38 protein-coding genes, 4 pseudogenes and 1 riboswitch are annotated in these 57,671 nt (G+C 58.9%); of the genes and pseudogenes, 25 read left to right on the forward strand and 17 right to left on the reverse strand.

What is annotated here, in order from left to right; translation table 11 throughout:
- Positions 1–239 precede the first annotated feature (239 nt).
- Complete coding sequence (locus B3397_RS18650; RefSeq protein WP_296252954.1) at positions 240–1,601, forward strand: carbohydrate porin; 1,362 nt, start codon at positions 240–242, stop codon at positions 1,599–1,601.
- 93 nt (positions 1,602–1,694) lie between these two features.
- Positions 1,695–4,100 (forward strand): glucose/quinate/shikimate family membrane-bound PQQ-dependent dehydrogenase, encoded by a 2,406-nt coding sequence (locus B3397_RS18655; RefSeq protein WP_296252956.1) that lies wholly within the window; start codon positions 1,695–1,697, stop codon positions 4,098–4,100.
- A gap of 167 nt (positions 4,101–4,267) precedes the next feature.
- Here B3397_RS18655 and B3397_RS18660 read toward each other — a convergent pair whose 3' ends face one another.
- The 4 genes from B3397_RS18660 to B3397_RS18675 are packed head-to-tail and all read right to left on the reverse strand — an operon-like array spanning position 4,268 to position 8,584.
- Positions 4,268–4,693 carry a group I truncated hemoglobin gene (locus B3397_RS18660; protein WP_296252957.1) on the reverse strand — a complete coding sequence of 142 codons (426 nt, stop codon included), beginning with the start codon at positions 4,691–4,693 and terminating at the stop codon, positions 4,268–4,270.
- A gap of 1 nt (position 4,694) precedes the next feature.
- Positions 4,695–5,558, reverse strand: a complete 864-nt coding sequence (locus tag B3397_RS18665) for a DUF3034 family protein (RefSeq protein WP_296252959.1) — start codon at positions 5,556–5,558, stop codon at positions 4,695–4,697.
- A 4-nt stretch (positions 5,559–5,562) separates the two neighbouring features.
- Positions 5,563–7,923: a putative bifunctional diguanylate cyclase/phosphodiesterase gene (locus B3397_RS18670; protein WP_296252961.1), complete on the reverse strand. Its 2,361-nt coding sequence runs from the start codon at positions 7,921–7,923 to the stop codon at positions 5,563–5,565.
- The gene (locus B3397_RS18675; RefSeq protein WP_296252963.1) at positions 7,907–8,584 is read right to left on the reverse strand and encodes a methylamine utilization protein; all 678 of its coding nucleotides are present in this window, start codon (positions 8,582–8,584) and stop codon (positions 7,907–7,909) included. The genes B3397_RS18670 and B3397_RS18675 overlap by 17 nt, the downstream gene beginning before the upstream one ends.
- Before the next feature lie 370 nt (positions 8,585–8,954).
- Between B3397_RS18675 and lon the strand changes: the two genes are divergently transcribed.
- Complete coding sequence (gene lon, locus B3397_RS18680) at positions 8,955–11,375, forward strand: endopeptidase La (protein ID WP_296252967.1); 2,421 nt, start codon at positions 8,955–8,957, stop codon at positions 11,373–11,375.
- 230 nt (positions 11,376–11,605) lie between these two features.
- On the opposite strand, the gene B3397_RS18685 is transcribed toward lon, so the two are convergent.
- The gene (locus B3397_RS18685; RefSeq protein WP_296252968.1) at positions 11,606–12,187 is read right to left on the reverse strand and encodes a DJ-1/PfpI family protein; all 582 of its coding nucleotides are present in this window, start codon (positions 12,185–12,187) and stop codon (positions 11,606–11,608) included.
- A 239-nt stretch (positions 12,188–12,426) separates the two neighbouring features.
- On the opposite strand from B3397_RS18685, the gene B3397_RS18690 reads away from it, so the two are divergent.
- From B3397_RS18690 to B3397_RS18705, 4 genes are all read left to right on the forward strand, one after another.
- Positions 12,427–15,912 carry a Tc toxin subunit A gene (locus B3397_RS18690; protein ID WP_296252971.1) on the forward strand — a complete coding sequence of 1,162 codons (3,486 nt, stop codon included), beginning with the start codon at positions 12,427–12,429 and terminating at the stop codon, positions 15,910–15,912.
- A 130-nt stretch (positions 15,913–16,042) separates the two neighbouring features.
- Positions 16,043–20,800 carry a neuraminidase-like domain-containing protein gene (locus tag B3397_RS18695; RefSeq protein WP_296252974.1) on the forward strand — a complete coding sequence of 1,586 codons (4,758 nt, stop codon included), beginning with the start codon at positions 16,043–16,045 and terminating at the stop codon, positions 20,798–20,800.
- Positions 20,801–20,981: 181 nt separating this feature from the next.
- Positions 20,982–24,521 carry a Tc toxin subunit A gene (locus B3397_RS18700; RefSeq protein WP_296252976.1) on the forward strand — a complete coding sequence of 1,180 codons (3,540 nt, stop codon included), beginning with the start codon at positions 20,982–20,984 and terminating at the stop codon, positions 24,519–24,521.
- 169 nt (positions 24,522–24,690) lie between these two features.
- Positions 24,691–29,118 (forward strand): SpvB/TcaC N-terminal domain-containing protein, encoded by a 4,428-nt coding sequence (locus B3397_RS18705; protein ID WP_296252978.1) that lies wholly within the window; start codon positions 24,691–24,693, stop codon positions 29,116–29,118.
- 55 nt (positions 29,119–29,173) lie between these two features.
- Here B3397_RS18705 and fhuF read toward each other — a convergent pair whose 3' ends face one another.
- Positions 29,174–29,839 carry a siderophore-iron reductase FhuF gene (gene fhuF / locus B3397_RS18710; protein WP_296252979.1) on the reverse strand — a complete coding sequence of 222 codons (666 nt, stop codon included), beginning with the start codon at positions 29,837–29,839 and terminating at the stop codon, positions 29,174–29,176.
- A 481-nt stretch (positions 29,840–30,320) separates the two neighbouring features.
- On the opposite strand from fhuF, the gene B3397_RS18715 reads away from it, so the two are divergent.
- The 5 genes from B3397_RS18715 to B3397_RS18735 all read left to right on the forward strand — a co-directional run bounded on the left by B3397_RS18715 (position 30,321) and on the right by B3397_RS18735 (position 38,597).
- On the forward strand, positions 30,321–33,206 hold the full coding sequence (locus B3397_RS18715; RefSeq protein WP_296252981.1) for a ribonucleoside-diphosphate reductase subunit alpha: 2,886 nt from the start codon (positions 30,321–30,323) through the stop codon (positions 33,204–33,206).
- A gap of 191 nt (positions 33,207–33,397) precedes the next feature.
- Positions 33,398–34,594 carry a tyrosine-type recombinase/integrase gene (locus B3397_RS18720; RefSeq protein WP_049860753.1) on the forward strand — a complete coding sequence of 399 codons (1,197 nt, stop codon included), beginning with the start codon at positions 33,398–33,400 and terminating at the stop codon, positions 34,592–34,594.
- Positions 34,591–36,048: a hypothetical protein gene (locus B3397_RS18725; RefSeq protein WP_296252985.1), complete on the forward strand. Its 1,458-nt coding sequence runs from the start codon at positions 34,591–34,593 to the stop codon at positions 36,046–36,048. Before B3397_RS18720 ends, B3397_RS18725 begins: the two co-directional genes overlap by 4 nt.
- Complete coding sequence (locus tag B3397_RS18730; protein ID WP_082223645.1) at positions 36,048–38,180, forward strand: hypothetical protein; 2,133 nt, start codon at positions 36,048–36,050, stop codon at positions 38,178–38,180. The genes B3397_RS18725 and B3397_RS18730 overlap by 1 nt, the downstream gene beginning before the upstream one ends.
- Positions 38,181–38,597, forward strand: coding sequence for a hypothetical protein (locus tag B3397_RS18735; protein WP_049860751.1), 417 nt, complete (start codon positions 38,181–38,183; stop codon positions 38,595–38,597).
- Between the two features lie 179 nt (positions 38,598–38,776).
- Here B3397_RS18735 and B3397_RS18740 read toward each other — a convergent pair whose 3' ends face one another.
- The 4 genes from B3397_RS18740 to B3397_RS18755 form a co-directional block, all read right to left on the reverse strand.
- The gene (locus tag B3397_RS18740) at positions 38,777–39,391 is read right to left on the reverse strand and encodes an HAD family hydrolase (RefSeq protein WP_296252995.1); all 615 of its coding nucleotides are present in this window, start codon (positions 39,389–39,391) and stop codon (positions 38,777–38,779) included.
- A 164-nt stretch (positions 39,392–39,555) separates the two neighbouring features.
- The gene (locus tag B3397_RS18745) at positions 39,556–39,864 is read right to left on the reverse strand and encodes a hypothetical protein (protein WP_296252997.1); all 309 of its coding nucleotides are present in this window, start codon (positions 39,862–39,864) and stop codon (positions 39,556–39,558) included.
- Complete coding sequence (locus B3397_RS18750) at positions 39,845–40,153, reverse strand: hypothetical protein (protein WP_049860748.1); 309 nt, start codon at positions 40,151–40,153, stop codon at positions 39,845–39,847. The genes B3397_RS18745 and B3397_RS18750 overlap by 20 nt, the downstream gene beginning before the upstream one ends.
- Positions 40,153–40,881 carry a metallophosphoesterase gene (locus B3397_RS18755; RefSeq protein ID WP_049860766.1) on the reverse strand — a complete coding sequence of 243 codons (729 nt, stop codon included), beginning with the start codon at positions 40,879–40,881 and terminating at the stop codon, positions 40,153–40,155. The genes B3397_RS18750 and B3397_RS18755 overlap by 1 nt, the downstream gene beginning before the upstream one ends.
- A gap of 298 nt (positions 40,882–41,179) precedes the next feature.
- Here B3397_RS18755 and B3397_RS18760 point away from each other — a divergent pair, with 298 nt between their 5' ends.
- On the forward strand, positions 41,180–41,656 hold the full coding sequence (locus tag B3397_RS18760; RefSeq protein ID WP_049860747.1) for a helix-turn-helix domain-containing protein: 477 nt from the start codon (positions 41,180–41,182) through the stop codon (positions 41,654–41,656).
- A 12-nt stretch (positions 41,657–41,668) separates the two neighbouring features.
- On the opposite strand, the gene B3397_RS18765 is transcribed toward B3397_RS18760, so the two are convergent.
- From B3397_RS18765 to B3397_RS18785, 5 genes are read right to left on the reverse strand one after another with little or no spacing between them, the layout of a single operon-like run.
- On the reverse strand, positions 41,669–42,223 hold the full coding sequence (locus B3397_RS18765; RefSeq protein ID WP_049860746.1) for an arsinothricin resistance N-acetyltransferase ArsN1 family B: 555 nt from the start codon (positions 42,221–42,223) through the stop codon (positions 41,669–41,671).
- Between the two features lie 19 nt (positions 42,224–42,242).
- The gene (gene arsH, locus B3397_RS18770; protein ID WP_049860745.1) at positions 42,243–42,977 is read right to left on the reverse strand and encodes an arsenical resistance protein ArsH; all 735 of its coding nucleotides are present in this window, start codon (positions 42,975–42,977) and stop codon (positions 42,243–42,245) included.
- Positions 42,977–43,447 (reverse strand): arsenate reductase ArsC, encoded by a 471-nt coding sequence (locus B3397_RS18775; RefSeq protein ID WP_049860744.1) that lies wholly within the window; start codon positions 43,445–43,447, stop codon positions 42,977–42,979. Before B3397_RS18775 ends, arsH begins: the two co-directional genes overlap by 1 nt.
- Before the next feature lie 9 nt (positions 43,448–43,456).
- Positions 43,457–44,746, reverse strand: coding sequence for an arsenic transporter (locus B3397_RS18780; protein ID WP_296253008.1), 1,290 nt, complete (start codon positions 44,744–44,746; stop codon positions 43,457–43,459).
- A 22-nt stretch (positions 44,747–44,768) separates the two neighbouring features.
- Complete coding sequence (locus tag B3397_RS18785) at positions 44,769–45,119, reverse strand: metalloregulator ArsR/SmtB family transcription factor (protein ID WP_049860765.1); 351 nt, start codon at positions 45,117–45,119, stop codon at positions 44,769–44,771.
- A 461-nt stretch (positions 45,120–45,580) separates the two neighbouring features.
- On the opposite strand from B3397_RS18785, the gene B3397_RS18790 reads away from it, so the two are divergent.
- Together B3397_RS18790 and B3397_RS18795 are read left to right on the forward strand one after the other, a co-directional pair.
- On the forward strand, positions 45,581–46,735 hold the full coding sequence (locus B3397_RS18790) for an SIR2 family protein (RefSeq protein WP_296253010.1): 1,155 nt from the start codon (positions 45,581–45,583) through the stop codon (positions 46,733–46,735).
- A 2-nt stretch (positions 46,736–46,737) separates the two neighbouring features.
- Entirely contained in the window at positions 46,738–48,444 is a 1,707-nt protein-coding gene (locus tag B3397_RS18795; protein WP_049860742.1) for an ATP-binding protein, read from the forward strand.
- Between the two features lie 376 nt (positions 48,445–48,820).
- Here B3397_RS18795 and B3397_RS18800 read toward each other — a convergent pair.
- Positions 48,821–49,983 (reverse strand): IS3 family transposase gene (locus B3397_RS18800; RefSeq protein ID WP_152965737.1). Its coding sequence is split into 2 segments (ribosomal slippage): positions 48,821–49,731 and positions 49,731–49,983, totalling 1,164 coding nucleotides; the frame shifts between segments, so codons are not numbered across the junction.
- Between the two features lie 186 nt (positions 49,984–50,169).
- Between B3397_RS18800 and B3397_RS18805 the strand changes: the two are divergent.
- The 8 genes and pseudogenes from B3397_RS18805 to B3397_RS18840 all read left to right on the forward strand — a co-directional run bounded on the left by B3397_RS18805 (position 50,170) and on the right by B3397_RS18840 (position 54,227).
- A pseudogene (locus tag B3397_RS18805) lies at positions 50,170–50,517 on the forward strand (AzlC family ABC transporter permease).
- 288 nt (positions 50,518–50,805) lie between these two features.
- Entirely contained in the window at positions 50,806–51,087 is a 282-nt protein-coding gene (locus B3397_RS18810) for an AzlD family protein (RefSeq protein ID WP_349679031.1), read from the forward strand.
- A 202-nt stretch (positions 51,088–51,289) separates the two neighbouring features.
- Positions 51,290–51,445, forward strand: a pseudogene (locus B3397_RS18815) (fluoride efflux transporter CrcB); the annotation flags it as partial.
- A gap of 10 nt (positions 51,446–51,455) precedes the next feature.
- A pseudogene (locus B3397_RS18820) lies at positions 51,456–51,524 on the forward strand (DUF190 domain-containing protein); the annotation flags it as partial.
- Positions 51,525–51,670: 146 nt separating this feature from the next.
- Positions 51,671–51,743, forward strand: a riboswitch (Fluoride riboswitch).
- 79 nt (positions 51,744–51,822) lie between these two features.
- Positions 51,823–53,169, forward strand: coding sequence for a voltage-gated chloride channel family protein (locus tag B3397_RS18825; protein WP_049860741.1), 1,347 nt, complete (start codon positions 51,823–51,825; stop codon positions 53,167–53,169).
- Complete coding sequence (locus B3397_RS18830; protein WP_296253016.1) at positions 53,166–53,390, forward strand: hypothetical protein; 225 nt, start codon at positions 53,166–53,168, stop codon at positions 53,388–53,390. Before B3397_RS18825 ends, B3397_RS18830 begins: the two co-directional genes overlap by 4 nt.
- A gap of 83 nt (positions 53,391–53,473) precedes the next feature.
- Positions 53,474–53,625 (forward strand): annotated as a pseudogene (locus tag B3397_RS18835) (inorganic pyrophosphatase); the annotation flags it as partial.
- Positions 53,625–54,227 carry a uracil-DNA glycosylase gene (locus B3397_RS18840; RefSeq protein ID WP_049860740.1) on the forward strand — a complete coding sequence of 201 codons (603 nt, stop codon included), beginning with the start codon at positions 53,625–53,627 and terminating at the stop codon, positions 54,225–54,227. The pseudogene B3397_RS18835 and the gene B3397_RS18840, both read left to right, overlap by 1 nt.
- A gap of 8 nt (positions 54,228–54,235) precedes the next feature.
- On the opposite strand, the gene B3397_RS18845 is transcribed toward B3397_RS18840, so the two are convergent.
- Entirely contained in the window at positions 54,236–55,405 is a 1,170-nt protein-coding gene (locus B3397_RS18845; protein ID WP_049860739.1) for a TDT family transporter, read from the reverse strand.
- A gap of 117 nt (positions 55,406–55,522) precedes the next feature.
- On the opposite strand from B3397_RS18845, the gene B3397_RS18850 reads away from it, so the two are divergent.
- Both B3397_RS18850 and B3397_RS18855 read left to right on the forward strand, forming a co-directional pair.
- Entirely contained in the window at positions 55,523–56,419 is an 897-nt protein-coding gene (locus B3397_RS18850; protein WP_049860738.1) for a LysR family transcriptional regulator, read from the forward strand.
- A gap of 158 nt (positions 56,420–56,577) precedes the next feature.
- The gene (locus tag B3397_RS18855; RefSeq protein ID WP_296253022.1) at positions 56,578–57,570 is read left to right on the forward strand and encodes a YncE family protein; all 993 of its coding nucleotides are present in this window, start codon (positions 56,578–56,580) and stop codon (positions 57,568–57,570) included.
- Positions 57,571–57,671: the final 101 nt, after the last annotated feature.

Genomic DNA, 57,671 nt, shown 5'->3' on the forward strand with positions numbered 1-57,671 from the left:
TTAGCCCCCTCTCCCTCAGGGGGAGGGCTGGGGTGAGGGGACTATTCACCTCAAATCCCAACCTGCGTCACCCCGCCGCACTATTACAATCTCGGCAAGAATCCATTCCCATATCTTGTCTTTAAAACCACACCCCCAGCCTATATCCTCCCGCCGCAGTCTGAAAAAACGTTTAAGTTTAGAAATATAACGAAGCCCTCCTTTCTCGAAGCTTCGACTCAGCAGAAGAATCTTTCCTTATGCCAACATCTGCCCCACGCCAACCCATGGCGCTTTTGTCGTTGCGCTCGTTCCTTGCCCTTGGCGCCTTGAGCCTCTGCCACACCGCATTTGCGGCGCCTGCGTTCGATAGCGAGTCGCCGTTCATGTTCGGTGACTGGAACGGCACCCGCGGCGACCTCTCCGCTCAAGGCTACGACTTCAAGCTGGACTACACCGGCGAGGTCGGCGCCAACCTGCATGGCGGCTACAACCACGACCACGCTACGCGCTACAGCGACCAGTTCGCCGTGGGCACGCACCTGGATCTGCAGAAGATCCTGGGCTGGCATGATGCCGAGTTCCAATTGACGCTGACCAACCGCAACGGCGACAACATCAGCAACGATCGCATCAATGATCCGCGAGTCGGCGGTTTCACCTCGGCTCAGGAAGTCTGGGGCCGAGGCAATATCACCCGCATCACGCAGATGTGGTATCAGCAGAAATTCCTCGATCAGCGCCTGGACATCAAAGTCGGGCGTTTCGGCGAAGGCGAAGACTTCAACAGCTTCCCCTGCGACTTCCAGAACCTGGCGTTCTGCGGCTCCCAGGTGGGTAACTGGGTGGGCAGCGTCTGGTACAACTGGCCAGTGAGCCAGTGGGCGCTGCGCGCCAAGTACCATCTGACTCCCGAGTTGTACGCGCAGGTGGGCATCTTCGAGCAGAACCCTTCGAACCTTGAAAACGACAACGGCTTCAAGCTCAGCGGCAGTGGCACCGAGGGCGCCATGCTGCCGGTGGAGCTGGTGTGGACCCCCCGACTGAACGGCTTGCCAGGCGAATACCGCGCCGGCTACTACTACAGCACCGCCGATGCCGACGATGTCTACAAGGACCGCAACGATCAGGCCGCTGCCGTCACCGGCCAGGACTATCGCAGCGCCTCCAGCAAGCATGGCTTCTGGCTCGGCGCCCAGCAGCAGTTGACCAGCAAGGCCAGCGACCAGTCCCGTGGCCTGAGCGTGTTCGCCAACGCCACGCTGCACGACAAGAAGACCAACGCCATCGATAACTATGTGCAGGCCGGCGTCGTCTATAAAGGGCCGTTCGATGCCCGCGCGCGCGATGACATCGGTTTCGCAGTGGCTCGCGTGCACGTGAACCCGGCTTACCGCAAAAACTCCGAACTGCACAATCGAGTGGCCGTCGTGTCCGATTACAACGACAGCGCATACCTGCCCGTGCAGGACACCGAGTACAGCGCAGAGCTCTATTACGGGGTTCACCTGGCCAATTGGCTGACCGTGCGGCCGAACCTGCAGTACATCCGCCACCCCGGCGGTGTCACTCATATCGATGACGCCCTGATTGGCGGACTGAAGATTCAGGCATCGTTCTGAAACTAAACGGCCCTTGCAACACCCTTACACAAACGAGCACTGGACATTCGTGGACTATGCTCGATCACTTGAACGCAACGGAGAAACATCCCTATGAGCACTGACGGTGCTTCGCGCTCCTCGCGGCTGCTGCCCAGCCTGCTAGGCGTGCTGATGCTGTTGATGGGCCTGTACCTGGTCTATGGCGGTATTCGCCTGGCCAGCCTGCACGGTTCGCTGTACTACCTCATCGCTGGTATCGGCGTGACCGTGACTGGCATCCTTCTGCTGATGGGCCGCCGCGCCGCCATCGGTCTGTATGCGCTGGTGCTGTTCGCCAGTACCCTCTGGTCGCTGTACGAAGTCGGCCTGGACTGGTGGCAACTGGTGCCGCGCCTGGCCCTGTGGTTCGCTCTGGGTATCGTTCTGCTGCTGCCCTGGTTCCGCAAGCCTTTGCTGACTCAGCCTGCCCCCATGGCAACCGGTGCCTTGAGCATCGCCGTTGTATTGGCTGGCCTGTGCGCCCTGGCCAGCCAGTTCACCAACCCTGGTGAGATCAAGGGCCAGCTGGACCGCGAAACCGCCGACATGCCCAACACCGCCCCGGCCATGGCCGACGGTGACTGGAACTCCTACGGCCGCAGCGCCCATGGCGATCGCTACTCGCCCCTGGCGCAGATCACCCCGGACAACGTCAGCAAGCTGACCCCAGCCTGGACCTACCGCACCGGCGACATCCCAGGTCCGAACGATCCGGGCGAGACCACCGCGGAGAACACCCCGCTCAAGGTCAACGGCATGCTCTACGTGTGCACCCCGCACAGTCAGGTCATTGCTCTGGACCCGGACACCGGCAAGGAAATCTGGCGTTTCGATCCGAAGATCAGCACGCAGAACGCGCCGAACTTCAAAGGCTGGGCGCACATGACCTGCCGTGGCGTGTCGTATCACGATGACGCGACCTATGCGGCGGCAAGCCCCGCCACCGACGCTGCTGCGCCGGCGGCTGCGCCCACCGCGTGCCCGAAACGCATCTTCGTGCCCACTGCCGATACCCGTCTGATCGCCCTGAACGCCGACACCGGCAAGATGTGCGAGGACTTCGGCGACAAGGGCCAGATCGACCTGCGCGCCAACATCGGCTCGTTCGCTGCAGGCGGCTACTACTCCACTTCGCCACCGGCGGTCACCAAAAACCTGGTGGTGATCGGCGGCCACGTAACCGATAACGTCTCCACCGACGAGCCGTCGGGCGTGATTCGTGCCTTCGACGTGCACGACGGTCACCTGGTGTGGAACTGGGACAGCGGCAACCCCGACGACACCACACCGATCGGCCCGGGCCAGACCTACACCCGCAACTCGCCGAACATGTGGTCCATGTTCAGCGTCGACGAAAAGAACGGCATGCTGTACCTGCCCATGGGCAACCAGATGCCTGACCAATGGGGCGGCAACCGCACCCCTGAGTCGGAAAAATACAGCGCTGGCCTGACTGCGCTCGATATCGACACGGGCCACGTGAAGTGGACCTACCAGTTCACCCACCACGACCTGTGGGACATGGACGTCGGCGGCCAGCCGACCCTGATGGACCTCAAGACCGCTGACGGTGTGAAACCGGCCGTGCTGGCCTCGACCAAGCAGGGCAGCATCTACGTGCTGAACCGCCTGACCGGCGAGCCCATCGTGCCTGTCAATGAAGTGCCGGTGCCGCAAGGCGCAGTGGAAGGCGACCACACTTCGCCCACCCAGCCCAAATCGGACCTGAACTTCATGCCGCCGCCCCTTAAAGAGCGCGACATGTGGGGCGTCACCCCGTTCGACCAGATGCTGTGCCGGATCGACTTCAAGTCGCTGCGCTACGAAGGCGCCTTCACGCCGCCGTCGCTGCAGGGTTCGATCGTCTACCCGGGCAACTTCGGCGTGTTCGACTGGGGTGGTATCTCGGTAGATCCGGTTCGTCAGGTAGCCTTTGTCAACCCAAGCTACATGGCGTTCCGCTCCAAGCTGGTACCGGCGACCGAAGTCGCCAGTGGCCCGGGCCGCAAGAGCGAAACCGAAGGCGTGCAGCCGAACAAGGGCGCCCCTTATGGTGTGATTCTCGAAGCGCTGCTGTCGCCTATGGGCCTGCCGTGCCAGGCACCTGCCTGGGGTTATGTGGCGGCCGTTGACCTGACCACCCACAAGACCATCTGGATGCACAAGAACGGCACCGTGCGCGACAGCTCGCCGGTACCGATTCCGCTGAGCATGGGTGTGCCGAGCCTGGGTGGCGCGTTCACCACGGCCAGTGGCGTGTCGTTCCTGAGCGGCACTCTGGACCAGTACCTGCGGGCCTACGATATTCGTAACGGCAAGCAGTTGTGGGAAGGCCGCCTGCCCGCGGGTGCTCAGACCACGCCAATGACCTACACCGGCAAGGATGGCCGCCAGTATGTGCTGGTGGTGGCCGGTGGGCATGGCTCGCTGGGGACCAAGCAAGGCGATTATGTGATGGCGTTTGCTTTGCCTGAGTAATTGCGTTGTGGTGAAGAACGGCTCCCTTGGGGGCCGTTTTTTTTGCGGGATGGTTTGGGATTTGGGGGGGATGGTCCCCTCACCCCAGCCCTCTCCCTGGGGGAGAGGGGGCTAAAAGCAGATTGGGGTGGATCGACTTATGGTGGTGGCTGTCACCACCGACTTCGCTACTTCTCGATCACCTCGCCCCGCTGTGCCGCCAGCCGGGCCAGCAACCGGTTCTGTGCCGGCACCGGTACGCCCTGTGCTTCCATGGCCTTGATCAGATCTTCCACCAGCGCGTTGAACTCGCTGCGGCTGATCTGCTGCCCCTTGTGCGCCTCGGCCATGTCATCGCCTTTGTACTCGCACGGCCCACCTGCCTCGACGCAGAACTTGTCGATCAACTGCGCGCGCAGCAATTCGATGTTCACATTGCGAAAGTGCGCCACGATGCGCTCGTCTCGCGCCACGTTCAGCAGCATGCCTTCGACGATCCGGCTGATCCCGGGTTTCTCGCCCAGTTCGCGGTACAGGCTGTCATCCTTGGGCGGCTGCAAGGTACCGGCACAGGCGCCGAGCAACAGGCAGGCAGCGATCCACATCATGCGCATGTCAGAAACTCCCCTGCACGGACAGATAGGTGCCGTTCTGGTTATCCTGCGTGGCGATCTCGCCCAGGCGGGCGTACGCCAGCACGATGGCCAGGTGTTTGTTGGGGAAGTAGCCGAGGAACAGGTCAGCCCAATCACTCTCGCCGGCGAACGACAGGTTGTCCGGCTTCTCCCGGTATTCCACCCCAAGCGCCCAACGCGGATTGAACAGCACGGCCACCGAGCCCTCCTTGAGCAAGCTGCGGCTGTCGCGGCGATCGCCGCCAAAGCCCAGCAGGCCCAATTCGTTGGCGCGGCTGTAACGCACGCCACCGTTGACCAGCACGTTGTAGCCAAAGGCGGCGCCCATGAACAGGCGGCTGGCAGTGAGATAGCCTTCCACGTCCTCGTCACGCTGGGCGCCCACCAGGCTGGGGATCAGAAAATCCTTCTGACGCTTGTATGCAAGGCCCAGGGCGACTTGGGGCAACTGGTCATAGATGAGGTCGCCGAACAGCCGCACCTTCACCCCGAAGACGTCCTGGCTCAGGCTGTCCTCGGGCAGGCCGAGCTTGTGCACCAGGCTGCCCAGGTCGAAACGCTGGCGGGCATAGGACACCTCGATGCGATTGCCGTAGCTGGCCGCCATACCGGCCACATCCAGGCGATAGTCTGGCAGGTCGACGCGGGTGGCAAAGGCGGTCGCGCCCCACTCGCCCTGCTCGCCATAGCCGGACAGCAATGCCCACGGCGTGATGCCGCCACCGGCTGCGCCTTCGATGCTGGTGGCCCCACCCGTGGCCAGGAGTCGACCTTCTTCAGCCTCTGCAGGTTGGCCAATACCCAGCGCCAAAGCACACAGGAAAAACGAAGCACTACGTTTCATGACATCAATGAACCAGGGAAGTGGAAGTAGGAAGGGGTTGCAGCATCCATGCCTCGAACGCCGCGGCGCTGAGGGGGCGACTGATCAGGTAGCCCTGGGCGGTGTCGCAGTTCCAGCGTTCGAGCAGCCGCAGGCTGTGCTCGAACTCCACGCCTTCAGCCACGACGGTCAGGCCCAGGTTGTGGCTCATTTCGATGGTGGAGCGCACGATCACGGCGTCTTCGCTGGTTTCATCCAGGTTGCGCACGAAGGACTGATCGATCTTGAGTTCCTGCACCGGCAGGCGTTTAAGGTGCGCCAGCGAGGAATAGCCGGTGCCGAAGTCGTCTACCGACAGGCTGATGCCACAGGCGCGCAGGCTGTTGAGCACCTTCAAGGCCGCCTCCGGTTCGCGCATCACGGCGCTCTCGGTGATCTCGAAAATCAGCTGCTCGGCCGGCACGCCATGCAGGGCGAGCAAACGCGACACACGCTCAGGCAAGTCCGAACCCAGCAGGTCGTCGGCAGAAATGTTCAAGGAAAGCTGCACCACCAGGCCACGCTGGTTCCATTCGGCCAACTGGCGCACGCCCTCCTCGATGACCCAGCGGGTCAGGCTTTGGATGCTGCCGGTACGCTCGGCCAGTTCGATGAACTCACCGGGCGACACATTGCCCAGCTGCGGATGCTGCCAGCGCAGCAACGCTTCGGCTTTGCGCGACACCCTTTTGCCCAGGTCCAGCTTGGGCTGGTAATGCAGGGACAGCTCACTGTTGCCGGCCGCCCGGCGCAAGTCACGGATCAGACGCACCTGGCGTTGATGGGCCAGGTCACGACCATGCTGGTATACCTGCAAACGGCCGGGCATGTCGGCAGCGTCCTTCATCGCCAGGGCGGCGCGCGAGAGCAGCTCCTCTGCGGTGAGCCCGTCGATGGGGAACGCGGCGATACCGATGCGGCAGTCCACGGCCACGTCATGGCCGCCGAAACGATGGGGCTGCATCAAGACCTGTTGCAGCTTGTCCGCCACCGCCACGGCGCTGTCGTTGTCCACACCATCGAGCAGCAGCAGGAACTCGTCGGTGATCAGGTTGGCCACGGTGTCGCCGGGACGTACCAGTTCCAGCAGCGTATGGGCGACCTGCTGCAACAGCTTGTCGACGAAGGCCGGACCGCCGCTTTCGCTCAACTCGCGCAAATTGTCGATACCGACACACAGCAGCGCAATCGGTCGATCGGCCGCTATCGCGCTACCCAGGCGCTCCATGGCCAAGGCGCGGTTGGGCAGGCCGGTCAAGGCATCGTGCAAGGCGTTGTGGGCCAATTGCTGCTCACGCTCGGCGATTCCGGCCTGCATGCGGCTGATGGCGTCGGCCAGTACCCCTAGTTCGTCGGAGCGGTTGAGCGGCACTTCCGTCTGATAGTCGCCATGGCCAATGCGCCGGGCCGCGCGGGCAAGGCTCTGCACCGGCAGCGAAACGCTGCGTGCCAGCAGCAAGGCGCCGATCAGGGATGCCAGCAACGCCGCCAGGGCGATGCCGAAGATGTTGCGATCCAGGGCAACGAAGGCATGCAGGGCTTCGTCCAGAGGGCTTTGCAGCAACGCCATGACCTGGCCGCCCTTGGGTCCGGCCGTACTGGCCAGCAGCAAGGGTTGGCTCAGGTAGGTACGGCCCAGGTGTTCGGAGCTGGCAACCCGTTGCGAAAACGACTCGTTGGCCTGCATCCACTGGGTGATGCTGGGCAGCAGATCAGCGCCCTGGGTACTCACCAGCTCGCCCACCTGTCCGCCCTGCACGGTAAGGAACGACACCTGCAGGTTGGTCAGCGCGTGCAGTTCCTGAGCGAAGGCGACGTCCATGCTGAAGCCCATCACCACCCGCGCGATGGGCAGTGGCGCCAGTACGGCAGACTCCACCATCAGGTGCGGCCGTCCGCTCAGCGGCACGAACAGCACCGACTGGTTGGTGCGACGCGCCTCGCGCAGCTCGGTGTCGTAGGGAAACAGCGAGCCTTCGGCCACCTGCTCGACGGTGCTGGCCAGCACCCGACCATCCATGCCCAGCACGAACATGTCGTTGGCGCCGATGCGCGCGCCCTGGTTCTGCAGGGCTGAACGGATGGTGGGCGAGTCGCCACTGGCGATGGCGTCGCGGAAACCGAAGTCCGCTGCCAGCAGCTGCACACCGTCACGCAGGCGCCGACCGCGGGTGTCCAGCAGGCGTTCGAACACGCGGGTACCCACCTGCAACTGATCCCGGGCCTGGGCGCGCACCGCTTCGTTGGTGGCCACTTTCACAGCCACGGTCAAGGCGCCCACCACCACCAGCAGGAGCAAGATCAATACGCAGGCAATGCGTGCCTGAAAACTACTGCGCAGTTTCACCGGCGGCCTTTTTGAACGCGTCACCGAATGCGCTGGGCGCAGGTTCGCTGGGCACGTCGCCATTTTCTGGCTGGACCGTCAGGCTGTAGGTGTGCTTGGTGCCAGGCTCCGCCACGTCGATCTCCCCTCCTGGTTGCACTTGCGCATCCGCGCTCTGCGGATGCCACAGGCTCACTTGATAGTGGCCTGCGGGCAATTGATCGAAACGTACACGACCCTGTGCGTCGCTGACGGCGAACCACGGGTCGTCGGTTACATAGATGTAGCCAAGCATCCAATCGTGAATGTTGCAACCCAGGACCACCACGCCGGGCTTGTCGAACAGCTCAGGCTTGGTGGGCGTACCTTCGTACAAACGCAGCTCGAAGCGCTTGGCAGGCGAGAAGGAATAGACCTGATGGCGGATGTTGTCGCTGTTGGGAAACGACACCTGGGTGCCGCTGCGCACCGCCAGTACGTGGGGCACGTATTTCTGCGCCCGTTGGTCCATGGTGGCGCTCGCCGTGCGCGAACCGGTGGCAGCCGGGCCGCCGGAAAGGCTGAGCACCGCGTCGGCAAGCGGCTTGCCGGCGGCATCGGTCAGTTGCGCTTCAAAGGAAGCGGCGTGCGCCAGGGCGCTGAAAACCAGAGAGCCAATGAGTACAGCGCCGAGCCTTAACATGGAAGTTACCAAGACGAGTGAACATTATCGCCTGCCCTGGCATGTCGAAAGCCGGGGCAGATTATCGGTATTGCGATGCGAGGTGAAGTGAAAAAGCGGCTTTTTGCCATCATTGGGTTTGGGGGTGGGTTAGGGGGGGAGGCGGACCCGGCTTACGCCGGTGCTACAGGGCGAGGTGCGCCGCCATCGAACACGCCGCTTCGCGTACGCCCCACACAACCTGTAGCAGCGGCGTAAGCCGCGTCCCGCCCCCACCCGTCATCCCCGCTAATATCGTTATCGGCCTCTGCCGGCAAACCTTCAGTGCCGCCATTGAAACCAGTCGCTCATCGCCCCATCTAAGCAGCATAGTCATTGACGCAGGTGCCCCATGAGCGACCAGCAGGAATCCAACGAGCAGCCATCCGAACACCTGGACAGCGAGCACATCGAACACTCGACTCACTCCAGCACCGAACTCGCCCTGCCAGGCCAGAACCTGCCCGACAAGGTCTACATCATCCCGATCCACAATCGCCCGTTCTTCCCCGCGCAGGTGTTGCCGGTCATCGTCAACGAAGAGCCCTGGGCCGAAACCCTGGACCTGGTGGCCAAAACCGACCACCACTCCCTGGCGCTGTTCTTCATGGACACCCCGCCCGACGACCATCGCCACTTCGATACCTCCAGCCTGCCGCTGTACGGCACGCTGGTGAAAATCCATCACGCCAGCCGCGAGAACGGCAAATTGCAGTTCGTTGCCCAAGGCCTCTCGCGAGTGCGTATCCGCACCTGGCTCAAGCACCATCGCCCGCCCTATCTGGTGGAAGTGGAATACCCGCAGCAGCCCATCGAGCCCACCGACGAGGTCAAGGCCTACGGCATGGCGCTGATCAACGCCATCAAGGAGCTGTTGCCGCTCAACCCGCTGTACAGCGAAGAGCTGAAGAACTACCTCAACCGCTTCAGCCCCAATGACCCCTCGCCTCTTACCGACTTCGCCGCCGCCCTGACCTCCGCCACCGGCAACGAGCTGCAAACCGTGCTCGACTGCGTGCCCATGCTCAAACGCATGGAAAAAGTCCTGCCGATGCTGCGCAAGGAAGTCGAGGTGGCCCGGCTGCAGAAAGAAATTTCCGCCGAGGTCAACAAGAAGATCGGCGAGCATCAGCGCGAGTTCTTCCTCAAGGAACAGCTCAAGGTGATTCAGCAGGAGCTGGGGCTGACCAAAGACGACCGCAGCGCCGATCTGGAGCAGTTCGAGCAGCGTCTGGAAGGCAAGACCCTGCCCCCCGCCGCGCAGAAGCGCATCGACGAAGAAATGCAGAAACTGTCGATCCTGGAAACGGGGTCGCCCGAGTACGCCGTGACCCGCAATTACCTGGAATGGGCCACCGCCCTGCCGTGGGGGGTGTTCGGCAAGGACAAGCTCGACCTCAAGCACGCCCGCAAAGTGCTGGATCAGCATCACGCCGGGCTGGACGACATCAAGAGCCGCATCGTCGAGTTTCTCGCGGTGGGCGCCTATAAAGGCGAAATCAGCGGCTCTATCGTGCTGCTGGTGGGCCCGCCAGGCGTGGGCAAAACCAGTGTCGGTAAATCCATCGCCGAATCCCTGGGCCGACCGTTCTATCGCTTCAGCCTGGGCGGCATGCGCGACGAGGCGGAAATCAAGGGCCATCGCCGCACCTACATCGGCGCCCAGCCGGGCAAGCTGGTGCAGGCGTTGAAAGACGTCGAGGTGATGAACCCGGTGATCATGCTCGACGAGATCGACAAGATGGGCCAGAGCTACCAGGGCGATCCGGCCTCGGCGCTGCTGGAAACCCTGGACCCGGAACAGAACGTCGATTTCCTCGACCATTACCTGGACCTGCGTCTGGACCTGTCCAAGGTGTTGTTCATCTGTACGGCCAACACCCTGGATTCCATCCCCGGCCCGCTGCTGGACCGCATGGAAGTGATTCGTCTGTCGGGTTACATCACCGAAGAGAAGCTGGCGATCGCCAAGCGTCACCTGTGGCCCAAGCAATTGGAAAAGGCTGGCGTGGACAAGAGCCGCCTGAGCATCAGCGACAGCGCCCTGCGCGTAGTGATCGAAGGCTATGCCCGGGAAGCCGGCGTGCGCCAGCTGGAGAAACAGCTGGGCAAGCTGGTGCGCAAGGCCGTGGTGCAATTGATCGAGAAGCCCGATGCGGTGATCAAGCTGGGGCCCAAGGATCTGGAGTCTTCGCTGGGCATGCCGGTGTTCCGCAGCGAACAGGTGCTGGCGGGCAAAGGCGTCATCACTGGCCTGGCCTGGACCAGCATGGGCGGGGCGACCTTGCCCATCGAGGCGACCCGCATCCATACCTTGAACCGCGGCTTCAAGCTGACGGGGCAACTGGGTGATGTGATGAAGGAGTCGGCGGAAATCGCCTACAGCTACGTCAGCTCCAACCTCAAGCAGTTCGGCGCTGACGCCAAGTTCTTCGACGAGGCCTTCGTGCACTTGCACGTTCCTGAAGGCGCCACGCCCAAGGATGGCCCGAGCGCGGGGGTTACCATGGCCAGCGCCCTGCTGTCCCTGGCGCGCGACCAGGCGCCGAAGAAAGGCGTGGCCATGACCGGTGAGCTGACCCTGACCGGGCATGTGCTGCCCATTGGCGGCGTTCGCGAGAAGGTGATTGCCGCGCGGCGCCAGAAGATCATGGAGTTGATCCTGCCGGAGCCCAACCGCGGGCATTTCGAAGAGCTGCCGGACTACCTTAAGCAAGGTATCACCGTACACTTCGCCAAACGCTTCGCGGACGTTGCCAGAATATTGTTTTGACCGTGGTGTAAGTGGCGAATGGAGGGGTGGGGTGCATCTGATGCATTGTGGCGTCTGGTTCGCGGCTATGACGCCGCTCCTACGGGGGGGGGCGTGAACCTGGGATTTCGTGGGGTGGCGTTCGCGGCTGTGACGCCGCTCCTACGGAGGGGGGGTGCGGTCCTTGTAGGAGCGGCGTCATAGCCGCGAACCAGACGCTGCGGTACACCAGACACACCGCAGGCCGCTGTTCATAGGGTGATGCGCGTGCCCAGCAGGCCCAGGAAGCCTGCCAGCCAGCTCGGGTGGGCGGGCCAGGCGGGGGCGGTCACCAGGTTGCCCTGCACATGGGCCTGGTTGACTTCGATATCGATGAAATGGCCGCCTGCCAGCCGGACCTCTGGCGCACATGCCGGGTAAGCACTGCATTCGCGCCCCTCCAACACCCCCGCCGCCGCCAGCACCTGCGCACCATGGCACACCGCTGCAATCGGCTTGCCAGCCTCGTCGAAGCCCCGCACCAACTCCAACACCTTCTCGTTCAGGCGCAGATACTCCGGCGCCCGCCCTCCAGGTATCACCAGGGCATCGTAATCGTGTGCCTCGACCCCGGCGAAATCATGGTTCAGGGCAAAATTGTGGCCGGGTTTCTCGCTGTAGGTCTGGTCACCCTCGAAATCGTGGATCGCGGTCCGTACGTGGTCGCCGGCTTTCTTCTGCGGGCACACCGCATGCACCGTGTGACCCACCATCAACAGAGCCTGGAAAGGCACTATCACTTCGTAATCTTCGACGTAGTCGCCGACCAGCATCAGGATCTTCTTGGCAGTCATGAACAGGTGCTCCTCGGTAAGGGGTCGCGCTACAAGATTCAGCAAGCCTAGCTGCTGTTTGTAACCAACGCCCCTTGGCAGACGCCAGGCCCCGTCCTGCAAGGGCTGCGCGACCGATAGAGTCGCCGCCATACACCCAAATGAATGCCCTGCCTACCTATCAGTTCTACGGATTACTCCCCCTGCCCAGCGCCCTTTAAAACATCACACCTCAATTGCTCAACACGTGATGTGCAACCATGACTACCCTTGAAAATTCTACCAATCCGCTGTTCGACAACCTGGTACCGGCCACCCCGGCCACCCGTTCCTCTACACGGCTGAGCTTCGCCGACGCCATGCCACGCATGGGCATGCGCTCGGTGTTCGACATCATCCGCCAGCCCAAGCAGGCGTTCACCCGCCAACTGCGCACCCTGAGCGACGCCGACGGCGAGATGGCCTATGAAAACGCCATGTGCTACGCCACTCAGATCGCCCGCAGCTTTCGCGACGATGTGGTTTCCTCCGGTCGCAGCATCGCTCAGACCAGCCAGCGCAGCGGCGTAAGGGCCCTGGTCGATATCGGCCCCAGCTACCCTAACCTGTTCCGTGAAAACTGGGACGAGTTCTGCAAGGTCGGCGCCATCGAAGCCATGGACGGCCCGGTGGCCTACCTCGGCTCGCTGCGCCGTTTCGCCGAGCGCGAGATCGAGGACAACGCCGACGGCCAGACCAATATCACCCTGGCCATCCGCCGCCCGGACCTGGACGCGCTGGTGATCGACGAACGCAGCACCTACCAGCCGGTGCCGATGCTGGATCTGGTCAACGATGTGTTGACCCAGGGCATCGACAAGTACCAGAAGGAAAAAAATGACGTCCGGCCGATCCACACCCTGCTGGCCGAGAAGAAGCACCCGTTCGTGTTTCCTTATCACTTTGCGCATCAGCAGGTCAGCCTGGCACTCGGTGGCGACAAGCCCGGTCTGGGGCAACTCAACTATCGCCTCAGCGTAACGCCTGGGGGCAAAGACTGCGCGTACGGTGAAATCCTGCAGCCGGCAGCCAACGCGCTGCTTTCGATGACCGGTGTGAACCCAAGTCTGCAAAAACTGCTGCTGGCGCCCACGCTGTTCAGTCATTTCTATGTGGGCGTAGCAACGTTGCTGGGGAATAAGTGGTTCCACGCTACCGATACCGAGTCCATGCGACCGCAACCCCACTACAGCACCGGATTTCTGCTTGCGCCCCAGGACGGGTTGGAGTCTGCCCTGCCGCCTGCCACAAACCTGGCCTGGGCGGACGCCACGGGTACGACTGTCGCACGCCTTGTTTCCGATAGTCATTCCGGCCTGCCGACCAAGACCCTATCCCTGAGCCTCTCCTCGCTACCGGGTCCGTCCGGAAGCGCGCGCCCTATGCACAACACGGTTTACAACGCGGGTTCGATCTACAAAACCCTGAGGATTGGTTACCAGGGTAGCGAATCAGACTTGGAAGAAGCCGCCGGTCGCTGCTGGGAACTGTCGGTCGATGCACGAACCTGGGGGGATATCGAGGACTTCCGGCCAAGCCACAGGCACGCCGCGCAATGGCGCATGACCTTCACCGCCGATCACGACTACACGCTGCGACCCGAAGAGTGCGCATTTTTTGCGGCGCACTATGGCATAGAGTTCACGCACGCCTCACTCAACCCACTGACTGCCCTCGAGACGTTCCTGCAAGCCACCGATCTGAACAGCGAACAGATCGAAGCGTTGCTGGCAGTCAAGACGTGCGCGCCTATCAAGTCGGCCCATTTTATCCCGAGCAGCCGCGGAGCCCTCGGTGGTCAAGGCGTCAAACCCTACCCTCAGCCCAACCACTACGGTGCAGGCTACGTCAACGGCGTGGGCGGCAGCGACCCGGGTACACGTGATTACGACTTCAGGGCCAATGCCATGGACCTGGTCCAGGACGCGGGGACCCGGAAATGGCACCTGACCAATACCAGCCTGGAGCGCTTCGACCGCCTGCAGCGCATGATCCGCCTGCACAAGAGCACCGGCCTCTCTTATGCCGACCTCGACACGCTGTTGGTCAGCGCCATGCGCAGCGAAGGCGACGCTAATGCGGGAATGGAGCTCAACACCAACTCCATGCGGGTGCTGGGCACGTTCCGTTACTTCAGCCAGCACTATCAGATCAATGCGCAAGAGTTTGCCGCGTTCGTGTATCACCTGACCCCGTGCGCCACGGTGGGCCAGGTGCCACTGCTGGATAAGGTCTTCAACACCTCGGTGCTCTTCGATCAACCTCTGGTCATCGACAACGTTGCATTCAGCCTGAGCAGTGGCGACCCGACCGAGCAGAGAACCGTGGCGCAGATCTGCGCGAGCCTCAGGGTCCAGCCCGGCGAGGAACTGGAGCGCATGGCCGCAGATACCCTGACAGCGGTGACTCCACTCAAGCGCTCTCTGGCCGTCTTGTCCTCGTTCTATCGTCAGGCCCGCATCGCGCAGATGTTCGGCCTGTCGGTGACAGACTGCTGGGAGCTGACCGATCTGCTGGGCGGCAGCGCCTATCGCAGCCTGATCGCCAGTGGCCGTCTGAAAGCGTTGGACGCCGCCGGCAAAGACGTTCTGGACGTCCTCATGGAGCTGGATTGGGCCGTCAACTGGCTCAAGGCCAACAAACTGAACGTGTCGCAGTTGCGCGCCCTGCTGATCAATTCACCCGAGGCAGTAACGCAACAGCTGCTTGATCGTCTGCAACAGCTATCAACGGACGCCCACGCGCAGCGAGTCACACCCGCATCGATCAAGGCCCTGGCGCTGCCAGTCACCGACCAGGCAGGCAGACTCATCGACTGGGTCGCCAAGCTACAGCCCTCCGCAGTGCTGGACGCCAATGGCTTGGTACCGGAGTGCACGCTGACGCTGGTCGACACCACCCAGGAGCAACTCCAGCAGGCCGTGACCACGCTGATCGGCGATCTGGATCTGCACGACGAAGTGCGAGCCCATGCCACCGACATGCTCGCCGACTTCCTGGTCAACGCCGCCACCGCCCAGGCGCGTCTGAGCGAAGCCTGCCTGCAGGAACTGACCGGTCTGCTGCCGGAGTTGGCCCTGTTGGCAGCAAGGAGCACGGCGCTGACACCCCACGGCTTGTTGCTCGCCGCCCTACAAGCCTGGCCGAACGGGCAGCCGGTCGAAGCCAACATCACGGCCTTGGGTCAACAGATCGGCAAGGTGCTGCTGATGGCCCAGACCTTGAAGTGGTCCCACACCGGCGCCCGCGCTTTGCGCACGTTCGTGGTCAAGCCGAGCTGGCTGGGCAGTGTCGGCTTGTGGCCGCAAAGCCTGCACAGTCTGCATCTGCTCAAGTCCTACGACACTCTGTTCAACACCCTGGGCCAACCGGAAGAGCGACTGTTGGACTATCTGGAACAGGCCAACACCAGCGTCTCCAAACGGCCCGGCAAACGGCAGCTGGCGCTGCAGAGCCAGGCCTGCAATGCCGACCTCGCCAGCCTGCTGGGCTGGAGCGAAACCGAGGTGGCGGTGCTCACCGCGCTGTTGCCCCAAGGCATCGCCAAGACCGTAGCGCATGTGGACTGGCTGCGTCGTGCCCAGGCACTGGCACTGGAAACCGGCTTGAGCACGGCAACCCTGGTGCAAGCCTGCGCGCTGACCGCGGATAGCCCGGAAGCCGATTGGCAGGCGGTAGGCCAAGCGGCAATCGCCGCGGCCATTTGATGCACTGAAGTGTATCAGGGCGGGCCCCTTCGCAGGCAGGCGTACGCCACCTGCAGGAGCGGGCTTGCCCGCGAAAGGGACCGCCCAGACACGCAAAACCCATTAACACCCAACAACGGAAACCCAAACCATGACCATTGCAGCCTCTCTCAACGAAAGCTTTCGCGACGCCCTCGTCGCCTACTACCTGGGCGAAGTCGTGCCCAACGATGCCACCCTGAACAGCCTGGGTCTGACCGGAAAACTTAAAACCGAAAACGACCTCTACGAATTCCTGCTGCTCGACACCCAAGTCACCCAGGCCGTGGAAACCAGCCCTGTGGCCAGCGCCATCGCCAGCCTGCAGCAGTACATCAACGGCGCCCTGCTGGGCATGGAACCTGGCTACAACGACTGTCGCTTCAACGACAAGGTCGTTGCCGAATGGCGTGACCAGCGCGCCCAGTACCCGCTGTGGGCCGCCAACCAGCAACTGGCCTGGTACCCCTCGCTGTACATCGACCCGTCGCTGCGCATGAAGAAATCCAGCTACTTCCAGCAGCTGGAAAACGACATCAACCAGAACCGCATCACCCTGGACACTACTCAAGAGGCGGTGCAGGCGTACCTGGCCAGTTTCGAGGAAGTGGCCAACCTGACCATCATCAACGGCTACATCGATTCCACCGACTTCACCACCGGCACCTACTTCTTCATCGGCAAGTCCCGGGCCGAAAACGCGTACTACTGGCGATCCGTGGACATGAACGCGCGCAGCTATGTGTCGCGTACCTCCGGACCGAAGAAAGATAACCCACAACCCGGTGCCTGGTCGGACTGGAAGAGGGCCAACCTGCCCATTTCCGATTCAGCCATCGAGCACACCATCCGGCCTGTGTATTTCAACAATCGGCTGTTCGTGACCTGGGTGGAGCGCGTGGACAATGTTGAACTGGTGAATGACGCCAGCACCGATGACCCCGCCATGCCCCAGACCAGTGCCAAGCTGCGTTTGAACCTGACGTACAAGAAATACGACGACAGCTGGAGTGCCCCGCAGTGCTACATCGAGGTAGATGCTGACCCTGCCGCGATGACCGATGATGGCCTGCCGGATATCAACAGTTTTGCCGTGGTGGATTTGTCGACCTCGCCAGAAGCGCTGCTGATGGCCATGCATGGTGGCTACACCAAAGCAGATGCCCCGGACGGCGCGGCCGATAAGTACCGCATGCTCAAGTGCCTGAAGCTGGACAAGAACTTCAATGCCCTGCCGCTATACCCTGCACGAGGCGTGGCAGACAATGGGCAGGATACCGGTCCAAACCGGCCGATGGTGCTGCGCGCTGCCCGCCTGTTCGGCTATTCCAACGCCGGGTGTTTCCAGTTCCCGATCACCAAGGCCGCTATTTCGATTCGATCCGCCAGAAACCTTGATCCAAATCCCGACAGCACCGGCGTCAACGGCTGGAACCATGCTGGATGGCAGGGGCGGATCGCGGCGAGTGAAAGCGGCGAAGGCGTGGCGTTTGATCCGCAGACCAACCGTCTGACCGTCAGAACCGAAGTGAGCCAGGCCTTCACGGCACCTACCGGTACCCTGACCACCTTGACCCTGACCGCTACAGGTGTCGACAACTATGTTATTTCGATCACCCTTCCTACCGATGAGGGTTCCAGCGAGTTCGCTCGTATCACCGGCCCTTCCACTTTCAAGGCCACCAGTGGCAAGTTCAAGAGCAATGGTGACTTTCGTGTGGGCACGATGCTACGCGGCTCTCCGCATAGATGGCTTTTCAACAACTCAGGAGGTAGTTTTGATTCCACTGTGACACTGAATGTCTCCGGTGGTAGTGCCAACCTGGTAGGCAAGTACGTCAACATGTGGCTCATACGTGACTTCATGGCGAAGTTGGAGAGCGGCGAGACCTCAAGCCTGACGTTCTATCTGTACCCTGGATCGCCCGAGCACATCACCACTCGTAATGTCTGTACGTACGCAACGCCTGTCACGCGCTATCAGCAATTCCTGGCGCGCCCTTCGTCGATGATGAATGCAACGCCCCCAAACATCAGCCAGAAAATCGATCTGAAGCTCGCCGCTACACCATTGCTGGAACTGGATCCACTACAGCACACGCAGTCAGTGAGCATCCCGATCGACCCAGAGACGCTCCGTCCGGCGTGGTCGGCGACCTGGCCCGACAACGACCCCAGCTTCACCGTTATCCATGGCGTGCTGGTAACCCAGGCAGCCGGTACCGCCGTGAGCATCAAAGGCCATTGCGCCAGGGCCATAAAGATCGAACTGCAGAGCGCTTCCAGCGACGATGGTCTGCGGTCGCCGAAAATCTCCACGTTCACCAGTTCAACGCTCGGCACCGCTGAGTTCATCGACTTCACCGGCTCGAGCATTGCCGAAAACGATACGGGCGATGCCGACCGCCAGCCGATTCGAATGAACACCCTGTTTGCACGCAACCTGGTCGAACACGCCAACGTAGCGCTCGAGAAGCTGCTCTCCTGGGAGACGCAGCTGCTGCCGGAGCCCGGCCTGGGAGAAGGCAAAGCCGACGAGGTGATGGACTTCCTGGGCGCCAATGGCCTGTATTTCTGGGAGCTGTTCTTCCACCTGCCGTTTCTGGTCAGCCACCGCTTCAATGCCGAGCAGCAATTCAGCGAGGCGGACAAATGGTTGAGCTTCATCTTCGACCCGACTCGCCGTGGCGATGGCGATCGCCCTGATTACTGGAGCGTGGTGCCTCTGAAGGAAGCCAGTACCGGTCGTCAAATGGCCACGCAAGCCCCCACCGACCCGGACGGCATCGCCAGCGACAATCCAGTGCATTACCGTAAGGCGGTCTACAACCACTACATCAAGAACCTGCTGGATCGCGGCGATGCAGCCTACCGGCAACTGACCCCCGACGCGCTGAACGAAGCCAAGCTGTGGTACGTACGCGCCCTGGACCTGCTGGGTCCACGTCCGGACAAACGCCTGGTCAGCAGCTGGGAGCCGACCACCCTGAAAACCCTGTCCGACTCGATCAACTGGAAGCTGAGGGCGTTCGAAGATCGCCTCAACGAGCAGGAAAAACTCGTCAAGGAAAGCGCGCAAGCCAACGATGGCCAGTCGCTGATCATCTTCGAGCAACCACCGCTGATACTGATGCACGCCGGTGATGATTCCAGCGTTCCTGAGCTCGACAGCAGCCACTTCCGTACAGCCATGAACCGCGAACTGGTACAGAACTGGAACACCGCCGAGGCGCGGCTGCGCAATTTGCGCAACAACCGCACCCTGGATGGCAAGCCGTTGCAGTTGCCGTTGTTTGCCCCGCCACTGGACCCGCGCGCATTGATGTCGGCCTATGGCAGCGGTGCTGCCGGCGGCGGCCTCGGTCGCCTGTTGGGCCAGGAAATTCCGCACTACCGCTTCAGCGTCATGCACAGCCGTGCCAGCAATGCCGCGGAAAGCCTGATCCAGTTCGGCAGTACGCTACTGTCGTTGCTGGAGCGTAAAGAAAACGCTCAGTTGCAGGAAATGCAACAGCAGCAAGCGTGGGACATGGCTCAACAGGCCATTACGTTGCAGCAGTTGGTGCAGCGCGTCGAAGATGAAAGTCGCAAGGCGTTGCTGGCCAGTCGTGCCATCGCCGAGAGCCGTGTGGCGTACTACGGCAAGTTGGCCGACGAAGTGGTCAGCGCAGGTGAAGAGTCAGCCGGTTCGCTGCACCTTCAAGGTCGTATTGCCGAGGGCGTGGCGGCGGTAGCGCAGGCTACCGGCCAAGCCGTGATCGTGCCTCCCAACGCCGCAGGTGGCGGTGGCGGTGCTATCGCTGGCATGTCCAATGGCGTGATCGCTGTCGCCTCTACCGGCGGCTGGCGCCTTGAGGGTGTACCCGGCATTGCTGCGGCCGTCGCACAGGGTGCGGCGACAGCGTTTCACGGTGCCGCCGAGGCCTTGGACCGCACCGAGCAGTACCGCCGTCGCCATCAGGAATGGATGCACGCCGAAGAGCAGGCCCAGCGCGAGATCGAGCAGATCGATGCGCAGCTTGCCGTCCACGACGCCCAGGCCTTGGTCACCGCCGAGCAACTGCGCCAGGCAGAAATGCTGGTGGAGCAGGCAGCCATCACCTACCAGTTCCTCAGCAAGCGCTTCACCAACGCGCAACTGTACCAGTGGCTCAATGGCCAGTTCGCGACTTTCTACTACCAAGCCTACGACACCACCCTGTCGCTGTGCCTGGCAGCCGAGGCCTGCTGGCAGTACGAGATTGCCGACCGCAAGACCCGCTTCATCCAGCCAGGGGCGTGGAAGGACAGCTACCGCGGCCTGACTGCCGGTGAGTCGCTGAAACTCAACCTGATGAAAATGGAAGCGGCCTATCTGCAGCGCAATGCGCGGCAACTGGAGATCACCAAGACGGTATCGGTGCGACGTCTGTTGGAAGAGGGGGGCAAGTCCTGGGCAGACGCGGTCCGCGATCTTGGCCAGAACAGTGGCCTGGAGATCAAGCTGGAGCAGAGCTTGTTCGACCGCGACTACCTTGGCCAGTACCAGCGCCGCATCAAGCGCGTCAGCGTGACGCTGCCTGCCGTCCTGGGCGCGTACGAGGACGTGGCGGCAGTGCTGACCCAGACCTACAGCAAGGTGGAGATGGGCGAGACAGCGGGTGATGACGTCTGGGACAACATGCGTGCCAGCCAGCAGATCGCGCTGTCCAGCGGCATGGATGACGATGGCATGTTCACCCTGAACTTCGATGACGAGCGCTACCTGCCGTTCGAGGGCACGGGTGCGGTGTCGAACTGGAACCTGCGGTTCTCCCGCCATACCCCTGAGCTGTTGGCGTCGCTGAACGATGTGATCGTGCGGGTCAGCTACACCGCGAAATCGGCCTAAACCCCGCCAGACCCATCGCGGGCACAGCCCGCTCCCACATGGGCGTCTCCGTCCGCCAGAGATCCCTGTGGGAGCGGGTTCTACCCGCGATGAGGCCATCGGCAACCCCTTAAAACTTCACTCACCCTCTGCCCATCCAGCAGAGGGTGAATGTCTGCACCCTTTTTTCGAGATAAACAGCATGACCATCCACGAACAACCCATGATCGATACCCCTACCGACCTGCAAGTCCCCAATGAATCCGAGACTATCCTGGACCTAGAACCACCAGCCGAACCCAACCCACTGTTTCGCAACCTCACCCCCGAGCTGCCAGCAACCCGCGACCTGGGCCGCCTGAGCTTCGCCGACGCCATGCCACGCATGGGCATGCGCTCGGTGTTCGACATCATCCGCCAGCCCAAGCAGGCCTTCACCCGCCAACTGCGCACCCTGAGCGACGCCGACGGCGAGATGGCCTATGAAAACGCCATGTGCTACGCCACTCAGATCGCCCGCAGCTTTCGCGACGATGTGGTTTCCTCCGGTCGCAGCATCGCTCAGACCAGCCAGCGCAGCGGCGTACGGGCCCTGGTCGATATCGGCCCCAGCTACCCCAACCTGTTCCGTGAAAACTGGGACGAGTTCTGCAAGGTCGGCGCCATCGAAGCCATGGACGGGCCGGTGGCCTACCTCGGCTCGCTGCGCCGTTTCGCCGAACGCGAGATCGAGGACAACGCCGACGGCCAGACCAATATCACCCTGGCCATCCGCCGCCCGGACCTGGACGCGCTGGTGATCGACGAACGCAGCACCTACCAGCCGGTGCCGATGCTGGATCTGGTCAACGATGTGTTGACCCAGGGCATCGACAAGTACCAGAAGGAAAAAAATGACGTCCGGCCGATCCACACCCTGCTGGCCGAGAAGAAGCACCCGTTCGTGTTTCCTTATCACTTTGCGCATCAGCAGGCGACGCTGGCGCTGGCTGCCGAAAAGCCTGGGTTGGGTGTCATCAACCACCGGCTGGCCACTGCGGTACCCTTCACCAAACCCAACGCCAACACCTACACGAGCACCGCCGCCCAGCACCTGCTTACAGGCCTGAGCCCCGCGCAGCAGAAACTGCTCACCGCACCGAGCCTGTTCCCCACCTTCACCGTCGGTGCCCTGGAGCTGGACCGCTCGCGCGACCCGGCAGCGGTATGGATTTCCCCTACCTTCAGCACCCTCTATCCCCATGCACAGCACCGCATCCACCTGGTGGTGCCTAACCAGCCCGGTGTTACCTGCACCCCGGCGGCCACAAGCTCCACCAGCACCAATTCAGGTCCTACGTTGATCGAGCTGAAGCTCAGCGGTACCGCTGGCGACAAGACCATCAAGCTGGATGCCTACCTGAGCGTGGAAACCGCTACCCGATACCCGGTCAACTATGTTCACGCCTCACAGTCCGGCGGCAGCCGTCTTCATCTGTATTTCGACCCGGCCAAGAATACCGGCGTGGAGCTGTCAGGCGACTACGCGGCGACATTCAGCATCGACATCCGCACCAACCAAATGCAACAGCTGATCATCAGCCAATGGCGCATCCATATCGATCTGGCTGAAGTCCCGCAATTCTCTACGACTCAGCAAGACTACCTGCTCGCCCACCTGGGCATGCGCGAAGCCACGCCTGAAAACCTGCAAATGGCAGACGCCAAACGCTTCTGCGATCAGACCGGCATCGACAGCGAGCAGCTGGAAGCCCTGATTGGTCGCAAAAGCGGACGTATCGCCGTATCGCCAAACTGGCGGTCCGATCACAGCACAGCAGCCGATGCCAATCCTGTTCGACGCCTGCCCTACCCGTCACATTTTGGCGCCAGCTATGTCAACGGCAACGGCGCCAAGGATTGGCTCACCGGGGAGGACCAAGGCTACGACAACGCCATGGATCTGGTTCAATTGCCAGGTAGCCAGAACTGGATCATCAGCAACCTTTCCCCCGATCGCCTGGACCGCATGCAACGCATGGTTCGTCTGCAAAAATGGCTGGATGTACCCTTCGATCAGCTCGACACACTGGTAATGGCCGCCATTCGTGGTGAGTTCAGTCGCAACCCCCGACGTGAGTTGAACGCCAACACGCTGCGGGCGCTGGGTGTGTTCCGCCACCTCCAGCAGCAACATGGTATTGGGGCAGAGGAATTTGCCGCATTCATGGACGGGCTCAATCCCTTTTGCACGTCGCAAAACGTTTCGCTGTTCGATCGAGTGTTCAATAGCCCTGTGCGTTTTGATGAAGCACTGGTGCTCGACGGTCGGCCTTTCAGTCTGCCCGCTCAAGATACAGGCACGCAGAAACTGGTCGAGCAGTTGCGCGCCGGATTGCAAGTATCAGAGCGCGAACTGACATTGATGGCTAACAACCTCGCCACGCTGACGCCAACGGCGCGCTCCTCATTGGTGATGGGCGGTCTGTTCCGGCAAGCCAGGATCGCCGCAATGTTTGGCCTGAGTGTGACGGACTGCAGTGCACTGCTGAAGCTGCTAGGCCCTGTCATGCACGAGATGCGCCTGGGCAGAGGTGAGCTTGCGCCACGCAGCGTCGCGCCTGCCGCGCAGGAAGCCGACATCCTCGACATCCTGATGGAACTGGACTGGGCAGTTCGCTGGTTGAAAGACAACAAACTCAGCGTGCAGGAATTGCACGCACTGCTCTCTGCTTTTGTCGAGCCGCTTACCGCGAATATGTTTACCCGTCTGCAAAAGCTATCGACGGACGCCCACGCGCAGCGGGTCACACCCGCATCGATCAAGGCCCTGGCGCTGCCAGTCACCGACCAGGCAGGCAGACTCATCGACTGGGTCGCCAAGCTACAGCCTTCCGCAGTGCTGGACGCCAATGGCTTGGTACCGGAGTGCACGCTGACGCTGGTCGACACCACCCAGGAGCAACTCCAGCAGGCCGTGACCACGCTGATCGGCGATCTGGATCTGCACGACGAAGTGCGAGCCCAGGCCATCGACATGCTCGCCGACTTCCTGGTCAACGCCGCCACCGCCCAGGCGCGTCTGAGCGAAGCCTGCCTGCAGGAACTGACCGGCCTGCTGCCGGAGTTGGCCCTGTTGGCAGCAAGGAGCACGGCGCTGACACCCCACGGCTTGTTGCTCGCCGCCCTACAAGCCTGGCCGAACGGGCAGCCGGTCGAAGCCAAGATCACGGCCTTGGGTCAACAGATCGGCAAGGTGCTGCTGATGGCCCAGACCTTGAAGTGGTCCCACACCGGCGCTCGCGCTTTGCGCACGTTCGTGGTCAAGCCGAGCTGGCTGGGCAGTGCCGGCTTGTGGCCGCAAAGCCTGCACAGTCTGCATCTGCTCAAGGCCTACGACACCCTGTTCAACACCCTGGGCCAACCGGAAGAGCGACTGTTGGACTATCTGGAACAGGCCAACACCAGCGTCTCCAAACGGCCCGGCAAGCGGCAGCTGGCGGTGCAGAGCCAGGCCTGCAATGCCGACCTCGCCAGCCTGCTGGGCTGGAGTGAAACCGAGGTGGCGGTGCTCACCGCGCTGTTGCCCCAAGGCATCGCCAAGACCGTAGCGCATGTGGACTGGCTGCGTCGTGCCCAGGCAGTGGCACTGGAAACCGGCTTGAGCACGGCAACCCTGGTGCAAGCCTGCGCGCTGACTGCGGATAGCCCGGAAGCCGATTGGCAGGCGGTAGGCCAAGCGGCAATGGCGGCGGCCGTTTGATGCACTGAAGTGTGTCGGGGCGGGCCCGCGAAGAGGAGCGCCCCGACACCCCATCTCCAGCAAAACCACAAATCCCCCCTCCCGCCTACCTATCACTTCTATGGATAGCCGACCTGGCGGGCGGCGGGGACACTTCGATCCTATCCATCCGTTCAGCGATCACTCTTCCATGACCACACATCACGACAATCCACTGGCCATCAACACCCCAGCCTTGCCCAAAGGCGGTGGTGCCATCCAGAGCATCGGCAAGGGCTGGGGCGCAATGGGCGCCACCGGCGCTGCCTCCTTTGATATCCCGCTGCCCCTTTCGGCTGGACGCGGCATGGCCCCGCAACTGGGCCTGAGCTACAGCAGCGCCGCCGGCAACGGCGTGTGCGGCATGGGCTGGGGGCTGAGCCGGGCCAGCATCGCCCGGCGCACGCAAAAAGGTGTGCCGGCCTACACCGCCGACGATGAAATGACCGGCCCCGGCGGCGACGTGCTATTGCCCGAGCGCACAGCCCAGGGCGACGTCCTCAGCACCCCGGTCAGCACCTTCCGTGGGCTGGCGCTGGGCGCCACTTACCAGGTGACCCGCCATTTCCCACGCGTGGAAGGCGCGTTCGCCCGCATCGAGCGCTGGCAGCTGGATGCCAACGACGCCGGCTTCTGGCTGGTGCACGGCGGCGATGGCGGCCTGCACCTGTACGGCAAGCGCGACAGCGCCCGCGTGTTCCCCGCCGCCGCACCGCACAAGGTTGCCGAATGGCTGCTGGAGGAATCGGTATCGCCCACCGGTGAACACATCCTTTACGAGTACCAGGCCGAAGACGACCGTGGCCTGCCTGCAGATGACGTGCGCGACCACAGCGCCCAGCGCTATCTGGTCCGCGTGCGCTACGGCAACCTGCAGGCCCACGCGCCACTGTACCTGTGGGACGAAACCAGCCTGCCTGCGCATTGGCATTTCGACCTGGTGCTGGACTACGGCGAGCGCGCCACCGATCAGGCCACTGTGCCCGCCTACGCTGCCACCCAGGCCTGGCCCGTGCGCCCGGACCCCACTGCCAGCTTCTCCAACGGCTTTGAAGTGCGGACCCTGCGCCGCTGCCACCAGGTGCTGATGTTCCATTGCTTCCCGGAGCTGGGCGCGGCACCCGTGCTGGTCAGTCGCTTGTGGCTGGAATACCGTCAATGCCACGGCTACAGCCTGCTGTCCGCAGCCATCAGCCAGGCAGTGGACGGCACCGACATGCTCGAGCTGCCACCGTTGGAGTTCCGCTATCAGCATTTCACCTTCGACGACCGTCAGGAACGCGCCTTCGAGCCGATGCCGGGTCTGGATGACGGCGCGCGCTATCAGCTGGTGGACCTGTATGGCGAAGGCCTGGCCGGGGTGTTGTACCGCGAGGACGACCACTGGCGTTATCGCGAGCCGATGCGCGCGGACCACCCCACCGACGCCGACGCGGTCGCCTACGCGCCGTTTCACCTGCTGCCGGCGCAACCTGTGGCCGACGCAGGCAAGCCGGCCCGCCAGTTCCTCAGCGACCTGACCGGCGACGGCCGTCTGGACTGGATCGTGGCCCAGCCCGGCTACAGCGGTTTCTTCAGCCTGGACAGCGAGCGCAACTGGTCCGGCTTCAACACCTTCGATGCCTTTCCGCTGGAGTTTTTCAACGCCCAGGGCCAACTGGCCGACCTGATCGGCGATGGCCTGCAGGACCTGGCGATGATCGGCAGCCGCAGTGTGCGGCTGTACGCCAGTCGCCGGGCCCAGGGTTTTGCCTCGGCCACCGAGATCGAGCACAGCGACGACGCCTTGCCCATCATCGGCAACAGTCAGGGCGAACTGGTGGCGTTCAGCGACGTGCTGGGCAGCGGCCAGCAACACTTGATCCGCATTCGCCACGATGAGGTGCGTTGCTGGCCGAACCTGGGTCGCGGCGCGTTCGGCAAGGGCTTCAAGCTCGCCAGCCTGCCATTTGCCTACGGCGAGTTCGACGCCTCCCGCGTGCGCCTGGCCGATCTCGACGGGTCTGGCGCCGCCGATTTGATCTATCTGTGCAGCGAACACGCGCTGGTGTTCCTCAACCGTGGCGGTAACGGCTTCGCCGAGCCGGTGCAGCAGCCCTGGCCAGAAGGGTTGCGCTACGACGCCACCTGGCAGGTCAACGCCGCCGACCTGCAAGGCCTGGGCTGCTCCAGTCTGGTGATCAGCGTGCCGCACATGGCTGGCCGGCACTGGCGACTGGATTTCAACCGGGGGCGCAAACCCTACCTGCTGGCCGGTTCGAACAACAACCTGGGCGCCGACACCCAGGCGTTCTATCGCAGCTCGGCCCAGGAATGGCTCGACGAGAAAGCCGAATGGCTGGCTGCCGGGCAAACCCCGCGCTGCGAACTGCCGTTTGCCATGCACCTGGTGGTGCGCCAGGTGCAGCATGACGAGATCACCGGCAATACCCTGACCCAAGGGCTGAAATACCGTCGCGGTTACTACGACGGTCATGAACGTGAAATGCGCGGTTTCGGCCTGCTGCTGGCCAGCGATTGCGAAGCACCGGCCACTGGCGCTCAGCCCTACTCGCCGCCGCTGCTGACCAAGACCTGGTACCACACCGGGCGAGCCGTGGATGAGGTCTTGCATGGAATCGACACCAGCGACAGCGAGGCCCGTGAGTTGGGCGCGGTATTGCTGCTGGCCCATGACCCGGTGACCGGCGAGGACACGCCCCTGACTGACATCGATGCCGAACTGCGCCGGGAGATGGCCCGCGCCCTCAGCGGCCAGGTGTTGCGCACCGAGGTGTTCGGCCTGGATGGTGCGACGTGCGAAGCCGTGCCTTATTCGGTACAGGTGCAACGCCAGGGCCTGCGTTTGCTGCAGCCGCGTACGGCGCATCAGCGCTACGCATCGTTGCTGCCGCTGACCCTGGAAACCCTGGGCTATCACTACGAGCGCATCGCCAACGACCCGCAGTGCAGCCACAGCGTGCAATTGCGGGCCGACGCCTACGGCGCCGTGACCCATGCAGTGAGCATTGCCTATGCGCGTCGCCAACACGAGATCGATCCACCGCCCTACAGCGACGAGCACGAGCAGACCTGGTGGCGCGACGCCTTCGACTCGGCACAACACCAGTATCACTTCAGTGAAAGCCGCGCCGAGGCCATCCATCTCACCCGCGACCCGCAGCACTGGCGCCTGCACCTGCCGTATCGTGCCCGCGCCAATGCCTGGTCGTTGCCCAAGGCGCAGGTCACTCCGGCGCGCCTCAGTTACGAAAGCCTGCTGGCCGCCGATGGCCTGCTGGGCGAGCAGGCGCCGCGCACCCTGACGGCCCTGAGCGTACAGCGCTACCAGGGATGCGCAGACGGCAGCGCGGACTTCCTGGCGCTGGCCGATTTCGCCGAGGCGGCAGAATTGGATGACACCGCGTTGGCAGCCTATGCCGATGTCATGACCCCCGAAGCGCTGGACGCCAAGCTGACGGAGCTGGGCTACCGCCGCATGCCGGCTTTCCTGCCCGCCGATACCGAGCAGGTGCTGTGGTCGGTGCGTCAGGGCTACGCTACCTACGGCAGCGCCGCCGAGTTCTACAAGGTCAAGGCCTATCGGCAAACCCCTGCGCTGGGCGAAACCCGGGTTGAGTACGACCCCTACCATTGCCTGCCGAAGCGAGTGATCGCCGCCGACGGCTGCACCACTCAGGCGCTTTACGATTACCGCACCCTGCAGCCGGTGGAGGTCATCGACGCCAATGACAATCGCCAGCAGGCCAGCTACGACGTCTTTGGCCGCGTATCGCTGAGCAGTTTCCACGGCACCGAAATGGGTCTGCCGGTAGGTTTCGCGCAACTGCAAGGGCAGACCTTGGCAGGCACCATCGCCGAGGCGATTGCCGACAACGCCGCCGGGCTCGGCGACTGGGCCATGGCTTACGTGTATGAAGGCGACGCCTGGATGGGTGAGGCTGCGCCGGGCGACGGGGTCGACGCGTACGCCCTGGTCGAGCAGATCGAAGCGGGCAAGGTCACCCTGGCAGGCCATCTGCGCGCGTCCGCGCGCCAGCAATGGCTGCAAGGTGTGATGACCCTGGGCGATGCCGAGGTGCTCGGGCCGCTGGCCAGCCGCACTCGCCAGCCCGTACGAGTCGCCGCGTTCCAGGCCGACCGTTACCCAGGCGATCCCGAACGGCAGGTGCGCATGAACATCGAGAGCTTCGATGGCTTTGGTCGCAGTCTGCAGAGCAAGCAGCGGGTAGAACCGGGGCTGGCGCATCAGGTGGATGAGGACGGCATGTTGCTGCCCGAGGACGCCTACGCCGACCCGCGCTGGCGCGTCAGCGAGCGGGTCGAATACGACACCAAGGGCCAAGTGGTGCGGGCGTATCGGCCGTACTTCGCCAACAGTGATCGCTATATCGACACCGCCAGCCATCGTGACGCCGAACACAGCTATCACGACCTGCAACGCTACGATGCCATGGGCCGACCTACGGAAACCTGGACAGCCGCGGGCTGGCTGCGTCGCCAGCGCTACAACCCGTGGTACAGCGTCAGTGAAGACGAGAACGATACGGCCGAGGAGGTGCTGGCGAGCCGCGCTTGAGGGCAAGGGCTCTGCCTGGTAACCGGGCCGCCACTGCCCAACTGCCCGCTGGCCTCTACAGCGGGCACTGCGCGCAAGGCCCGATTCCTTCCACCTGCCCTGCCAGGCAGCAACTGCGCCGCTCACGGCGGCCATCGCCCAGGTAGCGCACCGGCTGGTAGAGCGGGTTGGGTCGGCCGTCGGCCAGTTTGCGGTTCGCCAGCAATGCCTCGGCTGGCGCGGTGTTCTTCAGCCCCAGCCGTTGCAACCGGCGCAGGCTGCTTTCCAGGTAATCCCCGGCATTGCCCCACAACACCGCCGCCGGCACCTTACCGTAAGCGCTGAGCGCATCCACCACGGGCCGCAAGTTGCTGGCAATCCACGGCTCCAGGGAGGCCTGTGCGTCGCCTTCTTCGCCCTCCTCCAGAAACCGCACCGCCAGCGGGACGCCCCGCTCATCCAGTACCAACCCGGTTTCGCGCGGCAACAGCGGCAGGTCCCAGCCATGGGCCAGTTGGCTGACCAGCATGACCGGCAACCAATGCATGAAGTAGTACTTGGACCACTGCGAGACCAATACCGGCTGGTGCGTGGCGAACAGCTCGGGGCCATAGATGCGCGACAGTAACTGGTCGAGCACCCGCGGCTGCAGCAGCTCGGGCAAGGACACCGCCACGCGAGGATCGTCGGCGCTGGACAGCCCGGTGAGCAGTTCACGGTAGGGGGTTTGGGTGAGGTTCATGGCCGCGGTCTGAGGTGTCTGCCCGCGAGAAACGCGTTCCCCGCCGACACGAATAGTCAATCTTCAACAATCGCGTCCTACAATACGCTTGCGGCAAATCGGTGACAAACGGTCCTACACCGCGACCTGTATGGGCTGCCGCCGCCACCCACAAACTACTCACAACTTATCCACAGATGTGTGTGTTGCAATACCCCCCTGACCGCATTATCTTGTATGCCCAGCGCAGAAAACCACTACATGTAGGGTTTTCGCCAGAAAACCAAGCACAACTCAAAGCACAAATTCAAGCCTTGAAATCGTGCTTTTTTGCGTTTCAGTCGATTGTTTTCCTTGCCTACCCATGTCTTTGGATGGCAGCAGATTCAGCGCTTTCCTACAGCCCGGTGTAGCAGGCCACGCGCCTCCACCGGGCCGCTCTTTTCGGTACAACGGGCCCAATGACGGGTGCCCAGTCAAACTTATGAACGTGGAGAAACCCATGCAAACCGAACCCACTCGCGAGAACCCGCAGGCCAAGGCCCCGCAGGCATCCGATTCCAACCAGGATCTGGCAGCCACCGCACCCGGCCAACTGCGCGTGATCAAGCGTAACGGTACCGTCGTTGCCTACACCGACGACAAGATCACCGTCGCCATCACCAAGGCGTTCCTCGCGGTGGAAGGTGGCAATGCCGCCGCCTCGTCGCGCATCCACGACACCGTTGCGCGTCTGACCGAACAGGTCACCGCGACCTTCAAGCGTCGCATGCCCTCGGGCGGCACCATTCACATCGAAGAGATCCAGGACCAGGTCGAACTGGCCCTGATGCGTGCCGGCGAGCAGAAAGTAGCCCGCGACTACGTCATCTACCGCAACGAGCGCTCCAAGGAGCGCGCCATCCGCACCCCGGCCGACGCCCCGGTCGATGCTCACCCCAGCATCCGCATCACCAAGGCCGACGGCAGCCTGGCGCCGCTGGACATGGGTCGTCTGAACACCATCATCAGCGAGGCCTGCGAAGGTCTGGCCGAAGTCGACGGCGGTCTGATCCAGAAAGAAACCCTGAAGAACCTCTACGACGGCGTAGCCCTCAAAGACGTCAACACCGCTCTGGTCATGACCTCTCGCACCCTGGTCGAGCGCGAGCCGAACTACTCGTTCGTCACCGCCCGCCTGCTGATGGACACCCTGCGCGCCGAAGGCCTGAGCTTCCTGGAAGTGGCCGAGAGCGCCACCCACCACGAGATGGCCGACTTCTACGCCAAGGCGCTGCCTTCGTACATCGCCAAGGGTATCGAGTTCGAACTGCTGAACCCCGTGCTGGCCACCTTCGACCTGGAGAAACTGGGCCGGGCCATCAACCACGAACGCGACCAGCAATTCACCTACCTGGGCCTGCAGACCCTGTACGACCGCTACTTCATCCACAAGGATGGTGTGCGTTTCGAACTGCCGCAGATCTTCTTCATGCGCGTGGCCATGGGCCTCGCCATCGAAGAGCAGCACAAAGAAGACCGCGCGATCGAGTTCTACAACCTGCTGTCCTCGTTCGACTACATGGCATCGACCCCGACCCTGTTCAACGCCGGCACCCTGCGCCCGCAGTTGTCCAGTTGCTACCTGACCACCGTGCCAGACGACCTGTCGGGCATTTACGGCGCCATCCACGACAACGCCATGCTGTCCAAATTCGCCGGCGGCCTGGGCAATGACTGGACCCCCGTGCGCGCGCTGGGCTCCTACATCAAGGGCACCAACGGCAAATCCCAGGGCGTCGTGCCGTTCCTCAAAGTGGTGAACGACACCGCCGTGGCCGTGAACCAGGGTGGCAAGCGCAAGGGCGCGGTGTGCGCGTACCTGGAAACCTGGCACCTGGACATCGAAGAGTTCATCGAGCTGCGCAAGAACACCGGTGATGATCGTCGCCGTACCCACGACATGAACACCGCCAACTGGATTCCAGACCTGTTCATGAAGCGCGTCTTCGACGACGGCAAGTGGACCCTGTTCTCGCCCAACGAAGTGCCTGACCTGCACGACCTGACCGGCAAGGCCTTCGAAGAGCGCTACGAGTACTACGAAGCCTTGACCGAGTACAACAAGATCAAGGTGTTCAAGACCATCCAGGCCAAAGACCTGTGGCGCAAGATGCTGTCGATGCTGTTCGAGACCGGCCACCCTTGGTTGACCTTCAAGGACCCTTGCAACCTGCGCTCCCCGCAGCAGCACGTGGGCGTGGTGCACAGCTCCAACCTGTGCACCGAGATCACCCTGAACACCAACAAGGATGAAATCGCGGTCTGCAACCTGGGCTCGATCAACCTGCCCAACCACATCGTCGACGGCAAGCTGGACACCGCCAAGCTGGAGCGCACCATCAACACCGCCGTGCGCATGCTCGACAACGTGATCGACATCAACTACTACTCGGTGCCGCAAGCGAAGAACTCCAACTTCAAGCACCGCCCGGTAGGCCTGGGCATCATGGGCTTCCAGGACGCGCTGTACAAACAGCACATCCCGTACGGTTCCGATGCTGCCGTCGCCTTCGCCGACCAGTCCATGGAAGCGGTCAGCTACTACGCTATCCAGGCGTCCTGCGACCTGGCTGACGAACGCGGTGCCTACGAGACCTTCCAGGGCTCGCTGTGGTCCAAGGGCATCCTGCCGCTGGATTCGCAACAGATCCTGATCGAAGCCCGTGGCCAGAAGTACATCGATGTCGACCTGAACGAAACCCTGGACTGGGCACCGGTGCGTGCTCGTGTGCAGAAAGGTATTCGTAACTCGAACATCATGGCGATCGCGCCGACTGCCACCATCGCCAACATCACTGGCGTATCGCAGTCGATCGAGCCGACCTACCAGAACCTGTACGTGAAATCGAACCTGTCCGGCGAATTCACCGTGATCAACCCGTACCTGGTGCGCGACCTGAAAGACCGCGGCCTGTGGGACTCGGTCATGATCAACGACCTGAAGTACTACGACGGTTCGGTGCAGCAGATCGAGCGCATCCCGCAGGAATTGAAAGACCTCTATGCGACCGCGTTCGAAGTGGACACCAAGTGGATCGTCGATGCCGCCAGCCGTCGCCAGAAGTGGATCGACCAGGCGCAGTCGCTGAACCTGTACATCGCTGGCGCCTCGGGCAAGAAGCTGGACGTGACCTACCGCATGGCCTGGTACCGTGGTCTGAAAACCACCTACTACCTCCGTGCCCTGGCCGCGACCAGCACCGAGAAGTCGACCATCAACACCGGCAAGCTGAACGCGGTATCCAGCGGCAGTGATACTTCGCCGATCCAGACCGCCCCGGCCGGCCCAGCGCCAGTGCCCAAGGCGTGCGCGATCGACGAGCCGGATTGCGAAGCGTGTCAGTAGGGTTCATAAGTATTAAAGCGTATACTTAGTCAAACCCATGACCTTCCAACCCCAATAGATACAAGGGGTTGGAGGGTTTACTTCTCGTATACCCCTCCCTATACTCGCCGCCCTATCTAGCTCATAGGTCGGAACCGTATACATTGCCTAGTTACTCCATCAGATCCTTCACCGCATCAGACGACCTTCCGATGGCCGTGCTGGTCGATCAGGAAGGACGCCCGCTCTTCCTGCCCAATGTGTATGCCACTCTCCGATACAGGGACGTTGGCTTTGCCTTGACCACCATCGAAAAGGTTCTCCGCGCTGTAGGTATGGCCTACCTATGGGCGACAACCAGAAAGATTGATCTGGAGGTAGAGCTGCGCTCCGAGTCATTCCTGTCGATGGAGCAGTGCGAGGATTTGGCCTTCTTCCTTCGCCTTGATCGGGCGGCACAGGATCGGCTTGTCGAAGCCTCTCTGGAAGTAAGATCCAACAAGGTAGTGCGGCTTGAACAGGTGCGCAGCGGCGGTACACCGACCCCAGAGCGGACATTGATTTCCGCAGTCGAAGGTGGTTACCGGATCCGAACCGTGGCGAACTTTCTGCAGTTCAATCACGAACGCATTGCCCCTAAAGCCTCCCAGAAACCCCGCAAAGACCTCGCCAAGGCTCGTGAGAACGCGATTGCTGCCCTGCGAGCCCAAGAGCCTCGGGCCACCCCCTCTGATGAGGGAGATGCGCCAGAGGGGCTTTCTGAAGATCTCATGACAGCCATCGATGCGGCGTTTGAGCCAGGCTCAGTGACCAATCCATTTCAGTCTGATTTTCATCAGTACCGCAATCACCTGATGTACCGGATCTTCAACGAAACAGCGGTCAGACGCAGTGAGTTGCGATACATCAAGGTGGAGGACATTGATCATGCAGCCCGACGAGTGAAGGTACGTGTTTCGAAAACGATTGCCAGAACCTTGCCCATCTCCGAGCAAACCGCAGACGACTTCCATGAGTTCGTGATGAGGCACTGGGCCAAGATTCCCGTCAAATCCAGGAGGCACGGTTACCTTTTCACAACCGCTAAAGGCGACCACCTGTCCGTAGAGGCCATCAACCTCACGTTCCGGGAGCTGCGTCGAAAGAACGAGCTATCAGAGAGTATTGCGCCGCATGCACTGCGCAGGACGTGGAATGATCGTTTAAGCAGAAAGATCGATAGCCTCCCTCCAGAGAAACGGATGAGGCCCGAGGAGGAGAAGCGGGTGAGAACCCGCTTCAACGGTTGGTCGAAGGAATCCAAAATGGAAGAGCGCTACTCACGTCGGCATATTCGCGAAAAGGCTGACAGGATCGCAGAGGACTTGGCAAACGACTTGCGCACAAAGAAAGATGAAGTAGAGCAATGAACATTTCAAACAAAAGCTCCACAACTAGCAAACACCCCCCCATTACAAAAAAGGATCAGGTGATTCTACTGGACGGTAGGATAATTGAGATCGAAATGGGCAAAAAGGAGCGCATTGCAGATCGCGACGGCAATTCAAAACCAATGAGGCTCGATATACTTGAGCCGGGCAACCTGCTGCATGAAAGCATTTATGCTTCATACAAGAATTTGCTATCCACGCACAGCCTATCCTACAGCAATACTGTTATGTATGCCGTAGCCAACTGGTTTGCATTGCCTGAAATGAAAGGCAAGACTGAAATCGATATCCCTGAAATAAACTTGCTAAATAACACCCACCCGAGCTACAGAGCATTCGTTATCCCGCTGCTACGCCAGATTTCCGCACACGAAATGCGTGGACTTTCAGAGCAGGTCTGTGACTTCATCAAGCACCCAATAAAATGGGAGGAGCAAGGGGTTGGTGCATATTTCAATCTTGTAACCAACGACCCTGAAAGGGGGGCTTTCACCGAGCAAGAAATCCACAACATTCACCACCAACTCAATCGAGCATATTCAGACAGGACAATAAGTCAAGCTGACTTCACTATATGCTGGTTTTTTATCGGAACAGGGGTAAGGCCCGCCCAAGCCTTTCGAATGAAAAAGAGTGATGTAATCATCCACAGCAGGAACGGGATGGAAGTCACCTTAAAAGTTCCGCTCGCTAAAGGCGAGATGACATCCTCAAATGAATATTGGGCGCGCCGAGCCCCCACTGTGCTTGCTGAATGCCTCATAATGTATTTGGATCAAGACGCCAGAGGCATGAGCCAGGCTGAATGCAGATTATTTGATCAGCCCTCAGCCCAGGCACTAGGAAGCCGCGTTATATCTTGTTTGGAAAAGCTAGACACTTACTCCGAACGCCTCGGAACTAAAATTCCGATTAATCCCTATCGCTTCAGATACACACTGGCTACCCGAGCCCTAGCGCAAGGAGCATCTGACTACGAAGTGGCACGACTTCTCACACACCGCAGCACGTCCTGCATTCACTACTACAGAGCCTCCATGCCCGAACTGCAGAAACCCGTGCGTGATGCCTTGGGGAAAGAAATGGGGTACTTCGCGAGGGCGTTTCAAGGGAAGTCTATCTCTGGACTTGAGGAAGCAACCAGGGCGGGCGATCCCGACGCCGTGATAACGGACTTTCTCCGGCTGATGGGCAAGCCTGTAGGCGCTTGCGGGACACGCGCCGACTGCCACCAAAATGCCCCGGTAGCATGCTTAGCCGGCTGCGCGCATTTCGAGCCTCTCTTGAGCGCCCCCTGGGAGACATTGATGGTCTCATTGGTGGCCGACCAAGAAATGGAAACGGAACCCAGGATCCGTCAGATCAATCACAATGCCATGTCTGCGATCCAGCAAATCATTGCTCTCCGAGATGAATCGGCAGGTACTGAGTAATGGGAACAATTGTTCACTTCGTAGGCAAAGATGATTTAAGCGCTCAGGAAAACCTGAATCGCTATATAGAGCATGCTCGCAAAAATACACCATTCGCCAATGTTGAGTGGGAAGATAACATCTGGGACATCACAACTTTTGTCATCGGCAGAGCTCAGGGGAAAACTAAGAAGCTGGTGTACTTCAGATCTTTAAAAGACAAATCCGGCAATAAGCCCTTGGTTCAAATACCGCTCGACCCATGCTTCATGGATTTTGCAAAATCTGCGTTCAGCGAAACGATGCGACGCCTTCGCCTTGTTGAATACAATAGGCACTTAGGGGTTTTACGTGTAATCGAACAAGCTTTAATTGATTTTAAATTGAAGCCGTGCATTACCAAGCTCACGCCATTTGTGCTCGATAGGGCAGCTGAAATACTCAGAGAGAAGTTTCAGGATGCCTGGCCCATGGGTCGAGTTTTGGAGCGAGTGGTAACGGAAATCGTTAACCCGGCTCGTCTAACTCCAGTGATACTCGAATGGCGCAGCCCATTCGAGTACAAACAACCTGTGCGGAATGACAGGGTCTCTACCAAAGACGCCGAAAAATCCACATCAAGGCTTCCATCCCTTGAATCTATTCTCGCCTTGGCTGATATCCACCATAAAAGCAAAGCCATGCCTGACAGGGTAGCAACTGCTTTCGTCACATTGGCCATGTATGCACCAAGCCGCGCCAGTGAGATTCTCAGTTTGCCTGTCAACTGCATACGTCGCGCTGACACCAAAGATGGGCCCATAATGGGTATCGCATGGGCACCCGCCAAGGGGGCTATGCCAATGACAAAATTCGCCGCAAGCGATGAATTTGAAGCCATCATTGAATCTACAGTCAGATATCTAGCGGAGCTGGGTGCCCCCGCCCGAAAAGCCGCAGAGTGGTACCTTAACAATCCTAAAGACCTCTATCTTCCTCCCGGCACTGAGCATCTGCGCGGATCTCCGATAACGTTGAAAGAGGTGTCACAAATTCTGGGCAAGGAAACAGCAATTCAAACTTCGCACGCCAAGAGAGGCTACGGATTGGTAGCAACTGGCGAAGTTACAAATGACCGGAGTCGGATGCAAGACTCCAGAAAAACAGGGCTCGCCCCGCTATACGAATTTGATTCTCTGGAAAGATACGTACTGGGGAAATTGCCTGCTATTTTCCCGATCCTGGATGGGCATACCAAGATCAAATGGCACGAGGCCCTCTTTGTTCTCCCTACTAACGTTTTGCGGCCTGATGGGGAAACCCTGTTATACCTGCCATCTCCAATTTCTACGAACCAGATCAACCATCAGTTGGGTACCAATCCCAGCGGAGTCACGGTGTTCACACGGAATAGCAAAGCCAATCCGGATGGCAGCCCCATGGGCATCTCCACCCATGCTTTCCGTCACCTGCTGAACACCTTGGCTCAGAGCAAGCACCTGAGCGAGGCCCTGATTGCATTTTGGTCTGGGCGTAAGAACATCAGTCAGAACGAATGGTACGACCATCTTCCCCAAGAGGTCTTCATTGAGGCCTACCTCAAGCTCGGGGATGTAGGTAAACCACTGCAGGTAGCAGGTCAGCTCGAAGCGAAAGTGCGCTCTATTGAAGTCACCCATGGGCTTACCAGGGAAGAGGCGCTCAAGCTTGAGTTGGGAGCGACACACCGCACCCGCTACGGCATTTGCCGCCACGACCACGCTCTCACGCCTTGCCCCAAGGACAAGGATTGCGTGAGCTGTGGTGAGCACACATTCGTTAAGGGCGAACAACGCCACCTTGATGAAGCTGAGTTTCAATTCAAAATGCACGAGAAGGCCGTAGCAGATGCCCAAAAGGCTGTAGAGGAAGGCGAGCCGGGCGCAGCCCGCTGGTTGAAGTTGCATCTGCCCAAGCTTGAGCGCTGGAAACTGGTTCTTGAGATGCTGAACGATCCAAGCATTCCAGATGGCACCCTGCTGACTCTCCCACCTCCTGACCAACCTCAGTCAAAAGCCGGGCTAGCGCAGGCGGTAAGGATCATCAACCAGGCCGGCCCAAGCACCAACCTTGCCAAGCCTGAGACCGAAACTGATGCTGACGAAAAGCTGTTGCTTGATATGGGGTTCTTCTGAATGGGCGCGCCAAAACTAAACGATACGGGGATCGAAAAAGCCGTACGCCTGCTGGACGGCTGGACTGGGAAGCTCACTTGGGATCGATATCTGGCCATGCTTGAGGTAGATATCGGCCATAAGTACACCAAGGCAGCAATGCTCAGACATCCACGCATCAAGTCGGCCTGGGATCACGCCAAGGAGCAGGCTAAGGATGATGGCGGCGTGACTACCTCCCGCAGCGCCATAGAGACTGAGAAGGCTTTAGAACGTGTGAGGCTTCTTGAGGAAAGGGTCAAGCGCCTGACCCGTGAAAACCACGCCTTACTAGAACAGTTCCTGAGATGGAGCCACAACGTCATTCGTAGCGGCAAAATGACTCTCGATGAGCTTGAACGACCACTACCGTACGCGAAGCCCAAAGAGATTCGATAGGAAGTAGCGCTCACCTGCCTGGGAGCTTACCAAGCAGGTAGCAGTAAGCCAGAAAATCATCGTGTAAACCTCATCGACTTACAGTATGAAAAATAGGTTTACACTCTGGTGCTCCTGATTGGTATTGGAAGGATGAATGAATGCCTCAGATACCCTTCGGCGACACCCCTTCAACAATGCTACGACTCGCGAAGCACATGGTGGGCAAAGCCCGTCAAATCACTGATGCGACCACCCCCTGATCTATCCAAATGTATGCCGGTAATCCCCACTTCGCGCGGGCCATGGCAATCGCAGCGTAGGGAATCTCCTACCATAATTACTCTGTGCTCGCCAAACACGTTGTCGAGCTCAACGTCTATCATTTCGCAGGTTGCTCGGTACATCCATGGATTTGGTTTAGCCAAGCCAGTTTCGTAGCTAAAGCCGAACCCATCCATGGTCGGAAATAACCTTTTGACCGCACGACCGTATGGGTACGCCAGATTGCTGCAGACCGCCAGTAGAAGCTCATGCTGCTGCAACAGGGCGACTGCTTCCAAAGCATCGGGAAATGCGACTATCGAGTCGACTTCCTGCTCAAGCATTTCTTCGATTTCAGCCAACCGGAGAGGGTGAACGCTGATACCTAGGTACTCAGCTGCTTGGGGCAATCCTCCGTTAAATGTCATCAATTTTTTTGCATCATCAGGATTCGGACGGCGTCCGTTACGAAGCCCTTCCTTCAGAAGCTGTCGATATGGATGCTTGCCAGTCTTGATTCTCAAGATTGTGCCGAATGCATCTAGAAGCACGGCCCGGTATCTCATCATGCATCACCTGATTCGAGGGTGGATCTAGTCAAAATTTACAACCAGAGCTCATGAAAGTGTGCCTTGCACCACTTGGGCACAACTGTTCAGCCCTCGATATGCTGGCGCCAGCCCGCCTCGTGGAGCCCTGCCCCTCCACTCCATCGTCAACCCCCAGGCAGCGTCAGCATTTCGCAGCTGGGCGCTACCAGTACGTAGGTACTGCCAGTGAGTGTAACCGCCACGAGGTGGTCACCAATTTCGACAAACTCCAGAACATCGGACGTCCGAATCAGGCGACCATTTTGGAATCTGTCCTTGCGATCAAAATAGACTCGCCCTGTCAGCGAAAACCCGCAGACCTCAGGGTGGTGCAAATAGGCAGTGATACCGATGCCAAAATTTAGGCGGGCAGCATTAACCACATCATCGGGAGTTTTCGTTTCCACCGATTTCTTATTCCCTAACTGGCTCATGCCGGCTGACGATAACGTAGTGATCCTGGCCGCTCAGGCTTCGTACGAGCACAAACCCGCTCCTCTCGACCATCACCCCCACCACGGGGGTCAGTACCGTCATGCCGTCGTCAATCGCTCCAGAGCGATCTAGGAACGCACGGGCGGCATAGCAGCCCCCTACAAACGCTGCGCCAAAAAGATATGCATCAACCATCACCTCCCAATCGATAGCGCTCGCTTGCAAGACCTCATCCGGAATGCTGCTTGGCAGAACTTCGGCAGTAGTTCGTTTTATGGTGCGGCGCATCAGAATTCCACAATTTTGTATGGGTCGAACCCGGTAACTTCCGAGGGATACCCCCTCGGATTGGAAATCACCCGACACTGGCCAAAATGGACATCAATGGCGTGGTGGGTATGGCCAAAAATCCATCCGTCAGCTTGAGCAATAAAGTCGTACCACCGATTGAAATAAGCAGCACTGATGTGTCCTTCGTTCTCATCTCCAGCTGCCTCTGGTATCGGACAATGGTGATTCACGACCACGGTTTTTCCGGGAAAAGGGATCGCCAGCTCGCGCTTGAGAAACTCACGAGTCAATCGGTTCTTCTCAATGACATCGGCAGGGCGTAACCGCCTGTAGTTATCCCCTGCCCTGATTACGCGGAAGTCAGTCATCTCTCTAGCGCAGACAGAGGAAGCTGCCACAACATCACCAGTACCAGTGAAGTCAGTCCAAGCCGTACCAACCAAGAAACGCACATCACCTTGGATTAAGGTTTCGTTTTCCATGACACGAACGTGGCTGTGAGCTGCGGCTTTCATTTTCGCAAGCGTCCGATCGATGTGCCCTTGGTACAGCTCGTGGTTGCCGCAGCAGTAGATTACCGGGCAGTCAAAGGAGTCATTGGCCCATAGAACGCCCCGTGTTCGCAGATCAATATCCCCTGCAAGCACCACCAGATCGACCTCTGCTAGCGGCGGCTCAAAGCGATCAAACTCATTGTGCAGATCGGAATAAATCAAGATTTTCATAAGACCCGTTACGGTTCTGATATCGCAGTGAACCGGCCACGCTGGTTCGGTTTTAGCCTTAGTCCCGGCCTCATCGATCATGAGCTGAACGACGTTTTACCGGTATATTGAGGTTCAAACGAAGGCCTCGCAGGCTCCTGGATTGATCCCACCGACTCGCCCGCATAGCGGAAGCCCCCAGCACATACCCAGAGCCCTTTCATGAAAACAGGCGCTCACAGCAGTCCGGACTTGTTCACTATATACAGTAGAACCGGACTGGGCAACGTGGCTTTATCCTCATCTTTGAGGAATTTTCATGTCGCTTAAGCTTGCCTTGGCCGCCGTGCTTCGTACCTTGCGTCGCCAGGGCCGCCATAGCCAAGAGAGCCTAAATTATGGAAGCAGCCGTACCTACATGTTCCGCTTGGAGAAGGGAGCATCAACGGTCACGCTGGACAAGCTCGAATCGATCTGCGCAGGGCTAGGGATTAGCCCGCTCACATTCCTAGCACTGACTTTGTCAGCGAATAGCGGCCATTCCACCCAAATGCTTCTGCAGAAGGTACAGGCAGAACTAGACGATTTTGAGCATTCCGGTGGTGGCGAAGTCCTCAAAGCAGAGGTCGCTACGGGAGCGGTGGTTGAGCGCCGGCCAGGGAAGCCGGTCGATCCAGAAAAACTCCAGAAAGTCCTTAAGTGCAAGGCAGAAGGAATGAGTCAAAAGATGACGTCCGAGATGCTGGGGATACCCAAGCAGACAGTACACGACCTTTGGCGACGTGATGTTGAATAGGTAGGCTCCAGGCTAGATCTGCGGACTAATCTCATTGAACGGCACGGCTGGTTTCGGCGGACTCGCGACATCCAGCGCAATTCGCCAATACCCGACGTCATGCCAGACACCATGCTTGAATCCTACTTCTGGATACGTACCGATGTGAGCGAAGCCAAGCGCTTCGTGTAGCCCCACGCTGCCATCGTTGGGAAGCGCGATCCCGGCATAGGCTGCGTGAAAGCCTTGCCTCTTCAGTGTCGGCAGCAATACGTCATAGAGAGCCCGGCCAACGCCGCTACGGTGTGCGTTGGGCGCTATATAGACCGTGACGTCGACCGACCAGCGATAGGCCTCACGAGCACGATGCTGACTGGCGTATGCATAGCCGATCACCTGGCCGTCTCGCTCCGCTACGAGGTAGGGGTAAGTCGGCAAAGTCGATTTAATCCGCTTGGCCATCTCTTCGACTGAAGGGGACTCTAGCTCGAACGAAATCGCGGTACGCTCAACCATCGGTGCGTAGATTGCCTGGATATCTTGCGCGTCCGAAAGCTGCGCAATCCTGACTGTGCTGATGTTGCTCATCCTTAATCCCCTTGGTGGCTCAAATCGATCTTTGGTTGACCCGTTTCGAGAGTGCCTCAGCGCTTTCCTTACGCTCGGAGTAGCGGTCTACCAGATACGTTTCCCGGCCCCGAACCATCAACGTGAACTTCATCAGTTCTTCCATCACGTCCACCACACGGTCGTAGTAGGCAGATGGCTTCATACGCCCTGCATCGTCAAACTCCAGGAACGCCTTGGGTACGGACGATTGGTTTGGGATGGTGATCATTCGCATCCAGCGCCCGAGGATCCGCAGCTGGTTTACCGTGTTGAAGGACTGTGATCCACCGCAGACCTGCATTACGGCGAGCGTCTTGCCCTGGCTAGGCCGGACAGCGCCCATCGTGAGAGGAATCCAGTCGATCTGGGCTTTGAATACAGCAGACATTGCACCGTGACGCTCTGGCGAACACCACACCTGTCCCTCTGACCACAGAACCAGATCTCGCAACTCTTTAACCTTTGGATGGTCTTCCGGGGCGTCATCAGGGAGAGGCAGACCTGACGGGTCAAAGATCACGACCTCGGCCCCCATTAGAGTCAGGATGCGTGCCGCCTCCTGAGTCAGTAGCCTACTGAAAGAGCGCTCACGGGTTGAACCGTACAACAACAAAATGCGTGGCTTGTGAGTCGCTTGGTCGTTGTTTTGAAGACGATCCAGTGTTGGGACGTCGATCACTGATAAATCCAGATTTGGAATTTCCGGACTGCCCTCCGAGGAAAATTCGTCCATTACAGTTCACCTATCCGATCTAGCTCGCACTTCAGCTCCTGCGGTGTAAACGCCGAATGATCCAGGCTGAAGAACGCGTCGAAACGCTTTCTGATTTGGACGACGGTCGAGTCAAATGCAGCCTGTATGTCGCTGTCCGTTCCTTCAACATCGGAAGGGTCGGCAAGGCCCCAGTGGCTTTTGACAGCAGGCCCAAAATAGACCGGGCAGGGTTCGCCTCCGGCCTTGTCACAAACGGTGATAACCACATCGGGTGGTGAGTCCGAAAAGACCTCTGAACCTTTGCTGTAGAGATCTGTGGTGTCGATGCCCAGCGCTTGCAGCGTGCTCACAGCGCGGGGATTCAGTTGCCCACTGGGGAAGCTGCCTGAACTGACGGCAGTAAAACCGTCCGGGGCCGAGTGGTTGAACAGCCCCTCAGAGAGAACGCTCCGACAGCTGTTGGCCGTGCACATAAACAGTACTTTCATGGGTGTCTCCTAGACGGGAATGCTCAGCCGCAACGCCAGTGCCGCAAGCGTTACCAGCAAGATAGGGAGGGTGAGCATGCTGCCGACTTTGAAGTAGTAGCCCCAGGTGATACGGATATTTTTCTGCGCCAGGACATGGAGCCACAGCAGCGTGGCCAAGCTTCCGATTGGGGTAATCTTTGGGCCGAGATCGCAGCCGATGACGTTGGCGTAGATCATGGCTTCACGCACCAAGCCCGTAGCGTCGCTACCCTGAATGGATAGAGCGCCGATGAGCACACTCGGCATGTTGTTCATGATCGAGGACAACAGCGCAGCGGTGATGCCCGTGCCGAAGGTCGCGACCCACAGTCCATGTTCGGCGAACGTGTTAAGCAATCCCGAGAGGGAGTCAGTCAGACCGGCATTGCGCAGGCCATAGACCACCAGATACATGCCCAGCGAGAACACGACGATCTGCCAGGGTGCGTGCTTGATGACTTTCCTCGTCGAGATGATGTGGCCTTTCCCTGCGATGACCAGCAGGATCACCGCACACACAGCAGCGACGGCGCTGATAGGGATGCCTAACGGTTCCAGTGCGAACAGGCCAACCAGTAGTAGGCCAAGCACCCACCAGCCAGCAATGAAGGTCGCCCGGTCACGAATCACAGCCTCTGGTGCCTCAAGCTCATTCGCGTCGTACTGGGCGGGAATGTCCTTTCGATAAAACATCCAGAGCATGAACAGCGTCGCGGCCACTGCCACTAGGTTCACTGGCCACATGACTGAAGCGTACTCTCCGAAACCTACGCTGAAAAAGTCTGCCGAAACGATGTTGACCAGGTTCGACACCACCATGGGCAGACTGGCGGTATCGGCGATAAAGCCTGCGGCCATCACGAACGCCAAGGTCGATGCAGGGCTAAAGCGCAACGCCGTGAGCATCGCTATAACGATGGGAGTGAGGATCAGTGCTGCGCCGTCGTTGGCGAAAAGCGCCGAGACGGCTGCCCCGAGCAAGATCATCAAAGCAAACAGGCGCCCGCCTTTCCCACCGCCCCAGCGGGCGACATGAAGCGCTGCCCATTTGAATAAACCCGCTTCATCAAGCAGCAAACTGATGATGATTACGGCGATGAAAGTCGCGGTAGCGTTCCAGACGATGTGCCACACCACCGGCACATCCCCCAGGCTCACGACGCCAGCCAGTAGTGCCAAAACGGCACCCGCTGCCGCGCTCCAGCCGACACCTAACCCCTTGGGTTGCCAGATAACAAGGACGAGCGTAACTACGAAAATCGACGCAGCGATGAGCATGGGTATCTTCCAGATCAGGAGGTCAGCAGCAGGAGGCCTGGCGTACGGGCCGGTCTTCCATGGAAGCCAGCCTTCCTTGATGGTCGTTAACCCAAGACAGGTGGGCCTGCGTAGTGACGTTCAGAACATCCAGCGCCCACTGTTCAAGCTCGGGATGCAGCCGGTAGTAAACCCACTGACCCTGCCTGCGATCCGCGAGTAACCCGCAAGCACGCAACTGTGCAAGGTGTCTGGAAACCTTCGACTGGTTATCGTCCAGAGCCCAGATCAACTCGCAGACGCACAGCTCACCCTCAGCCGAAAGCATGAGCATAATCCGAGCGCGGGTTTCGTCCCCGAGGCATTTGAAGAAGGTGTGTGGTGGAAGGCTCACAAGCAATCAACCTCAATATGTGAATAACCGAATATACGCATATAAACATATCCAGCTCGCTTGTACAAATACCTAGTGACGGGACTCGATGATCCGGGCTTCAGTGATCGCCGATCACTTCAGCAGCGCGACGGAGATATCACTCGTCAGCCATCATATGCTCGGAGGTTTGGAGCTTGGCTGATCCCCCATGGACTCCCCATCTGACTCGGCTCCGGTGTAGGCGATCTGCCATACGTCGCTAAGTCCGCTTGCGATATGATGCCAAGCAGATATCAACACAGGCAGCTTGGGAACGGTTGAAGACCGAGGCTGTATGGCTTTCATTTCACAACACAGGATCGTGTTCTATGCCAGTCGACGCACCTCCATTTGTCCCTCCACCACGACTGCCTGTAATTCCTCTCCCACCTCCGTACCAAGGGCAGCAGGCATACCTTCCGCCAGGTGCGAGTGAGTGGATGCCGCTGACAGCTGAGGCTTATCAAGTCCTGAAAGGGGTCGAGCCTGATGATGAAAATATGATCAGCTCGAACAGGAATAGGCTTAGCGAGATGTTTTCGTCTGCTCTTCAGGTACCTAACCTAGGGTTTTTTGCTGGAAGCGGTACATCTCTAGGCAACCCAGGCGGGCCTAGCATGTGGAAGCTATGGCAAGACTCGATGTGCGACCCGCAGACCCATGCGCTGACAGCTGCCGGTCAGCAGGTTACTGAGCGTGTCCGTTACGCCGAGCGCCGAAATCCGAACATCGAGCATTTCTTATCACAGTGCGATGCCTACCTGGCGTTCAATGACGACCCAGTCGTTGATGAGTTTGTCGCACTCGTGAAGGAGCAAATCCTACACGCTTGCTCAACGTTCATTACCCTGCCCACTTCAGACATATCGGCATATCGTGAACTCCTCCAGAAGCTGGCTAGGAGAAGGGTTCGTGACCCGCGCCTGAAGGTGTTTACTACAAACTATGACATGTGTTTCGAAACGGCAGCGTCGGAACTGGGTATGGTCATTATTGACGGATTTTCCTACACCCGCAGACGCCGGTTTGACGGCAAACATTTCACGTACGACATCGTACGCCGGGAGGCAGACAGCCACGAGTTTGCCGAAGGCATTTTTCAACTGCTGAAGCTACACGGATCAGTCAGCTGGAGCCGAGATGGTCATGAAATCTACGAGGACAGCCGACCGACGCCGGAAAACGCGTGCCTAATATATCCCGCAAAAGGAAAATACCAGCAAGCGTTTCTTCAACCCCACTTGGAGCTGCTTTCAAGATTTCTGGAGTTTTTACGACAACCAAACAGCTGCCTGGTTGTGTCAGGATTCGGGTTTAACGATGACCACCTTTCCGAACCGATTTATTCGGCATTGCAATCCAACCCCAGCCTGAAGCTGATTCTCTGCGACTACAATGGCATCAGCCATGTCCACAACCGTGGGGACAATGGATCGAGCCCCTACTGGGGAAAATTCCGCGATCTCGCTGAACGCGGTTTCGACGTCCATTTCGTCAGCGGTTCATTTGGCGATTTGGCGGCTCACATCCCCCACCTGCGCACCGCTTCGCCAGCTGAACAGTTGGCGAATGCTGTTAAACGGATCGGTAGATAACCATGTCTCCAGAAGGGATACTTCTTAGCACACTGAAAATCGGAGTGGTCACCAGCGTTGCAGCGCAATTGATCAAAATCAACCTGGCACATGCTGGAGAAAACAGCGGTCGATATCTAGGTCAAAATCGCTATGGCAAAGGTGAGGTGGGGGAACTGGTACTGATCGAGGGTCAGCAAGCGGTGCTCCTAGGACGCATTACTGAAGTGAACCTTCCTGATCGTGAGCGTACCGAAATTTCCCAAGACTTCGCTGGCACGCAGGCTATTGACGCAATCGGCTTGATACGCCTGCTAGGGTCTGTTCACCCACACACCTTGAAGGTCACTGCAGGCGTCAGCTCCTACCCACGACTAGGAGACCGGGTCTACTCAGCACCCGGCTCGTTTATCTCCAAAATCCCGACACTGATTTCGAGCGGGATAAATGGGGAGCCCCCTCGCGTAGCGCTCAATCTCGGACATGTATCTGGGGATGGCGGTTTCGCGATTGCTGTAACGCCAGAAAAACTCTTTGGTCGACATTGCGCGATCTTGGGCTCAACTGGAGGTGGGAAAAGTTGGACGACTTCAAAGCTCATCGAGGAATGCCGTCGATACGCTTGCAAGATCGTGCTTGTGGACGCGACAGGGGAATACCGGTCACTCGAAGGGGAAGACACAACACATCACCATCTCGGAAACCCGCTGCATCGAACTCCAGGCTCTCTTGAGGTAGGTATTCCGCCCAGATGCTTCAATGAAACTGATTTCATCGCACTCTTCCAGCCGTCAGGTAAAACCCAAGGCCCCAAACTCAGAGAAGCCATAAGGAGCCTGAGGCTTGCCGCCTTAGCTCCAGATATCTTCACAGAAGGGTACGTCCCGAAGGTAGGTCAACTCAAAGCTGATTTTCGTCGAGCGATGAACAGGGATGACAACGCCAACCGGGTAGGCAATCCAAATCTTCCCTTCGATATGAGCATGTTGGTTCGGCAAATTGTCGAGGAATGCTGCATGCCGACGGGATACAACAACGACATGACCAGATGGGGCGCTGCAAGCACCGAGCTATCGTACTGCTCCTCTCTCATGACGCGAATCATGAGCGTAATGGACTCTCCGTCGTTGAGCTGTGTGTTTCGCCCGGCAGAAGGCCTTCCGAGCCTGGTTGAACATCTCGATGAATTTATCGCTGGAGAAAAGCGGCTGTTCAGAATATGCCTCAGCTCAGTCGGCTATGAATTCAACGCGAGAGAAGTCATCGCCAACGCCATCGGCAGACTGCTATTGCTGCGAGCCCGTCACGAGGCCTTTCGACAGCGACCGTTGATCGTCATTTTGGACGAGGCTCACAACTTCCTAGGGAAAACCCTAGGAGGTGAAGATGACGTTCAGAACCTGGATGCGTTCGAACTCATCGCGAAAGAGGGCCGAAAGTACGGACTCAACATTTGCCTGGTCACCCAGCGACCACGAGACATTACCGAAGGAGTGTTGAGTCAGATGGGCACGTTGCTGGTTCATAGACTGACCAATGACCGTGACCGAGAAGTGGTTGAACGTGCGTGTGGGGAGCTGGATCGTTCAGCCGCCGCTTTCTTGCCCAATCTGAAGCAAGGTGAGGTGGCTTTGGTAGGTGTAGATTTCCCAATTCCGGTGACTATTCAGATCGGGCGTCCCACCCAGCCTCCAAAATCGGATGGGCCAAGCTTTCAAGGGCTATGGTGAAATCGCAATCCTTGTCGATGGGCGCTAGCTTATCCGGGCGGACAATTTACCTGCAGCTTCGGGTTGGTCAGGGACGTCCACGTAAGAAAATTTTGGGTCGAAATTTGGCTGATAAGGCGTATACTTCGACCCTGAAAATGAAGCTGAAACGGCCAAAAGTATACGTTTTTATCCGAGCGTACCGGCTAAGACTTGATGAAAGCCCCGCCAGCGCTGAGCTTCGCGAATGTATACACAGACGGATATGAGTATTTTGCCAATGAAATTCAGGTAGGCAAAAGCGTATACATTAATCTAAAAAACACTAAGAACCCCCTTGCTAATGAAGGGGGTTTTTTTATAGAAAAATCAACTGCCTATACGCCCCGTGTAGTGGTCAACTGATCCCGGACACTGAATTGAGTTTTTCCTCAGCGACCGCAGGCGTTTGCCCTTCGTTGAACTGATGCGGTCGCCGCCAGTTGTATCGCTCCATCAGGAACCGGCCAATATCCTGTTGCGCTAGCGAAGCGCTCATATAGCCCACCGTCGGTATCCATTCAGTTTTCAGGCTGCGAAATAGCCGCTCCATTGGCGCGTTGTCATGGCAGTTGCCGCGCCGACTCATGCTCTGTGTGAAGCGGTATCGCCATAGTCTCTGGCGGAAACTCCGGCTGCCGTATTGACTGCCTTGATCACTGTGAAACAGCACATTTTGAGGCCGACCACGCTGCTCATAGGCCATGTCCAGCGCTTTGATCACCAGGTCGGCGTCGGGCTTGGCCGAGAACGCCCAGCCCACAACCCGGCGCGCATAAAGATCGATTACCGCCGCTAGATAGTGCCACCGACCTTCGGCCCAAACGTACGTGATGTCACCGCACCAGACCTTGTCGGGGGACGCCACGCTGAACCCTCGATCAAGCACGTTCGGGATATCAGGTCGCTCCACGGTCGCCTTTTTGTAGGCATGTGAGCCCGGCTGTTTGCTGATCAAGTTCATCTCGCGCATCAACTTACGTACCTTGAATCGCCCGATCTGCATGCCGTCCTCTTTCATCATCAGCATGATGCTCCTGCTGCCCGCAGCGCTTCGGCTTTGCGTAAACAGCTTGTTCACGCGACTGCGCAAAACCACCCGTTCGGCATCTGGATACCGACGTTTCCGGCAGTACGCGTAGTAGCACGATCGGGTTACTTCAAATACCGAGCACAACAGATCAATCGGCTCTTGAGCCCGAAGTTGATCGATTAACGCGAACGCTCGTGTTCCTCGGCCATCAAGAGCGCGGTGGCCTTTTTTAAGATGGATTTTTCCCGTTCTAGCCGGTTGATACGGGCTTCGAGTTCCTGGATTTTTTGCTGCTCAGGCGTCAGGGCTTTGCTGGTCGGAGTAGTACCGCCACGTTCTTGCTGGAGCTGGTTCACCCAACGGCGCAAGGCCGACTCAACAAGCCCAAGCGAACGGGCTGCTTCGGTATGGCTGTAGCCTTGGTCGAGCACCAGGCACGCCGCCTCGCGCTTGAACTCAGGGGTAAAGGTACGACGTTGCTTGGTCATCAGACACCTCTCTGTGGCGAGCATTCTCGCCTAAATGGGTGTCCGGTTTCATTAGACCACTACACTGGATAACGCTATTCGCTGGAGCACAAGAACGCTGCCATGATCGAAGAAAACATCAGAGCCGAAGTTGTAAGGGGCGTGAAAGACGCATTCCCCGTGCTGTTCGCCGTCGCGCCCTATGCGATGGTGCTAGGAGCTCAAGCATCCCAAGTCAGACTCTCCGTTGGGGAAGTGACCACCATGACAGGGCTGAATTTCGCTGGGGGATCTGAGTTTGCGGCTATTCAGCTCTGGTCGGCCCCTATCCCGATTTAGACGATCATTCTGATCACCTTCCTGATCAACAGTCGCCATATCGTCATGGGCGCTGCTTTGGCCCCATACCTCCAGCACCTTCCAAAAAGGAAAATTGTTCCGGCCCTTTTCTTCATGGCTGACGGAGGCTGGGCAATAAGCTATGCCGATACGCTGCGACGTTCTCTCGCCGGTTATGAAACGGCTTTCTGTAGGCCGTACTACTGGGGAGCGTAATTCCCCTTTTATCCGGTATGGGGGGGTTTGCTGTTCTCGGCGCTTTGATGGGGCCGGTGCTGGGAGATATAGACCGCTACGGGTTCGCCACGGCATTCCCAGGGGTCTTCATTGTCCTGCTCCGTGGCATGTGGAACGATTTGCCAAGCCGAGGCTGATTGGCTTGATAGTGGCAGCAGCTACCTTTCTCTTGGTTCCAGGCGCGTGGTTCGTATTAGCGGGCACCGTTGCAGGCATTGCTTGAGCATACCTAGAGGCTTCAGTCGAATGATCAGTTACGCCTCTCTCATGACGATAATAGGTATGGCTCTGGTGACTTACGCCACGCGAACCAATGGGTTTCTGCTGTTGCGAAACCGTAAGCTCAGTCCACGGGCACGGGCGGTACTAGACGTTGCGCCTGGTTGCGTTTTGATTGCGGCTATCGCACCGCACTTCGTCTCGCCACACCCTGAAAAACTTCTTGCATTGGCAATTACGATAGCGGCTGCCTGGAAAAGACCAATGTTGGTGATCGTGGCAGCTGGTGTTTCTTCGCTGGCACTTTTCAAATACCTGTTGAGCAGCTAGGGAAAACTACCGTCGAAATGGATCGATCTCTGATTCACTCGCGATGGGTGTAATTGCATTCACTTGACCACCCGTTTGCATTCGACTTGACCAGTCGTTTGCATCCGACTTGACCAGTGCACATGATGCGTACGTGAACCTTAGACAGGGTGCGTAGGTGTATCAGCTTCATGTCGCCAATCCAGGACAGGACTATGATTGGTTAACTACCTTTTTTACGTTTTCGGCAGAAACCGTTGTCCTAATCCAGAAAGGCAGGCTGTTCTGGGTGCTCGGCTCAGTTTCACTACACGTCTTGGGTTCGCTGGCAATGACGGCTGCCGGGCTTCTGTCCTATCAAATATTCGACACGCGCTGAGGAGATGAACATGAAAAGTTTCCTGGTGACTTTCTTTACCCAACAGAACCGTCGCTATCAGGGAAAGATGCTCGGCGAGGATATCTCGTGTTTTTCATAAAGACCCCAATTGAGATGGGCTTCGTCGGAAAAGATGCTACGTAGTCTAACGTGCTTTCATAAGCTGTGACTTGACGACGACTTTCCGTAACACGATTTTACATTTTGGACAGGACTAGCTAAGATCGGCGCATTGGAGATGGCATTCCTCCATTAACCAACCGCTGCGCCCGTAGCAGCTGATGATGCCTACAGAAACCTGATCAAACCAGGTCTGTAGGCGTTCGCGCTCAGAATCCCTTTTTGGTCAGGCCTACTTACTTTTTGTGGCTGGCCAAATGTCTAAATTTCGACGACCTGAACAACTCGACCTACTGCCCTATATTGCGAAATGGCTTGCGCTTGCTGGTCTTGTAGCTCTTTTGGCAGGCTCTGCCTCTGCGTTATTCCTCCTTTCTTTGGATCATGCCACCCAATGGCGAGAAGCCCATCCCTGGGTGCTCTGGCTCCTGCCAGTTGCTGGCTTCGCCGTCGGACTTGCGTATCACTTGATAGGCAAACCCGTTGATGCCGGAAACAACCTGATCATCGATGAGATCCATGATCCTAAGAAGATCGTGCCTTTGCGCATGGTGCCGATGGTGCTAATCGGAACCGTGGTTTCCCACCTCTTCGGTGCATCTGTGGGACGTGAGGGAACGGCGGTGCAGATGGGCGGCGCTCTTGCCGATCAACTGACGCATGTCTTTCGGCTACGCCGCGAAGATCGCCGGGTGATTCTCATGGCCGGTGTCAGTGCTGGCTTTGCGTCCGTCTTCGGCACCCCTCTTGCCGGGGCTTTGTTCGGACTTGAAGTGTTGGCCATCGGACGTATGCGTTACGACGCGCTTTTCCCTTGCGTGGTTGCGGCAATCGTTGCTGACCAAGTGGGGCAAGCCTGGGGAGTGGTTCATACGCATTACGTCATTGGCGAAGTGGTTCCCGTGCAGCTCTGGAGCGTCATGGCTGTGGTAGCTGCAGGAATTATCTTCGGCCTCACTGGCCTTCTATTCGCGACGGCCACCCATAAGCTCGGAGCTTTCGTTAAACGACTTATCTCCTATTCGCCACTACGCCCCTTCGCCGGAGGCCTGCTGATCGCAGTCGCCGTGTGGGCGCTCAGTGGTAACCATTACATCGACGTCGATAAATACATCGGACTGGGCATTCCGAGCATCGTCCAATCCTTTCACATGCCAATGGATCCTTGGGACTGGCTTGGAAAGATGTTGTTCACCGTTGTCTCCCTGGGGACTGGATTCAAGGGCGGCGAAGTCACTCCGCTGTTTTACATTGGAGCGGCCTTGGGGAACGCGCTAGCGCCCCTCTTACATCTCCCCTTCGGCATGCTGGCTGGTATCGGTTTTGTGGCCGTCTTCGCTGGCGCAGCTAATACGCCACTGGCAACCATTGTCATGGCCATGGAGCTCTTCGGCCCTGAAATTGCTCCGCTTGCAGCCATTGCCTGTATCGCAAGTTACCTCGTATCCGGGCATACCGGGATCTATCACGCCCAGCGCGTGGGTCACAGCAAACACCACCGTCCTCTGCCGGAGGAAATCCGGCTCTCCGATATCAAGCAATTTCATGCTCAAAGTGAATCTGCCAGCGAGCGGAAAGTGGCTCCTATAGGGGAAGAGAAATGACCGGACATCGCCAAGATCGCCTGACAGTTTTGCAGCTCTATGTCCCTGGTGCTAGCCGGGCTCGAGTTACAAATTTCTGGCACCACCTGAGTGTGCCCGCGCTTGCCCAACACCTTCTTAAAGTCGCCCAAAAAGATAAGATTGAGCAGATGATGCTCAAGCCGATTCTGCAGGCTATTTACCGGGCCAAGCATTTCCCATCATTACCCAGAGCTCGGTGATATGCGTCATCACGATGAAACGCTGCGCACCGTTGTGCAACCACGCTGACGAGTTGCGCAGGGTGCGAGCTCCCGCGCTATGACTCGCTCAGATTCAGCATTTTTTGAAAACTGCAAGGGACTCGAGCAAGGTAAACGGGTGAAGATAGGGCGTTGGCGTCACGCAGATGAGGTGCGGGAAGAGATTCGTGAATCGGTAGCGGCGTACAACCTGCAGAGGGAGGCTTCCAAGTAGTGTTACTCAATCAGAAGAGCGCAGATCAGGAAATTTCTCTGAAGGAAAGAGAAGACTTTTTGCTGCTGCCGAAAATTGCTGAATTGACGCGCTGGGTAACGGCCCAGTCAACGGGCGAAAGAACATTACCGTATTTCGATCCGCTGGATGGTGGCGTCTTCGCAAGGGTATTGATTTTGTTGGAATCGCCCGCTCGAACGATCAGTCTTCCACGGTACGTGTCAAGAGACAATGCGGGGCCTGCACAACGCAACCTCAAAGGTTTCATTGAGCAGGTTGGACTGGCACGTCACGAAACCGTCCTTTGGAATTTGTACCCTTGGCTACCAGATCTCGAAAAGCCCAAGGGTGCGCTCCGCAGAGCGCAAATCGACGAAGGTATCGAGATGCTGATCACGCTACTGACGCTTTTCCCTGATCTCGTCACTATCGTATTTGCCGGACGTGTTGCCCAGAAAGCCATACCGCGTGTTCGGCTCGCCTTCCCTGATTTTTCATTGCTGAAAATGCCACACCCCAGTCCCCTTTCTGTTTGCACTCACCCGAATGTTAGGCAGCGCATTTTGTCCACATTGCGTCACGCCAAACAGTCGATCGAGTAGCCAAAGGTTCAGGTTTTGCCCGCCTTGTTCAGTGAGGCAATACACGGCGAGACGAACAAGTTGCCGCGATAGGCACCCGCCAGGGTTTTGGCCGCGACGATCATCCACATGACGGTGAGCATCAACACCAGTGCCACGCCAAAGAAGCTAAAGAACGTGAGGTGCAGCATAGCGCCCAATTTGAGGGTTGTTACGGCGTACACTCCCAGCGGAAAGGTGAAGCCCCACCAGCCGAGGTTGAAAGGGATGCCCTCCCTAAAGTAGCGCCCGGTAATTAGCAGCGCCAATACCATCCACCACAATCCCAGCCCCCAGAACAGCACACCACCGATCAAGCCGATGCCCTCGGCTACGACGCCGATGCTTGCCATTCCATGAGCAGCAAAGATCGCTGGAGCATCGTTGCCCAGCACCAACATCCCCAAAGCTCCGGTACCGATCGGCCCTAAAGACAGCCAGCTCGATGCTGCCATGCTTTCATGAGGTAGTTTGTGCAGCGCCATGCGCAGTAACAGGATCACCAGGATGCTCAAGGCGACGGGCACCGAGTAGGCCCACAGCACGTAGCTGGTGATGAGCATGGTGAACTGTGCGCTAGCGTCAGCGAGGTGCGGAGCCAATAGACCGCCACTCGCGGCAGCCACCTCAGCCGCAACTACTGGCAGCAACCATACCGCTGTCATCTGATCGATGCTGTGCTGCTGGCGGGTAAACATCATGTACGGGATCAGCACCCCACAGGCCAATGCCATGGCGACATCAATCCACCACAACACTTCCGCTAAAGCGACTACCCCATCCCCCCAGCGTGGCAAACCATAAAGGAGAAAACCGTTGATGATGGTCGCCAATCCCATGGGGATGGTTCCAAAAAACATCGATACAGTGGAGTGGCCGAAGATCTGTTTGGCCTCATCGAAGAACAACACCCAACGGCTCGCGTACATCAGCGTGAACAGGCAAAACAGCACGATATTAAAAAACCACAAAGCTTCCCCTAACGCTTTGGGCCACTGCGCAGCAAAAGGCAGTTGGCCCAGAGCCAGAGCCAGAATCCCGGTGCCCATCGTGGCGGCGAACCAGTTGGGTGTGAACTGCCGGATCGCTTCTCGTGGATTGGACAAGGCCGCCAAGGGATGGCTGCCGCCCATGATAGCTGCGAGTCGTGTATCACTCATTTTCGCGCTCCCGCTTCAGTTTGCCGTCAATATGACATGGCTGAAGTATAGGTTGGTGGGCATAGCGGTAAAAACGGATAGTATAGGTTTACATTACCTATTAAGAAGGTAGATCCCTTGAAGCTTAGCCTGCGTCAGCTACAAATTTTCTGCGCCGTCGCGCAACACGGTAGCACCACCAGCGCAGCCATTTCGGTGTCACTGTCCCAATCTGCAACCAGCGCCGCACTCAACGAGTTGGAAAACGCCTTGGATACCAGGCTGTTCGACCGTGTCGGCAAGCGTTTAGTGCTGAACGATAACGGCCATGCCTTACTGCCTCAAGCCAGAAGGATACTTGAGAATGCACAACAGATAGAGGCCAGTTTCTTACCAGGCCATGCCGGTCTGAAAACACGCTTGCGGGTAGGATGCAGTACCACGATAGGCAATTATGTTCTGCCATTGATTCTCGGTGAGCTGCGTCAATCAACACCACATTTGAGGGTCGATGTCGACATGGCCAACAGCATGGCTATCGCAAGAAGAGTCGCTGATTTCGAGATTGATATGGGCCTGATCGAGGGGCCTTGCCACCTGCCCGAACTCAGTGCCGAGCCTTGGCTTGTTGATGAGTTGCTTATTGTCGCAGGCCAACGGCATCCCTTGGCACTAAAGCAGCAGGTCACACTTGATGATCTTCGTACCGCCGAATGGCTACTGCGCGAGCCAGGTTCTGGTACCCGCGAAGAAGTCGAACAATTGCTGCTGCGTCATCTGCACGATCTCGCCGAAACGCGCCAGATTGGCAGTTCAGAGGCTATCAAGCATACCCTCGCACAAGGCATCGGCATGAGTTGCCTGTCCCGCTGGGTCGTTCGGGATCTACTGGCCTCTGAAGTCCTGGTTGAACTGCCGCACGCCTTGCCTGCACTGACTCGACGTTTTTTTCTGATCCGCCACCGGGACAAATTCATATCGCCTGGGCTTGAGCGATTCTGGGAGAGCTGCAGTCAGTTCTTGAGCCAGAAATAGCCAGACCTATTTATAAAACAGGTAAGAGCTACCAAAACAAGTTGTTTCCGGAATTTATCAAATACGCATAAGGTCAACTCATAGCCCTGCAGCGATGAACGAGTTGTCTTTGCCAAGGCGCGAGTGGATGCTTGGCTTACCCTTATGAGGAAACCCTGATGAATGTGATAAAGAAAACCATCACAGCCCTGACGTTGGGTGTTGCGTTGGCCACAACGATGAGCGCGTTGGCCGCGGACGATCGCTGGACGTTCGAAGGCGATATTCACAACAACTCGCTGGCTCTCAGCCCTGATGAAACGACGGCGGTGGTCTCTTACAGTCAGCGTCCAGATGTAGTGGTTTATGATTTGAAAACCGGAAAGGTTCGCCAGGTTCTCACCGGCTACGTCACGCCGCGAAATATTGTGTTTTCGCCAACTGGCGATGTGTTCTACCTCTCCGACAGCAGTTTGGGGGTCGTGCGCAAGATTGACACCAAGACTTTGAAAGTGATCGCAGATATTCCGTTGGGCGCAGGTGCTTTTGGTACCACACTCAGCAAGGACGGAAGCCTGCTCTACGTCAACAATGAAGCGGCCAGCACGCTGTCGGTCATTGACCTTGATCACCAGCGGCCAGTAGCTGTGGTACCTGGCTTCTCCCAACCGCGCCAAGGTATCCGGGTAAGCCCTGACGGCAAAACCGTCTATGTCACCAACTTTCTTGGGGACAAAATTACCCTGGTCGACAGCAAGACCAATATGATTGAAGGTGAGATCACTGGCTTCAACAAGTTGCGCGCCATCTCCATATCGGCGGACGGCAATACGCTGTACGCGGCTAACAGCGGCAGTAACAGCATCGCAGTTGTCGACACTCAAAAACGCGCCATTACAACCACCGTCATGGTGGGCAAAGACCCCTACGGCGCAGCACTTACTCCAGACGGGCTGCACGTCTACTCGGGTAACCTCGGTGACAACAGCCTTTCAGTGATCGACACCAAAACGCTGAAAGTGACCACCACTGTGACCGGTTTGAAGGCACCCCGCCAGGCCATTGTCTTCACCAAAGACAAGTCGAAGGCGTATGTCCTCAATGAGGACTTGAGTATCTCCACAGTCGATCTCGCCAGCAACAAGGTGGTGTCGACGCTAAAGCCCGACTGATTGAACAGCGCAGGCCTTCATGGGGGCCTGCTGATACTCCACGACCAAGTGAATAATAATGAGTGAACGTGATGAGTTCTGGATGATGAATCGCCGTCGCT

It is taken from the genome of Pseudomonas sp. UBA4194, assembly GCF_002379585.1.
Taxonomy (GTDB): Bacteria; Pseudomonadota; Gammaproteobacteria; order Pseudomonadales; family Pseudomonadaceae; genus Aquipseudomonas.

What these genes read in the sequence shown, in the direction of transcription:
- B3397_RS18725 (WP_296252985.1), top strand. Translation starts at nt 34,591, where the DNA reads ATGAACATTTCAAACAAAAGCTCCACAACTAGCAAACACCCCCCCATT.
- B3397_RS18750 (WP_049860748.1), bottom strand. Translation starts at nt 40,153, where the DNA reads ATGCGCCGCACCATAAAACGAACTACTGCCGAAGTTCTGCCAAGCAGC.
- B3397_RS18855 (WP_296253022.1), top strand. Translation starts at nt 56,578, where the DNA reads ATGAATGTGATAAAGAAAACCATCACAGCCCTGACGTTGGGTGTTGCG.
- B3397_RS18715 (WP_296252981.1), top strand. Translation starts at nt 30,321, where the DNA reads ATGCAAACCGAACCCACTCGCGAGAACCCGCAGGCCAAGGCCCCGCAG.
- fhuF (WP_296252979.1), bottom strand. Translation starts at nt 29,839, where the DNA reads ATGAACCTCACCCAAACCCCCTACCGTGAACTGCTCACCGGGCTGTCC.
- B3397_RS18745 (WP_296252997.1), bottom strand. Translation starts at nt 39,864, where the DNA reads ATGAGCCAGTTAGGGAATAAGAAATCGGTGGAAACGAAAACTCCCGAT.
- B3397_RS18755 (WP_049860766.1), bottom strand. Translation starts at nt 40,881, where the DNA reads ATGAAAATCTTGATTTATTCCGATCTGCACAATGAGTTTGATCGCTTT.
- B3397_RS18650 (WP_296252954.1), top strand. Translation starts at nt 240, where the DNA reads ATGCCAACATCTGCCCCACGCCAACCCATGGCGCTTTTGTCGTTGCGC.
- lon (WP_296252967.1), top strand. Translation starts at nt 8,955, where the DNA reads ATGAGCGACCAGCAGGAATCCAACGAGCAGCCATCCGAACACCTGGAC.
- B3397_RS18685 (WP_296252968.1), bottom strand. Translation starts at nt 12,187, where the DNA reads ATGACTGCCAAGAAGATCCTGATGCTGGTCGGCGACTACGTCGAAGAT.
- B3397_RS18720 (WP_049860753.1), top strand. Translation starts at nt 33,398, where the DNA reads ATGGCCGTGCTGGTCGATCAGGAAGGACGCCCGCTCTTCCTGCCCAAT.
- B3397_RS18760 (WP_049860747.1), top strand. Translation starts at nt 41,180, where the DNA reads ATGTCGCTTAAGCTTGCCTTGGCCGCCGTGCTTCGTACCTTGCGTCGC.
- B3397_RS18790 (WP_296253010.1), top strand. Translation starts at nt 45,581, where the DNA reads ATGCCGCTGACAGCTGAGGCTTATCAAGTCCTGAAAGGGGTCGAGCCT.
- B3397_RS18775 (WP_049860744.1), bottom strand. Translation starts at nt 43,447, where the DNA reads ATGAAAGTACTGTTTATGTGCACGGCCAACAGCTGTCGGAGCGTTCTC.
- B3397_RS18665 (WP_296252959.1), bottom strand. Translation starts at nt 5,558, where the DNA reads ATGAAACGTAGTGCTTCGTTTTTCCTGTGTGCTTTGGCGCTGGGTATT.
- arsH (WP_049860745.1), bottom strand. Translation starts at nt 42,977, where the DNA reads ATGGACGAATTTTCCTCGGAGGGCAGTCCGGAAATTCCAAATCTGGAT.
- B3397_RS18780 (WP_296253008.1), bottom strand. Translation starts at nt 44,746, where the DNA reads ATGCTCATCGCTGCGTCGATTTTCGTAGTTACGCTCGTCCTTGTTATC.
- B3397_RS18675 (WP_296252963.1), bottom strand. Translation starts at nt 8,584, where the DNA reads ATGTTAAGGCTCGGCGCTGTACTCATTGGCTCTCTGGTTTTCAGCGCC.
- B3397_RS18765 (WP_049860746.1), bottom strand. Translation starts at nt 42,223, where the DNA reads ATGAGCAACATCAGCACAGTCAGGATTGCGCAGCTTTCGGACGCGCAA.
- B3397_RS18690 (WP_296252971.1), top strand. Translation starts at nt 12,427, where the DNA reads ATGACTACCCTTGAAAATTCTACCAATCCGCTGTTCGACAACCTGGTA.
- B3397_RS18810 (WP_349679031.1), top strand. Translation starts at nt 50,806, where the DNA reads ATGACGATAATAGGTATGGCTCTGGTGACTTACGCCACGCGAACCAAT.
- B3397_RS18700 (WP_296252976.1), top strand. Translation starts at nt 20,982, where the DNA reads ATGACCATCCACGAACAACCCATGATCGATACCCCTACCGACCTGCAA.
- B3397_RS18660 (WP_296252957.1), bottom strand. Translation starts at nt 4,693, where the DNA reads ATGCGCATGATGTGGATCGCTGCCTGCCTGTTGCTCGGCGCCTGTGCC.
- B3397_RS18705 (WP_296252978.1), top strand. Translation starts at nt 24,691, where the DNA reads ATGACCACACATCACGACAATCCACTGGCCATCAACACCCCAGCCTTG.
- B3397_RS18795 (WP_049860742.1), top strand. Translation starts at nt 46,738, where the DNA reads ATGTCTCCAGAAGGGATACTTCTTAGCACACTGAAAATCGGAGTGGTC.
- B3397_RS18695 (WP_296252974.1), top strand. Translation starts at nt 16,043, where the DNA reads ATGACCATTGCAGCCTCTCTCAACGAAAGCTTTCGCGACGCCCTCGTC.
- B3397_RS18830 (WP_296253016.1), top strand. Translation starts at nt 53,166, where the DNA reads ATGACCGGACATCGCCAAGATCGCCTGACAGTTTTGCAGCTCTATGTC.
- B3397_RS18655 (WP_296252956.1), top strand. Translation starts at nt 1,695, where the DNA reads ATGAGCACTGACGGTGCTTCGCGCTCCTCGCGGCTGCTGCCCAGCCTG.
- B3397_RS18735 (WP_049860751.1), top strand. Translation starts at nt 38,181, where the DNA reads ATGGGCGCGCCAAAACTAAACGATACGGGGATCGAAAAAGCCGTACGC.
- B3397_RS18730 (WP_082223645.1), top strand. Translation starts at nt 36,048, where the DNA reads ATGGGAACAATTGTTCACTTCGTAGGCAAAGATGATTTAAGCGCTCAG.
- B3397_RS18825 (WP_049860741.1), top strand. Translation starts at nt 51,823, where the DNA reads ATGTCTAAATTTCGACGACCTGAACAACTCGACCTACTGCCCTATATT.
- B3397_RS18845 (WP_049860739.1), bottom strand. Translation starts at nt 55,405, where the DNA reads ATGAGTGATACACGACTCGCAGCTATCATGGGCGGCAGCCATCCCTTG.